Below are 56,870 nucleotides of genomic sequence, written 5' to 3'. Positions count from 1 at the left end.
AGTCACTGAGCTTTTTCATCTCTACAAGTACTTCTTCCTCCATTTCTCCAATTGGAACAAGTACATAAATTTTGTTGCGAATCCAAAAGCTTTTATAGGGGCCAAGGGGGATTAATTCTTTAACATGCATGTGATAATGCTCATAAATATGATGAATCATCGCAGTCGCCACCTATGGTTTTTCTTTATATATATGAGCTTGTGCTCGCCTTTCATTCCTATGCACATGATAAAGCAACGAAACGTATACAAATACTAAAAAGAAAAAAAGGTGATAAACATGAAAGAATCAAATCAACTACAAGAAAGAGCATTACAACTATTACAAGAGCGCGGTGTAACAATTGACGATATTGCTGAGCTTGTTCATTTTCTTCAAAAAAAATATCATCCAAATTTAGAGATGTCAGAATGCCGTTATAACGTTGAGCGTGTATTATCAAAACGTGAAGTACAAAACGCACTGATTACTGGTATCGAACTCGATGTTCTTGCTGAAAAAGGAATGTTAAGTGAGCCGTTACAAGATATCGTAAAACGTGATGAAGGCTTATACGGAATTGATGAAGTGATCGCACTTTCTATCGTTAATGTGTACGGCTCTATCGGTTTCACGAACTTTGGATATATCGATAAATTAAAACCTGGTATTTTAGAATTCTTAAATGATAAATCATCTGGAAAGGTACACACATTCCTTGATGATATCGTTGGCGGAATCGCTGCCGCTGCTTCAAGCCGTTTAGCGCACAGAGCTGAGCATTCGGAATAATAAAATATGAAAGACCGTCAGTTTCATACTGACGGTCTTTCATATTCCATGAGCATAAATTCTCTTCCGCGACTCAGAAAAATAGGACCTTGCTGAAAACCTAAGTTTTTATATAGCGTAATCGCTCTTGTATTAAATGTCGCTACACTAAGTCGAAACGTCTTCGGCTTATATTCTTTCGCTGCAAAAGCTATCCCAGCTTGAAAAAATATGTTCCCCAGCCCTTTCCCTGTTAACGCTGGCTTCATGCCAAGTCCGATATCAATTACATCTTCTCCACCATATAAATGAGCATCTCTTCCCCCTGGTACTTGTGCATTTTCCCCAAAACAAAAATAGCCAATAAACTCTCCCTTGTCGTCACAACAGCCATAATACGTCCCATCTAATAATTCTTCTATTGCTTCTTCCTCTCCTGAAAAATTATACAAATCATAAGGTTCTTCATACGTCCACGTATTTATCTCATTTGCTTCTTCTACCGTTAACTTATGTATATCCATCCTTCTCTCTCCTAATCAAATATTCTATATATACTCATTCATTTTCCGCGCCTCATTTCCCTCTAATCGGAATATGCATAATTACATACGCACACCTATGAAACAAATGGTACAATTTATTTGAATCGCTGTTGCTACACTTCTTGATCAAAGAAAAGGCGTTAAAACGGATATTAGCGCCTTATCAAACTCAAGCAATTGGCACATTTTGTCATCATGAAAGACACTCGAAAGAGTGTCTTTTTTTTATACCTCACAAGGACTTACTCATTTCAACATATAAACACATAAAATAATGTAACTTTTTACATGCATGAACCCTTTTCTCAAAGTTTTGAAGTAGACTCAAAATAAAAAAAGCACTCTTGGCTAGAGTGCTTTTTACTTTCAAATAAGGAGGTTACATAATATGGATAGTACTCTCGTATTTAATTTCGGCATTGGTATTGTCATCATTTTATTTGTTTTCTTTGTTCTTTGTATGAGTGGGGTATAGAAAGACGATTTTTGCCGTCTTTTTATACATATGTATCATTTGACTTCCGCAAAAGAAGTAACCATAATTGTTACATAAATAAAAAACTATTCACATATCCACAAATAGGAGGCAGAACAATGAAACATGTAATCGTTTATGCACACCCAAATACAGAAAGCTTCAACCATGCGATTTTAGAAACGGTAAAAAGTGAATTAGAAGAAAAAGGTCATGAAGTACGCGTTAGCGATCTATACGAATTAAACTTCAATCCAGTATTAGGCGCTTCCGATTTCATCTCATTTTCTCAAGGAAATACACCAGAAGATATTAAAGAAGAGCAAGAGCATATCGCTTGGGCTGATAGCATTACATTCATTTATCCAGTTTGGTGGGCGGGACTTCCTGCTATTTTAAAAGGATACGTTGACCGTGTATTTAGCCATGGCTTCGCTTATGCTTACGGTGAAAATGGTATTGAAAAGTTATTAAGCGGTAAAAAAGGATTATTATTATCCACAATGGGAAATTCAAAAGAAGCATACACAGCAGGCGGTATGTTTGACGCAATGAAGAAAACAGCGGATGTTGGTATTTTTGAATTTACAGGCATTGAAACAATTGAGCATACATTCTATACGAGTGTCCCTTCTGTGGATGATAATGTGCGTAAACAATATCTTGAAGAAGTGAAAGATGTTGTGAATCGTGCATTCTAATAAAAAAACTCCGGTTGTTAAAACCGGAGTTTTTTTATTTCATCATTAATTTCGGAATATATCTTTGAAGAATACTTTCTAATTCATTCATATCTTCCTGTCTAATAAGTAAATTCACATTGTCATTCATTTTTTCTCGCCCGCGATATAAAAATATATTTTCTTTTGGATTTTCCCATGTTGATGTTTTATAGCCTTTTAATTCTTCGTATGAATAAAAGTTTAATCCGTCTACTACACCTTTTTCATATATTTGTACACTTTTAATAAGATGAACAGCTATTAAAGTCATAAAACAACTTGCTACAACATAACTACCCGACTGAATAAGAAACTGTTCAGCTGTATCAATATCGCCACTTACGTACTGAGCGTATATATACATACATTGTCCAATGAAATATGCTGGCCCAAGTAATGCAATCCAACGTCTCTTCACTCGTGGATATGTTGCAATAAGTTTTCCTGCACTTTTTTTCATTTCATTTATTTTATATATCTTCCATAGAACAAAAAATAAAACACATAATGTAAAAACAAACATAATACATGACATCCAGTACACTCTGATTCCCTCCCCTCGATATCATTACATATGAATTTTACATTTTATATAACAATAGCACATATGCAATTATGCATAAAAAACAGGTAACCTCTTCCGGTTACCTGTTTTTCATTACATCTTCTCAATCCACTCCGTCAAGTTATGCACAACTTGCGTTGGTTGTACTTCATATTCTGTTAACTTCTCCACAGTTGTGACTCCAGTGTGGACAAGAAGGGTATGCATGCCAGCATTTACTCCCGCTAAAATGTCTGTATCGTAGTTATCCCCAACCATTAATGCTTCATCTTTTCCTATACCAAGCACTTTTAACGCTTGTTCCATAATGATTGATTCTGGTTTTCCGATAAAGATTGGATCCACGCCTGTTGATACTGTTACAACTGATGTTAATGAACCGTTACCTGGTAATAATCCGCGCTCAGTCGGAATGGCGATATCTCCATTTGTAGAAATAAACGTCGCGCCGTTACGCACAGCAAGACATGCTTTTGCTAATTTTTCATATGTGATGTCACGATCTAAACCGACAACAACGAAATCAGGATTTTCATCCACAAGTTCAAATCCTTTTTCCACAAGTGCATCATGTAAGCCTTCTTCACCAATCATATATACAGTTGCGTCTTGTTTACGTTCATAAATGAAGTTCGCTGTCGCCATACTCGTTGTGAATACTTGCTCTGCTTCCGCTGGAATATCGAAACGAACAAGTTTTTCTGCCACTTGTTCTGGTTTACGCGTCGAATTATTCGTAACGAATAAATAAGGAATGCCGCGCTCTCCTAATGCTTTTACGAAGTCGCTCGCTTCTTCAATTTGTTCTTCTCCGCGATACATCGTACCGTCTAAGTCAATTAAGTAACCTTTATACATCATTATGTCTCTCCTTCTATGCTAACGTTCTCACCTATCATACCACTCTTATATTACCCGCTTTTTCCAAAGAAAAAAACGCTTTACCTTAAAGCGCCCCATAACGTTCATTTTTTCTCTTTTACTTGGTAAGAACAACTACAATCGCCCTCACACATGTTTGCTAACGTCTTTACATCTGCTCCTGCAAATAAACGATTATACATCTCTTTTTCATCTTCGCATACTTGCGGGAATCTCTCTGCAATTTCTTTTAACGGACAGTTTTGTTTTTCAATTACGAAAGAGTTCTCTCCATCTCTCTTTATTTGAACCATATAACCATTTTTCTCTTGCATAGCTGCTATCTCTTGCACTTTATATGCTAAATTCTTTTGATTACTCACTCGCTTTTGCAACTGTTCTTCCATTCGCTTCGTTCGCTCTTTTAAAACGTGACTAAGTATTTTTTCATCACCCATCCGAGCTAAATCTTCTAGCATATCAATAGCAAATTGCTTATACTCCTTCGGGAATGTATCTTCTCCCTTTTCGCTTAATCCATACAAATAAGTTGGTCTTCCGACATGTTGTCTTACCATCTTAGAATAAATGAAACCATCTTTCTCAAGATTACTTAAATGTCTTCGGATCGCCATTTCTGTAATCTCTAAAACGTCAGCTAGTTCCGCTACCGTGTGCTCTCCCTTTACTTTCAACAATTGTACAATTTCATCTTTCGTCGTACGTGCTTCCCCCATACTTTACCCTTCTCCCTTTTCTTTCTCACATACAATATAAGATCCCCAAAAAGGCACCTTGGGGATCTTATAAGCATAATTATTCTGGTACAAATGCAGATACAGGTCCTAATTCCTTCTCTAAATAACTGCGAATATTTGCTGGGTATTTCTCTACCACTGCAATATATTTTTGAATCGTCTTATATAATTCATCATGATTCATTTGAATATAATCTTGCGTAAGCATTTTTCGAAGAAGGATAATTTCTTTCATCCCTTGTCCTTCTTCTGCACTTATCACTCGCTCGTCCATCAAAATATCGATAATATCTTCATAACTTCCTGGATCGCGCATAATAAATCCATCAATCATCGCATTCCCTACATCTAATACACAATCAATAATTAGATGAGCTATACGTTCTAATGCGTAAAATTCAAACTCGGTTTCATATATCTTTTTCTCTTGAAATGTACTTGTTGCTCGTTCTAAACATACTAGCATTTGTTCTATTTTCTTTCTGTCTACAAAATACATGAATGTCACCTACCTGGAAATTAAAGCATTTACATTTTAATTGTAACGCTTTCTTCTGAAAAAATCGACAATTTTTCGAATTCACCTTTTCTCTGTTATTTGTTATAGTTATATTTGTATGATTTTTGAAATTGGAGGAATGGAATCTTGGAACGTGAACTCGCACTAGAAATTGTCCGTGTAACAGAAGCAGCAGCATTAGCATCCGCACAGTGGATGGGCCGCGGAAAGAAAAACGAAGCAGATGATGCAGCAACTACAGCAATGCGTGATATGTTTGATTCAGTAAACATGGCAGGTACAGTTGTAATCGGTGAAGGAGAACTTGATGAAGCACCGATGTTGTATATTGGTGAAGAACTAGGAACAGGTAACGGTCCAGAAGTAGACATCGCCGTTGACCCATTAGAAGGTACAAACATCGTTGCAAAAGGTCTTGCAAATGCAATGGCAGTTATCGCAATCGCAGATAAAGGAAACCTTCTTCATGCTCCTGATATGTACATGGAAAAAATCGCGGTTGGTCCAAAAGCAGCTGGTAAAATTAGCTTAGATGATCCAATTGAAAAAACAATTGAAATTGTAGCAGAAGCTAACAATAAAAAGATTCGTGATCTAACAGTTATCGTGCAAGAACGTGAACGTCATCAAGATATTATTGACCGTGTTCGTGCAAAAGGTGCACGCGTAAAATTATTTGGTGATGGTGATGTTGGTGCGTCAATCGCAACAGCACTACCTGGAACGGGTATTGATTTATTCGTAGGTATTGGCGGAGCTCCAGAAGGTGTTATTTCTGCAGCAGCATTAAAATGCCTTGAAGGTGAAATGCAAGCTCGCTTAGTTCCAATGAACGAAGAAGAAGAAGCTCGTTGTCGTGAAATGGGATTAGAAGATCCTCGTCAACTTCTTATGTTAGATGACTTAGTATCTGGGGATGATGCAATCTTCTCAGCAACTGGTGTATCTGCTGGTGAGTTATTAGACGGTGTGAAATTCCTTGGCGGAGATTTAGCTGAAACATATTCTATCGTTATGCGTTACAAAACAAGAACGGTACGATTCATTAAAACGCATCACCATTTAGATCATAAACCACACTTAAACTTAGATATTTAATAAAGGAGCCATGTGTATGGAAGAACGTTTCTTTCTGTACGACGATACAGTCGCTACAAGAACTCGTTTCGTTAGCTTTATGGGAGAAAATGAGCGTCATGATTTAGCGCTTTTATACTCCGATCGTCATTACGGTAAAACAATTGTCCTTGATATACAGCGCAATAGATTTGCAATCATCGGTCCTGACGATTTAAACGAACCAGGCTACTTAGAGCATGCATTTTCTATGACTGAAGAAATTGCAGAAGAACTACGCTCATTTTTATTTGAACTTATATAATTTATCGTAGACACCAGCTATTTTAGCTGGTGTTTTTTCACTGTAAGTATTTTGAATTTTCAAACCTTATGTTATAATTAAGAATAAATCTATTTGGATAGAAAGGACGTTATCTACGTATGCCGACATTTACTTTGTAATGGACCAGCAATTGGATAGCATTACTCTCAAAAAAGCACCGTGCTTTTTCAAGGGAGTAGTCTGCCCATTCCCATTACAAGGAACGTAACGCATCTGTAGTATGATGTTTACGGAGGTTCCTCTTTGGGGAACCTCCTTTTATTTTTGTCTATTTCTCATGTCTTCATACTACAAGACATCCAAATAGCTGTATTACGTTCCTTTACCACTACTATAAGAGGTGAAGGAAAATGCAGAAAGTACAACTTTCTTGGAGTTTATATGAAAATGAACAAGGTACAATTGAAAAGTATTGTAAAAATTGCAGACGCACTACCCTATTTACTGACACGAATATTCGTAGGCATAACGCCAACGGAAAAAATATATATCGTTTTGCCATTTATAAATGTCCGAAAGATCATACGTGGAACCAAAAACTTCGTATTTATAAATCATTTACTGATCATGTGGAAACAGTCGACATGAATACGCAAGATCAAACAGAAACAACTACTACCATTTCCATTACACATCATAAAGAAAGTGGCGTAGCTGAAATTACAATCGTATTAGATATCGTTTTCGGTTCCCACCGAATGGATAAAGCTTTATCCACATATATTTCCGACTGGAGCCGTACACTCATTGTGGATAAAATTAAAAATGGGGATATTCAATTGAACGGACAACAAATGAAACCAAATGCAATACTTTCTGAAGGCGATCATATCTCGATTTGTTTATAAGCGAAAATATGCAAAAAATCCTCTTACAATCGTAAGAGGATTTTTTTATTTCTTCACTTTTCGTAATACGAAGTGTGCACAACCGAAGTTACAGTACTCGTATAAATATTCCGTTAACGTACTAATTTTCGTATCATATGTCGAACGTTGATTACTATCATCAAAGAAACCGCGCAATCTAAGTTGCTCATAACCCCAGTCCCCAACGATATAATCATATTTATTTAAAATTTCTGCATAACGCTCTTTAAATGCTTCTTCACTAAAACCGTCACGAAAGTTTTTAATTACTTCGTACTGCACATTATTAATGCTCACCGTAGCATGCATCTCTTGCTCTTGCTCTTGCTCTTGCTCTTGCTTTTGCTCCATCATTAACTTCCTCTCTAAGCATTCTTCTTTTTATCGTATCACAAAGCATACCAACCAACAATTTCAAATACAAAAAATTGAAAATTAGTGCATGCTATGGAGAAGGAGGTGATACATCGTGAAAAAACAAATTATACTCTCTCTCCTCACTCTTTCCTTATTCGCAGGCTGTCAATCATCTAATAAAGCCGAAATGGAACGTGAAGAAGGAAGTCGTGTTCTTGTTTCCAATAAAAACGACATGTATCATACGGAAAATACAAGATTAACGAGAGTCGGTTATTCATCTAAACAAAAACATGAAGTATCTAACAAACAAGTAGGAGCCATTAACCGTGAGAAAGTCGCTGAAATGATTACAAGCATGACAGTCAAACTTCCTGACGTTACAAACGCTGCTACGCTCGTTACCGATGATGAAGTATTTGTTGTATACCGTGCAAACACAACGGATCCAAAACTCGTAGCAGATCAAGTATATAAAGCTGCTTTGTCCATCGTCCCTCGCTATTATAAAGCATATGTATCAACAGACCAAAAGTTGATTTCTCAAATTCAAGGGCTTCAATCTGGCGCATTAAATGATACAGAATATACACAGAGCCTCGACATGCTAAAGCGAGAAATGAGCAAAAATCCTCATTTAAACAATACGGGGGATCAAACTTTGAATGATATGATTAAAAAATAAAGAAGATGGAGAAAACCTCCACCTTCTTTATTTTTGGCTATTTCTTACGATCCGCATAAACCTCCATCGCATCACACATAAACTGTGCTAACCCTTCGCCAAACTTATCAATATTTTTCGTAAAGCGCTCATCAGCGACGTACATTTGACCGAGTCCTTTAAAAGCATCTAATGAATATTCTCCGAAGTTTTGCAAGTAATCGTACCATACTCCAATTGCTTCCTGTGCCTCTTTAGAATCTGGTGCGCCGTGTCTAAGCGCCGCTAAATTTCTGTAAATCGTATTAAACTCTTCTTGATTATCTTTTGACATACCCTTCGCATATTCATTCGCTTTATCTACAGCTGTATCTCCCCATCTTTCACGCGCTTCTTCTTCGTACGGATTATGGCTGAAATCGAAGCCTTCAAATTTCTCTTTATTCGTCATTTCAATCTCTCCTTTAGTATGCTGAATTGTTTTATCAATCGTCGCAATCACTTTATCTAACCTAGCACGCTTTTCAAGAAGCATTTTTTTATGAAGCTGTAGCGCTTCTTCTCGGTCAAATGATGGACTCATGATAATTTCTTTAATCTTCTTCAAAGGGAAGCCTAGTTCTTTAAAAAATAAAATTTGCTGCAATGTCTCTAAATTTTCATTGGAATACAGACGATATCCAGACTCTGTCGTCTCGTCTGGGATTAACAACCCAATTTCATCGTAATGATGCAGTGTGCGCACACTAATTCCAACTAAATTAGCTACTTCTTTTACCTTCATTGTCATGTGTATCTCCCCCTTAATACATACGATAAAGTATGACGCAACGTTAGAGTCAATAAGTACATTCATTTTTTGTTAAAAGTTTCATCTCCACTATATTTCATGCATAATAGATATGTACATATATTAGAAAGCGGTGAAAGTATGGTTTCAAGTACGGTAATTGCCAGTATCACAATTCAACTTGTGCTTTCGATTCTGGTACCTATTATTGCGTTTGTTTATTTTCGTAAAAAATATCATATTAATTGGAAAGTAGTCGGTGTTGGTGTTCTTATTTTTATTGGGTTTACTCAAATACTCGAGACACCGTTCCACCTATTTATGCGTGGTAATCCAGCAATCGCTCCATTTTTAGAAAATCCGTTTGTCTTTGCAATTTATGGCGGACTAACTGCTGGTATTTTTGAAGAATTAGGACGCTTCGTTGCCTTCTTCTTCCTACTAAAAAAATATCTAGAATATAAAGATGGCTTCGCTTATGGAATTGGTCATGGCGGGATTGAATCCATTTTAGTTGGTGGATTCTCTGCATTGCAAACACTTATATTCGCTAATGCTATTAACAATGGTAGCTTCGCTCAAATGGCAGAAAAACTACCACAATTAAATCTTGTAAAGGATATGTTAATAGAACAACCTGCTTATTTATACTTCCTTGGCAGCTTGGAAAGAATTATGGCTCTTGTATTACAAATTGCCTTTACAATGCTTGTCTTATACGCTGTAAAACAGAAGAAATATATCTTCCTTGTTTACGCTATATTATTCCACGCATTTGTAGACTTTTTCGCGGCACTTTACCAAACAAAAACAATTAACATCTTCGTTGCAGAAGGAATTACCCTTCTCTTCACAATTGGTGCTGTCATTCTTATTCGTAAAATGAAAGAAAAATTAATGAGTGTACCGGCGTAAAAATAACCCACCAGTTGGTGGGTTATTTTTTATATGGATTATCATAATGACGATAGCTTTTTCCCGCTTGCAACTCCCTCTTTGTTTCTGCATCTATAACAATGTACTTACGAAATTCGTCTACTTCATTTTGAGAAAAGGAAGCGAAAAAATAAACTTGGCGATCAGGGTGAACAAAAAAATCTTGAAGTACCACGCTACTACGACAACCCACGGCTGCTCTTTTTCTGAAAGAAAATTCTTCATCCGACACTTCTTTAAATAAAATCTTTTTTCGAACACTATATGCTGAATTGTTGTATTCTTTATAGATTTTCTTATCTAACTGTTCGTAAAACACATCCTCACTCACAAACGATTTATTTCGATTGCTTGGATAATTTAATTTTTGATTGGATTCTGCATATGTTGTGGACAAGTGTATAAAAAAACAAAGACCGAATATAATACATATCATTTTTTTCATCATTACACCTCAAATGTTCATTTATCCACATTACTTTTCCACATATTTAGATCAATATGCCGTTTCCAATAAAAAGGAATTTTTTCCACATTTGTCGAAGTATATAAGCGTCAACTTGAAAGATGGGGATGAATTATGAAGAAATTAATTGTAATACGACATTGTTCAGCAACTGGACAAGAACGTGATGCCGAATTAACGATTGCAGGAAAAAATCAAGCAAACACTCTTGCTACATTCCTCTTAGAAAACCAACCACAAATAGATCGTATTATTTCAAGCCCATTTGTGCGAGCTATCGATTCTATTCGGCCCTATGCGCTTCAAGCTAACTTGTCTATCCAAGAAGACGAACGATTAGCTGAACGCATATTAAGCGACGTTCCAATGGATGATTGGTTGCAAAAACTAGAATCTACTTTTACAAATATAGATATTGCCTTTTCAGGCGGAGAGTCAACAAAACAAGCGACGGATCGAGCTATATCACTTATCCAAGACGTTTTAAAGTTAAACCATACTACAACACTACTTGTTACACACGGCAACTTACTCACGCTCATTTTAAAGCACTTTGATCATACGATCGGCTTTATTGAATGGAGAGCTTTAACGAATCCTGATATTTACGAAATTACACTCGATAAACAATGTATCCTAAAACGATTATGGGAAGCACCGTCCAAGTAATATCTCTTTCCAACACATTCAGTTGACGCCACGAGAAGAAACTGTACTAACAATAGAAAGGGGTATCACTCCATATGTACGAAGATGTACTTGCTTTACTACATAAAACAAATGCTTCTTACGAAAAGTTTGAACACGAACCAGTACTCGATTATGAAACAGATCGTATCGTACGTGAAAGGCTTGGCTTACACGGCACTCCAAGTAAAAGCTTATTTTTAAAATCAAAGTCTGGAGATTATTACGTATTTTTTACGTTAGAGGGCACAAGGCTCAACCGAGGAGAGATGAAAGAAATAACAGGAGAAAGCTTATCTCTCTGTTCTCCTGATGAGCTAAGAGAAGAAACAGGCTGTACTCCAGGATGTGTAGCTCCTTTCGGTTATTCACAACATGTAACGATTATTGTGGATAGCGCTATTTACGCTTACGATAAAATTTTAATTACACCTGGTGTACCTGAATTTACAATTGAATTATCCACAGAGGAATTAAAGAAAATCTTATTAACATGCCCAAATACTGTTTTAGAATATAAACAAAAAGAGAGCTAATGATTAGCTCTCTTTTTTCATTATTTTGCTTCTGCTACTTTTTCTTTTGCAGAACGTACTTGCTCGTCCGCATGGTAAGAAGAACGCACAAGTGGACCAGCTTCACAGTGACTAAATCCTTTGCTAAGCGCAATTTCTTTAAGCTCTGCAAATTCTGCTGGTGGATAATATTTAAGAACTGGTAAATGCTTCTTAGATGGTTGTAGGTATTGTCCAAGAGTTAAAATATCCACATTGTTTGCACGTAAGTCATCCATTGCTTCAATTAAATCTTCTCTCGTTTCACCTAAGCCCACCATAATGCTCGATTTAGTTGGAATATCAGGCTGCATTTCTTTTGCTCGACGTAAAAACTCTAATGAACGGTCATATTTTGCTCTAGCGCGAACTCGGTTAGATAATCGACGTACTGTTTCAATGTTATGGTTTAAAATATCTGGTTTTGCATCCATTAACATTTTTAAGTTTTCTTCTACTCCACCCATATCAGATGGTAATACTTCGATTGACGTAAATGGATTTTTGCGACGAACAGCGCGTACTGTTTCAGCAAAAACAGCTGCTCCCCCGTCTTTTAAATCATCACGTGCAACCGCTGTTATAACAACGTGCTTTAAGCCCATTTGTACTACAGAATCTGCTACGCGTTCTGGCTCTTGTAAATCAAGCTCAGTTGGTAAGCCTGTTTTAACCGCACAAAAACGACAAGCACGTGTACAAACCGCACCTAAGATCATAAATGTTGCTGTTTTCCTTACAGCCCAGCATTCATGAATATTCGGACATTTCGCTTCTTCACAAACTGTATGAAGATTCTTAGAACGCATCATTTTCTTTAAGCCTGTATAGTTTTCATTCGTGTTTAACTTAATTTTCAACCATTCGGGCTTGCGCTTATATTCTGTTTGTTTTGTCATGGTTATCAACTCCGCACAATATGAAATAGTTTACCGTGTTCGCTTCTTTCAATGTAACATATCTATTCTAACGTATGAAAGCGATTTGCTCAAATGAAGATTCTAAGATTTTTTCCAATCGTTCCCTATAATGAAATACTCCGTATATCCCACACTAAAAAGAGTGATGTTGTGAAAGGAGTCTATTTCATGCTTCGAAAAATTTCTCTTTTGCTTTCGATTTGCTTTCTTCTCCACCAAAACATCGCTTACGGTGAAGATAATCAGCAAAGCATATACGAAAAGCGCATGGCACTATATAAAGAAACCGAGCAATCTTCAGGCATTCCGTGGTATTACTTAGCTGCAATGGATCAATATGAAAGAAATATACGGAGCGTAAGAAAAGATATTCCGAAAAAACCAGATGCCATCATTTCCCTTTATTTCAAACCAGAAATATGGGCTGGACCCGTTAATATTAACGACACTCTTCCCCATACAATTTCTCTATTTGGCGGGATGGGTTTAGATGGTGACAAAGATGGATTTGCAAATGCAAATAACGACCGTGATCTTTTGCATACAGCAGCAACGATTTTAAAGAAACAAGGACCGTCCGAAGACCGTATTCACATTATGCTTTGGGAATATTATAGACGTGCGAAAACAGTTGAATTAATTACCGAATACGCCCGTATTTATAAACATTATGGACGTATTAATTTAGAAGGAAATGCTTTCCCTCTTCCGATTCGTAGTGATCATAGCTACCGTAGTACTTTCGGTGCTGGAAGAAGTTTTGGGGGAAGGAGAGTTCATGAAGGAACCGATATTTTTGCAGGCTACGGCGTACCAGTAAGATCCACTTGCTATGGCATTATTGAAACAAAAGGCTGGAACCGTCTTGGCGGATGGCGCATCGGCATTCGTGACCTTCATAATAACTACCATTATTACGCTCATTTAGGCGGATTCTCAAAGGAAATACAGCTTGGACAAATTGTTGAGCCCGGAAAAGTAATCGGATTTGTTGGTAGCACCGGTTACGGCCCTCCCGGCACAGCTGGAAAATTCCCGCCCCACCTACATTTCGGCATGTATAAAGACAATGGTTATACAGAATGGGCTTTCGATCCATACATGCATTTAAGTCTTTGGGAGCGAAAAGAACGCGCGAATACAAAGCGATAACCGTAGCAATATGCTACGGTTATTTTTTTAATTCGGCTAACTATCCGTTTTCTTTTTATCAGGTACAACAACACTCCCGCTTCCATAATAAGTAGGCACTTCCCCTTGAACAATGCGCGTTGCAATCGGAACGTCTTGCTTCACTGTTATTTCTTTCGTATGAAATGGAATAATCACTTGCAACGTTACTTCCATCTCCATAACAATTTGAATCGCTGTCGTATTGATCCCGTGCGGTTCAATTTTTTGTTTAATATCCGTATTCACATGACCAATCGTCGTGAAATCGATTGGAATATCGGGACCTATATTTCCAAGAAGCGCATTATCCGTTACACGACCAAAAGGAACTGCCATCGTTGCTCCATTTTTTTCAGAAATACCTAGCCCCTTCAAATCACCTTGTTCTACTTGCTGTAAATATTTTTCTATGTATGTGGTCGTTGATGTTACGATTTCATTTACTTGCTGCGTATTTAAATTAATTGTGGATACTTTCCCGTTTTTATCATTTTGTACTTTCATTAATGAATCCACATCGAATCCTTCATTAATTCTATCTTTTACCGCCTTCGTCATAATCGCTGTCGCCATTTTATGCGTCTCTACTTCCCCATATTTAAGTAACGTCGGCTGAATGCTACTATTCACAATCCATAATCCTTGCACGAGTAATATGACAAAAAGAATAAACGACATAAGCAGTATGTACCGAAAGGAAATAGGCCCCCTTCGAAACCGCGAATTTTTCGAACGAAATATACTCATAAAAAAACCTCCTTCTTATATCATTTCTATGCAAGAAGGAGGGACGATATATGCTTATCTCATTTTTAATAATGCTTCTTTTCCGATTGTGCCTGCCGTAATACCTAATGCTTCGGCTTCAATCGTTACTGATTCTAGCGGTGCTTCAAGAAGTTGTTCAATCGTTCTTACACCAACCGCACGGCCAGCAATAATACCTCGATCACCTAACTTCTCATTTAAAAGACCTACATCTAATGCACCGCACATAATATATCCTTTATCGCTCATTACAGCTAGCAAATTTGTCTTTGGAAGTTTGACGCTAACCGCAATAAACGTATAATTATCGATTATAATTGGCTCCACATTAACCATAGTTCACACTCCTCTCTTTCTTATCTGTATGACAAGAGAAAAATGAGTGTTACAAGTTAACTAGCCTATAGTTTGACAGAAGATGTATGAGTTATCAACACGTCTGTTAACACATCTCTGAGTAGTTCCGGCATATAATATTGTTTGTCAGAAAGTGTGGATAGCTCTGGGTATAAGTATCCAAATGTAAACATATCAATCGTTCCTACCGTATATATACGATCTAATTCCAGCGATTCCCCGTTAATCAATACATCTTCCAGTAAAATTTTATTCCCAGGAATCGTATCTGGAATAACTTCTACACCAGCGTAAATCATTTTCCCCATCACTTTTCCGCGAAATCCAAATCCTTTTACCTCAAGGTTCTCCATATTCGGACGGCGCGCTTTCAAAATAACTTCTCTTAACGTTTTTCCTGGCACTTTTAATAAACATGGATTAATTGGATGTGGACAAATTCTGTGAATATCTCCGCGCGTCACAACACCTTCTTCTAATCCTTCAAGAAGCACACCAGCGTTCACCATACCAATTTCTGCACCGCACCACGTTTTCAGCGCATTTGCTAACATGTGAGAAAATGATGTCTCATGAAACCAATCGACCGGTAATGATTCCTTTAAATGAACGACAGGCTCTGCCATAATATGTTTACTTTCTTCCTGCAGCATTTCAATTGTGGATAACGGTTTGCTATAAGCACCTAAACGTTCTGTCTTAATCGCTCTACCGTCCTTTTTCAATAACTTCTTCTTCTCTTTATCCACAGTGAGCTGAACGTGCCCAACGTAACGTCCCCACTTTTCACAACAACAAAGTAAAGTATTATTCATAAGAACGCCACGCTCAAATAAATGGTGCGTATGTGCACCTAAAATAACATCTATATCATAATGCTCTGCCATATACTCATCCATGCTTTTTCCAAGATGAGAAAGGACAACGGTAATATGAGCCTCATCTCGCACTTCTTCTAAAATAGACTCTAAATGGATAAGCGGATCTTCAATATGCCAATCGAGCATATGATAAAACTCTGGGTACGCTACTGTTAGTCCGATAAAGGCAATCGTAATTCCATCTGTCGTTGTATGTAATTTATAAGGCTTTGCCCACTCCGGACGTACACCTTCTTTTTCAAATAAATTCGCAACGAGCACCTCAAATCCAGCATCATCATATAGACGATTCAAATGCTCCTTCGCTAACGTAATTCCTTCATTATTTCCGATTGTTACATAATCATATAACGCCTCATTCAAAAGCTTCGTATTGCCAAGTCCATTCGTCGCTTCCGAAATACTATGAAAACGATCCACATGATCGCCGATATCAACCGTCAAAACGGTCTCTCCCGCTTCCTGTCTTCGCTTTTTCTCCCCTTGTACAAACCGAGAAATTTGCGGCCAATTTTCAAAATGACTATGTATATCGTTTGTATGATAAAGGTGGATGATTGTTTCTTTATTTATATTCAGAGAAAAAACCTCCTCTCAGTTCCTTACTGCCATTTACGCTACACGTACGCAATAATCCTGTAAATACTTTTCGTCTTTTCTTGCTATTTTACATTGTACTCGCATTATAAGAAAAAGCAAAAGATTGTCCTTTTTAATATGAAAACTTTTTCTAGTGTGTGGAAGGATTTTGGGTTGGGGTTTTGTTGGGGTTCGGGGGATTTGTCAAAAAGTTTAACAGAGGGTTCGGTAGGTGGGTTTATCAGTATCTTTTCCTTACTTCCAGTCGTTCTCTTTTCATATAAAATGTTGCGGGGTATATGAAGAATTTCTTTTGTCTTACTTTGTCAATAAGTCGATATCCCTTGTGGAAACGTCGATATATTTCGAGTTATGGTCGATTTATTTGAATAATCGCTGATATATTTAGCTGAACACCGCCTGGGTATTCCAGGCACACAACATAAGAAAGCGCCCTGCTGTGCAGGGCGCTTTCTTCATACATATATTATCCAGTTCCAGCGGCTAGAATGTTCGGTGGCTTCACTTCTTCCTCACATTCTGAACGAGCCGCTTCCACTTTATCTATTAACCGATAGAACCTTCCATCTCAAACTTGATTAGGCGGTTCATTTCAACTGCGTACTCCATTGGAAGTTCGCGAGTGAATGGCTCGATGAAGCCCATTACGATCATTTCTGTAGCTTCTTGCTCAGAAATACCGCGGCTCATTAGGTAGAATAATTGTTCTTCTGATACTTTCGATACTTTCGCTTCGTGCTCAAGTGAAACGTAATCGTTTTTGATTTCGTTATAAGGAATTGTATCAGATGTAGATTGGTTATCCATGATTAACGTGTCACACTCGATGTTAGAGCGAGAGTTTTTCGCTTTTGGTCCGAATTGTACGATACCACGGTAAGTTACTTTACCACCATGCTTCGCAATCGATTTAGAAACGATTGTTGAAGATGTGTTTGGTGCTAAGTGAATCATTTTCGCACCAGCATCTTGGTGTTGGCCTTTACCAGCAATCGCGATAGATAATGTTAAACCACGAGCGCCTTCGCCTTTTAAGATAACTGCTGGGTATTTCATCGTTAATTTAGATCCGATATTACCGTCAATCCATTCCATCGTTGCGTTTTCTTCACAAACCGCACGTTTTGTAACTAGGTTGTATACGTTGTTCGCCCAGTTTTGGATTGTTGTATAACGGCAATATGCATCTTTCTTAATGATGATTTCTACTACCGCACTGTGAAGTGAGTTAGTCGTGTAAACAGGTGCTGTACAACCTTCTACGTAGTGTACGTGTGCGCCTTCGTCTACGATGATAAGCGTACGCTCGAATTGTCCCATATTTTCAGAGTTAATACGGAAATACGCTTGAAGTGGTGTATCCACTTTAATACCTTTTGGAACGTAGATGAATGATCCACCAGACCAAACTGCAGAGTTTAATGCAGAGAATTTGTTGTCTGTTGGTGGGATTACTTTTCCGAAATGCTCACGGAAAATATCTTCGTTCTCTTTTAATGCGCTATCTGTATCTTTGAAGACGATTCCTAGAGCTTCTAGGTCTTCTTTCATGTTGTGGTATACAACTTCAGATTCGTACTGTGCAGATACACCAGCTAAATATTTTTGCTCCGCTTCAGGAATACCTAATTTATCAAATGTCGCTTTAATTTCCTCAGGTACTTCATCCCAAGACTTCTCAGATTTCTCAGATGGTTTTACGTAGTACGTAATTTCATCGAAATCTAAGTCGTTTAAGTCGCCGCCCCATTGTGGCATTGGCATTTCATAGAACTTATCCAGTGATTTTAAACGGAAGTCTAACATCCACTGTGGTTCTTCTTTCATACGTGAAATCTCTTCAACGATTTCTTTTGTTAAACCGCGTCCAGCACGGAAAATCGAAACGTCTTTGTCCTTGAAACCATATTTATAATCGCCGATATCTGGCAGTTGCTTCGCCATGTTGGTGTGTCCCTCCTTAGATAACCTCGTTTTTAGGAACCTTTAACATTACTTATCTTCGTTTAAGCCCTTTTCTAACGCTTTCCACGCTAATGTTGCACATTTAATACGTGCAGGGAACTTGCATACGCCTTGTAATGCTTCAATATCTCCTAAATCAATGCTGTCATCGTACTCTTTTCCTAGCATCATGTCAGAGAAAATTTTAGAAAGCTGAAGTGCCTCTTCAATTTTCTTACCTTTTACTGCTTGTGTCATCATCGAAGCTGAAGACATTGAGATAGAACACCCTTCTCCTTCAAACTTCGCCTCTTGCACAATACCTTCTTCTACTTTCATCGTAAGTTGAATACGATCGCCGCAAGTTGGATTGTTCAAGTTAACAGTAACACTATCTTCTAACACGCCATGGTTACGAGGATTCTTATAATGATCCATAATAACTTGACGGTATAACGTATCTAAATTATTAAATGACATTTGTGAAATACTCCTTTGTCTTGATTAGCGATTCAACAAATGTATCAATTTCTTCTTTTGTATTATATAAATAGAAGCTCGCACGTGCTGTAGAAGAAGCTTTCAGCCAATTCATAAGCGGTTGTGCACAGTGATGTCCTGCGCGAACCGCAATGCCTTCTACATCTAATACAGTTGCTACATCATGAGGATGTACGTCTTCAATATTAAATGTAACAAGACCAGCGCGATGCTTTGGACCATAAATTGTAACGCCATCTACTTCTGATAGTCTTTCTAAAGCATATTGCGCTAATTCATGTTCATGCTTTTCAATATTATGAAGACCGATTTCTTCTAGGAAATCAATTGCCGCACCAAGTCCGATTGCATTACCGATAATCGGTGTACCTGCTTCAAACTTCCACGGAAGCTCTTTCCAAGTAGATTCTTGTAAATCTACGAAATCAATCATTTCACCGCCAAATTCAATTGGCTCCATATTGTTCAGCAATTCTTTTTTACCATATAATACGCCGATACCTGTAGGTCCGCACATCTTATGAGCAGATAATGCGTAGAAATCACAGTTTAAATCTTGTACATCCACTTTCATATGAGGTGCACTTTGTGCTCCATCAACGATCATGATTGCACCGTTTTCGTGTGCGATTGCTCCGATTTCTTTTACAGGGTTAATCGTTCCAAGTACGTTTGATACTTGCATAATAGAAACGATTTTTGTATTCGGTGTAACTGTTTGACGAACATCTTCTAAAGAAATTGTACCGTCTGGTTGAAGCGGAAGGTATTTTAAAGTTGCACCAGTTTTCTTCGCAACTTGCTGCCACGGAATGATGTTACTATGGTGCTCCATGTAAGAAATAACGATTTCATCGCCTTCTTTTACATTTTCAAGACCATAGCTAGCCGCTACTGTATTTAATGCAGTTGTCGTTCCGCGCGTGAAAATAATCTCTTCCATTGATTTCGCGTTAATAAACTTGCGAACTTTCTCGCGTGCACCTTCATACGCGTCGGTAGCTTTCGTACCGAGCGTATGAACACCGCGATGCACGTTAGAATTATATTCTTTATAGTAACGTTCTAACGTTTCAATGACTTGAATTGGTTTTTGAGAAGTTGCTGCACTATCGAAATATACAAGTTGTTTGCCGTTCACTTTTTGATCAAGAATTGGAAACTGTTTGCGTATTTCATGAATATTCATTAGCGAACTTTCCTTTCAATTACCTCAACAAGCTGTGCTTTTACTCCTTCAATTGGAAGCTCATTTACTACAGGTGCTAAGAATCCATGGATGACTAAACGTTCTGCTTCGCGTTTTGGAATACCACGGCTCATCAAGTAGTATAATTGGTACGGATCTACGCGGCCTACTGAAGCTGCGTGACCTGCCATTACATCATCTTCGTCGATTAAAAGAATTGGGTTTGCATCACCGCGAGCTTTTTCATCTAACATAAGAACGCGAGAAGATTGTTGTGCATTTGATTTAGATGCACCGTGTTCAATCTTACCAATTCCGTTAAAGATAGATGTTGCACTATCTTTTTGTACACCGTGTTTTAAAATCCAACCTTCAGAGTGTTTACCGAAGTGAACAACTTTAGTTGTAAAGTTTTGTGTTTGGTTACCACGACCAATTGTTACTGTTTTTGTATCAGCATATGATCCGTCGCCCATTAAATTCGTAACGTTCTCTGAAATTGTGTTTCCGTCATTCATAAGGCCTAGAGCCCAATCAATGCGGCCGTCGCGTCCAACAATTCCGCGGCGGTTAACGTAAGTTGTTACGTCTTTTGCTAATAGATCAACCGCACCAAATTTAACTTGTGCGCCTTGTTCCACGATTACTTCTGCTACGATATTTGCAATACCTTTAGCATTTTCATTTGCAACGTAGTTTTCTACATAAGTTGCAGTACTGTTCGCATCAGCTACGAATAATACGTGGTTATATACGTTAGCTTCTTCGCCGTCTACTAAGAATACAGCTTGAAGTGGAGTTTCAAGAACAACGTTTTTCGGAACATATACAAATGCACCGCCGTTGATTAATGCAGCATGAAGTGCAGTTAAACGATGCTCGTCTACCTTCACGCCGTCTTTCATTAAATACTTTTGTAATAGTTCAGCATGCTCTGTTGCAGCTGTTACGATGTCTGTAAAAATAACACCTTTTTCTTTTGCTTCGTCTGCTAAAGAAACGAATGCAGTTGTACCAGTACGTTGTACTAATACGCTGTTATTTTCATCGATTAAGTTTTTCACTGCTTCTGGAAGCTCTGTTAAAGAACTTACAGGCTCTTGCTTAGCAGCGTCGCCTTTTCCGATAAAGTCCCATTTTTCAATTTTCGTTTTATCAGGCGTTGGCATTGGAAGTTCAGTTGCTTGTGCAAGAGCTTGTAAGCGGAACTCAGTCAACCAAGCAGCTTCGTTTACTTCGCTTGCGCGTTGACGGATTGTTTCTTGATCGAAAGGTAATGTACCGATTGTCATGTTTATGCTCCTCTCTTACGCTTCTTGCTCTGTTGTTTCGTCTTCAATACCTAATTCTTTTTTAATCCAGTCATAACCTTCAGCTTCTAGACGTTGTGCAAGCTCAGGGCCACCAGATTTAACGATACGACCGTTCATCATAACGTGAACGAAGTCTGGAGTGATGTAGTTTAATAAACGTTGGTAATGCGTAATCATTAGGCAACCGAACTCTTCGCCGCGCATTTGGTTAATACCTTTAGATACAACTTTTAATGCATCGATATCAAGACCTGAGTCGATTTCATCTAAGATTGCAATTTTTGGCTCAATCATCATTAATTGAAGGATTTCGTTACGTTTTTTCTCTCCACCAGAGAAACCTTCGTTTAAGTAACGTTGTGCCATTTCTGGATCCATTTCTAGGAATTCCATGTTTTTATCTAATGTACGGATAAATTTCATAAGAGAAATTTCATCGCCCTCTTCACGACGTGCATTAATTGCAGAACGTAAGAAGTCGGCGTTTGTTACTCCGCTAATTTCACTTGGATATTGCATTGCTAGGAATAGACCTGCTTGTGCGCGCTCGTCTACTTCCATTTCTAATACATCTTCACCGTCGATGATGATGCTACCTTCTGTTACTTCATACTTTGGGTGACCCATAATCGCAGAAGATAAAGTTGATTTACCTGTTCCGTTAGGTCCCATAATTGCGTGGATTTCTCCACCTTTTACTTCAAGGTTTACACCTTTTAAAATTTCTTTGCCATCAATTGATACGTGTAAGTCTTTAACCGTTAATGTAGAACCAGCCATCTCAATACCTCCATTAATCCTATATATACATTTTAAAAATTCCTAAAACGTTCATATTCTCATTTTATTCTCATTCTAATCTTATATCAAATAAAATGATATCGCAAACGACGAAAAAAAGTAACAATTTTTTCACAAATGTATATAAGTATTTCCCTTGCATCCTTATATAATACACCTTTCTTCTTATTTATATAAAGAAAAAAGGACTGGAAATTTCCCAGTCTTTTCCTTGTGTTTATTCACTTACCGGAAGTACAGCACCTTTATATTCTTTATTAATAAAGTCTTGAATTTCTTTTGAATGCAATACTTCTACTAATTCCTTAATTTCTTTTTTCTTCTCGTCACCTTTACGAACTGCAATAATATTTGCATACGGAGAGTCTGATCCTTCAATCGCAATTGCATCCTTTGTTGGATTTAATTTCGCATCAATTGCATAGTTTGAATTAATGAATAAAGCATCACCTTCATTATTTTCATACAGCTTTGGTGACAATCCAGGCTCTACATCTGTTTTAAACTTTAAGTTTTTCGGATTTTCTACAACATCTTTTACTGTCGCTTTAACAACATCTACACCGTCTTTTAATTTAATAACGCCGCCTTTTTGTAACAATGCGAGCATACGGCCACGCTCCGCTACGTTATTACTCATGATAACTGTTCCGCCATCTGGCAATTCTTTTAAACTTTTATATTTCTTAGAATAAATGCCCATTGGCTCTAAATGGATTTTTCCTGCGTTTACAATTTTATATCCCTTTTCTTGAATTTCTTTATCTAAGTAAGGAATGTGTTGGAAGTAGTTCGCATCAATTTCCTTATCCGCTAACGCTTTATTCGGCAAAACATAATCCTGGAACTTTTTAATCTCTAATTTAATGCCCTTTTTCTCTAGTATCGGCTGTGCCTTTTCTAAAATAACAGCGTGCGGCACGTTAGAGGCTCCCACAACAAGCTTATTCTCTTCTTTCCCTCCGCAAGCAGCTAATGTAAATACAGACAGTGCTGTAACAACTGATAGTAGAATCTTTTTCATATGATGTCCCCTTCTCCCCTATAGTTATGTAGTTATAAAAAAGGGCCGGCATACACCAGCCCTTTTCAGCAATTATTCTTTTACAGGAACAACTGCTCCTTTATATTCTTTAGTAATAAAGTCTTCAATTTCTTTAGAATGCAATACTTCTACAAGCTCTTTAATCGCTTTTTTATCTTTATCACCTTTACGAACCACTAATACGTTTGCGTATGGAGAATCATCGCCTTCAATTGCAATTGCATCTTTTTCTGGGTTTAATTTCGCATCAATTGCATAGTTCGAGTTAATTAAAACAGCGTCGCCTTCTTTATTGTTATACACTTGTGGTAATAAACCAGGCTCAATATCCGTTTTAAACTTTAAGTTTTTCGGATTATCTGCAATATCTTTTGGAGTTGCACTAACTGGATCTACTCCGTCTTTAATTTTTAAAATGCCTTCTTTTTGTAAAATTGCTAAACCACGTCCATGGTCAGTAACGGAATTACTCATAATAATTGTCGCCCCGTCCGGAAGTTCTTTTAAGCTCTTATATTTTTGAGAGTATACACCAATTGGCTCTAAATGAATTTTCCCTGCTATTTCAAAATCATATTTTTTATCTTTAATTTCTTTTTCTAAATATGGAATGTGCTGGAAGTAGTTTGCATCTAAATCCTTATCCGCTAACGATTTATTTGGTAATACGTAGTCTTGGAATTTTTTAATTTCTAATTCAATTCCTTTTTTCTCTAATAAAGGTTTAGCCTTTTCTAAAATTTCAGCGTGCGGTACGTTAGAAGCCCCCACAACTAGTTTTTTTTCATCTTTATCTTTCCCGCCACAAGCAGCTAACCCAAAAATTGAAGTTGAAATAAGTGCTGTAAGTAATAATTTTTTCATTTAAAACATCCTCCCGTTTTTTATTATCGTTTATCTATTCGAGTCGTTAAACTATCACCAATCCACTGAATGAAAAATACAACTAGTAATACACAAATTGTCGCAACGATTGTTACATCGTTATTTCCTCGCTGGAATCCTTCTAAATAAGCAAGTGTTCCAAGGCCACCAGCACCAACAACTCCCGCCATCGCTGTATAGCCTACTAAAGCAATTGTCGTAACAGTAATACCAGATACTAATGCTGGTAACGATTCTGGAATTAACACTTTCAAAATAATTGTGCTTGTTTTTGCTCCCATTGCTTTCGAAGCTTCAATTACACCTTTATCAATTTCACGAAGCGCAATTTCAACCATTCTCGCGTAAAATGGTGCCGCTCCAATAATTAAAGCTGGAAGTGCTGCACTCGCTCCAAGAATTGTTCCAAGCAGAATCTTTGTGAATGGGATTAATAAAATGATTAAAATGATGAACGGTATCGAGCGGAAAATGTTTACGAACGCTCCAATCCCCGTGTTAACCGCTTTGTTTTCCCATAAATTATCTTTCGCTGTCATAAAGAGTAACAATCCTAAAATTAGTCCTAATACAAATGTGGCAAGAGCTGCGATTGCCGTCATATATAACGTTTCACCAGTTGCTTCTAACATTTGATTCCAATCAACATTTGCGATTAACTTATCCATGTGCAATCACCTCCAGCTCTACTTGATCTTGATGTATTCCCTCTATTGCTTGTTGAATCGCTGTTTCCTCACCATTTAAATGAACAACTAAACTACCGTAAGAGCCGTTATTCGTTTGTGCTATATTTCCTTGCAAAATGCTAACTTCTATATCACTGCGTTGCATTAATCTTTGAAGTACTGGTCTTTCTACAGCTTCACCGATAAACTGCAAACGAACTACTTTACCATCTGGATACTTTTCAATTAAACTTTCAATCGTTTCATTTGTATCTTCAGAATCCGTTAACTGCTGTACGAAGCGTTTTGTAATGTCTTTCTGCGGATTGCGGAATACATCAAGTACTGGACCCGTTTCTACAATTTTTCCTTTCTCCATTACCGCCACTCGATTACAAATCTTTCGAATCACATGCATCTCGTGTGTAATGAGTACAATTGTTAAACCGAGACGCTTATTAATATCTAATAATAAATCTAAAATTTGATCTGTCGTTTCTGGATCAAGAGCTGACGTTGCTTCATCACATAAAAGCACTTGTGGGTTGTTAGCTAATGCTCTTGCAATCCCAACACGTTGCTTTTGTCCTCCGCTTAACTGAGATGGATACGCGTCCCCTCTTCCTTCTAATCCAACAAGATGAATTAACTCGTCGACGCGTTTTCTTCTCTTCGCCTTATCGACACCTGCAATTTCAAGTGGGAACTCGATATTTTCGCGTACAGTTCGTGACCAAAGTAAATTGAAGTGCTGAAAAATCATTCCAATTTCTTGCCTTGCCTTACGAAGTTCACTCCCTGTAATTGCTGAAATCACACGATTTGCAATTGTAATTTGGCCAGAAGTTGGTTTCTCTAACTGATTGAATAATCTGATTAAAGAACTTTTCCCAGCGCCACTATATCCGATAACACCAAATATTTCACCTTTGTCTATTTTTAAATTGGCATTATCTACAGCAGTGACATCACCGCTTTTTGCTTTATATATTTTCTTTACATTTTCTAACAAGATCATGATGTTCACCCCTTTTTTTGTTTAAAAAGCGTAAGCGGCTCGTTTAGAACAAGAGGACGCCCGAATCCCTGACGTAGAGGCACTTTTTGCCTCATAGGAAGGGATGAAACGACCGACTGTTCTAGCCGCTGAAGCTAGATTTTTGGTCGACTCCGCAATTTTTTATGTTTAATGCGTGTAGTCCACCGTTATCACTACTTTTATTATTTGAATGTCCTCCACATTCAAACAATAAAAAAACCTTTCCGCTTTAGAGAAGCAGAAAGGTTTATATGCGTATATAACAACATTATCCCTCTCTCTCATCTCTCAAAGCATTTGCTTTGCAGGAATTGGCACCATTTCAACATAAGTTGACGGTTGCCGGGCTTCACAGGGCACAGTCCCTCCACCTCTCTTGATAAGAGAAATCAGATTACATTTTCGTCTGATTTGTAATTTATGAAATTGTCTATATTTTATGAATTGAATTGTATCAATATCCATACGCCATGTCAACAGAAATTTTCGTAAAAAAAGAAACTTCAGACTTTTAAGCACCCACTGACATCGGTTTACATATATGAAACATCGATTCGACTAATAGCATCGTTCGATACGTTCCTGAATATTGTACACGTCCATCGTTCATTAACATTTGCAACCTTACATTGCCGTTCACCAATTGTTTTACATCTTCCTCATCTAAACAAACGATTTGCTCTGTTCCTCGTTCCTCATGTAGCAGCTCTATATAATCTCTTGAAATTTGTAGCGAACAACTTTCATCTCCAAAGCGGAAATTAACAGTTTTTTCTCCTTGTCTTAAAAGCGGCTCTAAATGATATTGACCATTAGCGTAATTTACAAATGATTGCAGCAAAGAATATAATTTCACCCTAAATCACATCCTTCATATCACTTTCTATTACACATACCATTCCCTCTCACTAAAGAGCAATCCTGTTACTTTCGCTCGACAAATACTGTAACCCCCCTGCATCTCGACATATTTCCCGAGAAATATGTCGAGGCGGCAAAAACTTTGCCGCCTACTTTAATTCCGTATATAAATATTCAACCGAATGAAATGCATATATCTTCTTCATGAGTGTCCCATTTTCAAAAACAAGTAAACACGGTACACTTTCGATTCCATACTCTTTCGCTAAATGCGGAGCATAATTTAAATCTAACATTCCAATTTTCAAGTCTTCAATTGTCATCTCAACGACTGTTAACATCTTTTTTGCTAATTGGCATGTTCCACACATTGGAGTATATACATATAACACTGTTTTTTCTTCGTTCTCTATTAGGGCTGTAGCTTCGGCTCCTGTCCAATCAATCACTTCTATCATTCCTTACCGTAAATATTCTGTATAAACGTCAATGTCAGCTCCCCATAATACATTTGCTAAGTGTGAAGATGGCGCAGTTGCCACTTCTCGGTACGAGCGATCAATATAAATATGCTCTGCTTGCGGAAATTCTTTTCGAAACTGTTTCCTTAACTTTTCTCCAGCATCATCAGCATCCACTAGTACATACACTTCCTTATCAAAAAACTGATCAATGAGCTCATCCATTTTCGACAAACCAATTGTACCATTTGTACAAACAATTTCCACCGGTTCACGAATAATAGATTCAATCTTTCTTCTATCTGATTTACCTTCTACAATAATGACTTTTTCCACATAAATCATATGTCATCACCCGATCACCATATACTATACAACCTTTAACTTAGTATATAGTATATTCGTTATTTTCATGTTGTTTCCTGTTTATTTTTGCAAAAGAAAAGCGGAAGCGGCTCGTTCAGAACAGGAGGGCATTGGAACTCCTGAACTAGAGGCGCTTTTTGCCTCAAGTGAAGGAGTGAAATGACTGACTGTTCTAGCCGCTGGAGCTGGATCACAAAGAAAAGCGCAAGCAGCTCGTTCAGATTGTGAGGGGGATGGAGCTTCTGACGTAAAGGCGCTTTTTGCCTTACAGGAAGAAGCGAAGCCACCGAACAATCTAGCCGCTGGAGCTGGATCATAAAGAAAAGCGCAAGCAGCTCGTTCAGATTGTGAGGGGGATGGAGCTTCTGACGTAAAGGCGCTTTTTGCCTTACAGGAAGAAGCGAAGCCACCGAACAATCTAGCCGCTGGAGCTGGATCATAAAGAAAAGCGGCACCGACTGTTTAGCCCTGTTGGCTAAGGTTCTTTCGTACAGAAGACGCTTTTTTGTCTTCTCGTGCGGAAGGTTCTTAGACATGAAGGGCTAGGAGGTGGAGCTGGACAAAGAAAAGCGCAAGCGGCTCGTTCAGATTACGAAGCCACATGAAACCTTACCGAAAAACATTCATTCCCATAATAGCTTATTCATTTGCACTCGATTTTAAATGTATTATGTAACACAAAATAAAAAAGGACAGCACAAAGGCTGTCCTTTAGTCGACTATAATTAGTCTTGGTTTGTCATTTCTGCATATTTTTCTGCAGTTAATAACTTCTCAACTTGGCTTGCATCAGAAAGTTCAACTTTAACCATCCATGCACCCTCGTATGGAGATTCGTTAACAAGTTCTGGTTGGTCACTTAATTCTTCGTTTACTGCTACAACTTTACCGCTTACAGGTGCGTATAACTCAGAAACTGTTTTAACAGATTCTACGCTTCCGAATGGCTCGTCAGCTTCGATTGTTGCACCTACTTCAGGAAGTTCAACGAATACGATATCGCCTAGCTCACCTTGTGCAAAGTGAGTAATACCGATAACAACTTCATTACCTTCAGTTTTTACCCATTCGTGTTCTTCAGAGTAACGTAAATTATTTGGAATGCTCATGACTGTACCTCCAGTGAATGTATTAATTATGTAAAAATACCTTATTGGTACTTTTTCCACACACTTTCAAACTGCTCTTCGTTAAAACCAAGTGTTACATTCGTTCCATTTGTTACGATTGGACGTTTAATCAACATGCCATCAGATGCTAAAAGTTCGTACATTTCGTCTTCACTTGCATCCTTTAACTTATCTTTCAGACCAAGTTCGCGGTAACGCATTCCACTTGTATTAAAGAATTTTTTTAATGGTAATTCACTTTTTTCATGTAAATTACGTAAATCTTCTTTTGATGGTGGATTTTCAACAATATGAATCATCTCATATGCTACATCGTTTGCCTCAAACCATTTCTTTGCTTTTTGACATGTGCCACACTTTGGATATGAATAAAATGTTACTGTCATAAATTCACCTACTTTTTTACTAACCTTTACCTTTATCATATAGAAAACGTTTTATTATTTCAAACGATTATTCGCTAAACTTTTACTTATTTCGTGATAATTTTTAATAATCCTGCAAATTTTTCTTATTTTTCCGCCATTTGTTAAGAAAAATAAATATATAATTTTTTTAGATTCTTCTCTTATCACTCGCCGAACATATATCTTAAACAAACGTTTGATTAACTCCCTATTTTTCTTTGTTAACCCTTGAATTGCATCGGTTTCTTTCTACCGAACATACACCTTAAACAAACGTTTGATTAGCTCCCTATTTTTCTTTGCTAACCCTTGGGCTACATCGGTTTCTTCCTACCGAACATACACCTTAAACAAACGTTTGATTAAACATAAAAAAGGACCCTTTTACAGGCTCCTTCATCATCGACTTAAATAATCGGCAATTGTTCGAAATACGACGATATACATATTATGAATACTTTCTTCAGTATTTCCACCATTGGACAAACCGACTGCCCATTGTTGTCCTTCACCACTTCCGATATTTGCAAAGCCTTGCGTATACATAGCATTTACATCTTTTCGTGCACTGTTATACTCTATTCCTTTTGTAATAAACGTTGAATATGATTTATCTTGCAAACCGATAAAAAATACTGGTTTCTTTAGCGATGAAAATACATTTTTATACTGCTCTGTTGAGGCTTCTTGAAAGTGATCTTTCATTATTAAAAAACCATCCACTTCCTTAGATTTCTTTTCCAGTTCCTCTAACTTCATTTCCTCAAACTTTATATTCCTAAACGTATCGTTCGGCTTTTCTCCAATAACTCCAATTACGAGTGCTCTTCCGTTATATTCTAATTTCTCTCCTTCTTTATCCTTTGCACACCCAGCACTCACTAGGCATATCAATATAAAAAATAAGAAATACGATAAACGCTTCATTTAGCACCCTCCCCTTCTTTTAAGTCAAGTGACGAAAACGTAAGGTTAATTCAAGAAAATGTAAGTAAAATCGATAGCTCAAATGACGTTTCTATATTATAATCAATTGAATTTACTTACATTACTAAACATAGGAGATTATCATGAAGAAATTTAAACTTTCATCTTTTCTTCCGTTAAGTTATATACTTCTACTCGTACTCGTAAGTCCCCTTTACGATGTATTAAATAAATCTACTGTACACGCAGTAGATGTCACAACTGTAGTAGATGATTGGATTCCATTTGTGAAAGCATTTATTATTCCTTATTTACTTTGGTTTCCTTACTTATACGGCGCACTTATTTATTATTGCTTTGCGGATCGAAAACAATATTATGTCACTTTAAGTAGTATCATTCTTGGAAAACTTGCTTGTTTTTCTATTTATTATTTTTGGCAAACAACTGTACCACGTCCAACAGTCGTTGGATCAGACGTATTTTCCGAACTAGTCCGCTATATTTATAGTATCGACCAACCGGTAAACTGTTTCCCTAGCATTCATGTTCTAACTACATTTGTCATTATGCTAGCTGCCTTTAAACGTAGAGAACAACATGCTTTTGAATATTACATTCTTACCTTCTTCGGTACGCTTATTATTTTATCAACGCTATTTACGAAGCAACACGCATTTGTAGACGCCATTTCTGGAATGACGCTTGCAAGCATACTTTACTTCGGCGTTCAGCTTTTATTAGCAAAAGAAACTGTACGTGTTCCAGTAAAACAAAATCACAAAATGTAAAAAGCAGACTGTGGCTTCCAGTCTGCTTTTCTCTATATAAAAGGAGATTTTCGATTTAAGATTGCGGTACAGTCATATCACCAGAGTGAATACGACCTGCTTTTTTAAGAGCAATGTAAAGTATATAAGAAACAGCTACTGGAATGATGATATAAGTGATGACCATCGCCGGGACAACTTCCCATCCTTCGCTAGAAATTAAATTAATTGGTGCGATAAGAGAACTTAATCCAAGACCTGCAATTTCTTTTCCTGCTTCTAGTTGGAAAATTAATGCGGATACTGGACCAACTATAGCACTGGCGACGACAGTTGGGACGAGAATCATTGGATTTTTAGTGATATTTGGCAACTGCACTTTCGGAGTACAAAGCGCCTGAGCTAATATGCCGCCTAAATTATTTTCTTTCGCTGAGATTACAGAGAATCCGATAAACTGAGCAACGCAACCTGCAAGAGCAGCACCACCTGCAACACCGTCTAAGCTAAGTGCAATCGCTAACGCAGCTGATGAAGCGGGAGAGATAAGTAATAGTCCCCAAACGACTGCAATGACGATAGAAGCGATAAACGGGCTACCAGCTGAGCTATCTTTAATAAATGCTCCAACTGTATTTAAAACAGGAGTAATATTATGAGATAACCAAATACCAACTAAACCAGAACCTAATATGGCCGCAAATGGAACGAGCATCATATCTAACGCAGTTTTTCCACTTAAACGTTTACCAATATATACAGCTAAAGTTGCTGTTAATAATGCACCGATTGGCTCACCTGTTTTAATTATTAGACCTGCTTCAGTAATTGAAATGGATCCGGCACCAATCGCTCCAGCTACCATAGCCGAGAAGATTACAAGACCATTTGCACCGAGCATAAAAGCAATTCCGGCACCAATCGCTGGTGCCATAAGTGATTTTGCAACAACTCCGATTGTAATAAGCAATGGAATATCAACAATTCTTCCTATATTTTCGATTAGTAAACCAATTCCAAGGGATACGAAAATACCTTGTGCGATTCCAGCTGATGCTTTAAATACACGAGACATTATATATTCCTTCATTTGTTTCACCTTCTCCTATAAGTTAGTAACCAATTGTTTTCATATAATCACGTAAAATATCGTTTGATTTTGCGAATCGAGATTCTTCATCCTCTGTTAAATTTAGTTCTACAACTTCTTTCATACCATCTCTAGTAATAATAGCTGGCACTCCTGTACAAATATCATATTCACCGTACTCCCCATCTAAAATGGCTGATACAGCAATGACACGGTGATCATCGTTAAAGATTGAACTCGCAATATAAGCTAGAGAGTTTCCGATTCCGTAATAAGTAGTACCTTTTCGTTTATAAATTTCCCATCCAGCTTTTGCAGTCTTCTCAACAATTTCATCTAAATCTATTTCACCAAATTTGTCTTTTTTCTCTTCTAAAATTTGTAGAATTGGCTTTCCACCCACAGTTACGTGCGACCAAGCAACCATTTGAGAATCACCATGTTCTCCTAATGAATACCCATGAATACTACGAGGATCTACATGTAACATTTCAGATAGAATTGTTCTTAAGCGAGAAGAATCTAGTGATGTACCAGTACCAATCACACGATTTCTAGGTAATCCAGATAATTTCCACACTTCATATGTAATAATATCAACTGGGTTCGATGCAAGTAAGAAAATACCGTCAAATCCACTTTCCATTACGCCGCCAACAACACTTTCCATAATTTTCGCACTCGCTCCTAAAGTATCTAAGCGACTTTGTCCAGGTTTTGGTGCTGGTCCTGCTGTAATAATAACGATGTCCATATCTTTGCAGTCTTCATAGCTTCCTGCATATACTTTTGTTCTTGTATTTGTAAAGTTAATGCAGTGTGATAAATCCATCGCTTCCCCAACTGCACGTTCATGATTTATATCAATTAATAATAGTTCTTCGCAAATGCCTTGATTTACAATGGAATATGCACAACTTGATCCAACTAATCCAGTACCGATAATTGCAACTTTTCTTGTATTTCTTTTCATAGCAATCTCTCCTAATTGATCATATAATCTATTTCTTTTGTTCTTTACACTCCTAATTATAGAGATTCCCACGATATAAACCATGGATACTTTGTGAAATATTGAGCAACCTTTTGTCCTTTTTGTGAATTGTTATATTCCATTTTCGTCATATTTGTTACAACTGGAAAAATATTTATTATATATTTATTGACATATATAAAGTGAAGCATTAATCAGTGGGGTTTTACCGCCCAGTAAATAGCGGGACAAAACAAAAAACGAGCGACTTCATTCGCTCGTTTTTTCATCCCATTATTCCGCACTTAATTGACCTTTTAATTGCTGTACAATCATTGGGTTAGCAGGTGCAGCTGGCTTATAATAACTCTTTTGCTTTGCGTATTCATACATATTACGTTGACGCATCTCATCTTGATTACGAATTTGGATTAACGTTTGATGTAACTGTTCATTATCAGACTGAGAAATATAATTTGCATAACTTGTTAAACTTGCATTTAATCCCGCTAAATAATCATTTACCATATCTTTTTCATTCATCTGTCGTTTCCTCCTATCCTAGGAAAGTCATTAATTGCTGTTTCGTATTTCGTGCATCTTGCGCATCCTTTTGTAACATTTGTTTCAGTTGTGGATCTGTACAAGCCTGTGCATACTGGTCTAACTTATTAATAATTGTTGCATGTCCACCAATTAAATGGCGTAAGTTTTCTACTTCAAGCTCTGTTAAATTTTGCATAGAATACTCCTACCTTTCTTTATTCGTTCACTGTTAGTATTTAGCTCTTTTTTGATTGTATACATGAATTAACTTTTTCACGTGCATACAAAATAAAAGATGAATAGCTAAGCCATTCATCTTTTATACTGGTTATGTATTTATTTTTATAGAGACACAATCATACTTATACTCACAAGTAAGTTCCATACAATGTGTAAAATAATACTAGGTATAATAGATTGCGTCTTTTTGTATAACATTGCAAATACCATTCCCATAATCGTTGCCGTAATTAGAAGACCTCCATGAAGAATTCCAAAAATGAAGGAAGAAATAATGATCCCAACTAAAAAATTATATTTCTTTTCTAAAAATCGATATAAAATACCTCGAAATAGAATTTCTTCTTTAATCGGTGTAATTATAGCAACACTTAACACATATATAATACTTTGTATGCTATTTTGAATCCCTAAGCTCCCTAATTGTCCCTTCTGTTCTTCTGCACTTTCAAAACTAAACACATGTAACGTTAAATATTGTGATAACGCAATGACTATAAAACCAATTAATAGATATAAATATGTCTTCCCATTCTTCAAAACGGATACATCCCAAATAGATTTAATAAAATGAAGAACTGGTTTATAAGCTAATAAAACGATAGCAACAACAGCTGCATCTAACAAAAGAAAATGGTACCCCTCTAAATTATCACGTAACGCCTCCTCACCATAAATCCCCAAAGCCAAACCAAGGAATAATCCTCCTAGAAGTAAGAATCCTAAAATGGTTGCTATCATTACAAATAGATTTTTATATGTTATATTCTCTATTTTTCTTTCCACACTATACGCTTCTAACACTGTTTTACTCACAGTATCCCTCCAGTTATTCTCATTTATCTCAACAAAATCCTTTAATTGAAATATAAAGATAATATAACAAAATTTCCAAAAAGAATAATATGCAATTTTACATATTATGAAAACTTTATATTTTATAGTTTTAGGAATAGGATTGCTATGCAATAATTATTATATGAAATTTCAAAAAACACTTCCTATCCACCATAACCCTCGCATCATATAAAATTTATTAGTTAAAGGAGCAATAAACATGAAAACACATGACTTCCTTACAGAAATCCAGAAGGGCTCTGAGCCTAGCCCATATCAAGATCCTATTGCATTTATTTTCGTTTTCCTTTCCGTAGCCATATACACATTTTTCAAACCTGCAAAATAATATCATTTAATGAGAAAAAACCTACCATTCTTTTGGGATCATATGCACTAAAAAACCTTAGAATCGCTTCTAAGGTTTTTAGTTGCCTCGCTTCTTATTTAATTTCTCATTACATGTAATCCTTTAATAAACGTTTCCAATAATACATGTAAACTTGTATCTAAATCTATTGGCAAACCAAATCCACCCTGCTGTTCAATCGACGCAAATCCATGACAAATACTTCTGAATCCACGTGTCGCATGAAGTGCATTCTCTCCTTCTAAGCCGTATTGTTGTAAAACCTGAAGACAAAGCTTCACAATTCCGTCTCCTGCTCTTCTTACTTCTTCATCTCGTAAAAAGGTTGCTTCATACAATCCAGGATGTTTGCGTACGAATGCTACATACGCTTTTCCTAAAGCATGAATTGCTTCGTCCATACGTTTACCCTCGGCCGCTTCTTCCAGTCTGTTATGCAGCTGTTGTATTCCGTACATACCAAGATTTTTCCGTACATCTTGTAAACCTTTCACATGATTGTATAGCGAAGGTGAACGTACCCCTAACCTTTGCGCTAATGAAGCTAACGTTACTTCTTGTATTCCATTTGTATCTGCAATTTCTGCTGCTGTTTCTACAATTTTCTGTAATGTAAGTCCGATTCTCGGTGACATAAATTAACCTTCTTTTCTACTTTCTATATTCCGCTTAGCTTCCTTAATAGCAAGTTTTATGACAGTACCTGGATCCTTTATCATTTTCCCATGTCCTGCCGCAAGCAAGGAAGGCTCATATTCGCTTAACTTCTCTGCACTTTGTAATGATATTTCTTTGCTCCACGTTGCCATCGCAGGAAACGGAAACCAAAATTTCATTTGTCCCGAAACAGCCATACCTCCTCTTGTTTGGAAGGCATCCCCGACAATAAGAGCTTTATTTCGTACATCAAGAAGCGACATGGACCCTGGCGTATGTCCCGGTGTCATAATCGCAAGAAGCGATCCAACTCGGTCGCCATCTTCCAATAAAATATCAGGTACCGTTTTTACCTTTTTAGGTACACCGCCTTTTATTGGTATATTTGGTTCATCCTTTTGTAACATCGTATCTCCTTCTAAAAGCTTTGCGTCCCGCTTAGAAATATAGACTGGAACATTAGGAAGTACTTCCTTTAATGCGTCTAATGCACCAATATGATCATCATGCGCATGTGTTAATACAATCTTAGTAATGGGTTTCCCTATTTTCTCAGCCGCCTGTAAAATTCCTTTTGCGCTATATGGCAAAGCCGCATCAATTAAAGTTAAACCATCTTCTTCCTCGACAAAGTAACAATTTACAGGAAACACTCTTGGCAAAAATGACAATTGATATACCGTTTTTTCATGTATCACTCTCATATTTCCAGCTCCCTTTCCGAATAAAACTAATGCTATTAGTTTTATTATACTAATGGCATTAGTTTTATGACACTAAAATTTTCATTTTTGCAAAAAAAAAAAAAAAAAAGAACAGTAGCCGTTTATACGACTACTGTTCTTTACAGCTATTAAACTGTGTAACGCTCATCTTCTAAAATTTTCGCAGCAATTTCACGTTTCTTCGGAATTACGTTAAGTGGTGTGTGGCGAGTTAATTTACGTAATGATGATAACATCATGCGTAGCATGTCGCCGTTTTCAACTGCGATAAGTGTTTCTTTCGCATCTGCTTCGATTTCGTTGAATGCTTCTTGACAGAATACTTCAGTGTATAACACTTTTTGTTTATTCTTTTCAAGACCAGTTGTTTTAATTGCTTTTTCTGTACGAAGAACAGCTGACTCCATTGCGTATAGGTTGCTTACGATGTCAGCGATATTCACAAGAATTTCTTGCTCTTTATCTAATGCTTTACCGTATTTTTGAGCAGCTAATCCAGCTACCATTAAGCCGATTTTCTTCGCGTTAGTTACTAAATATTTTTGAAGTGCTAATGGCTCATCGCCTACTTCTTCTGGCATCATCATCATTAACTCTTCTTGTAATTTTTGTGCTTTTTGAAGAAGTGGTAATTCACCTTTCATCGCTTTACGTAAGAACGTACCTGGTACGATTAGGCGGTTAATTTCGTTCGTTCCTTCGAAAATACGGTTAATGCGAGAATCGCGGTACATTCTTTCAATCTCGTACTCTGCCATAAATCCGTAACCACCATGAATTTGAACACCTTCATCTACTGTATAATCTAGTACTTCAGAACCGAATACTTTATTTAAAGAGCACTCGATTGCATATTCAGCGATAGAAGCTGCTACTGCTTTACCGTCCTTTACTTCCTCTTCAGATAATGTGCTCATGCGGCTTTCGAATAAACCTACTGTACGGTATACAGAGCTTTCAGCTGCATATGTTTTCGCTGCCATGTTCGCAAGTTTCTCTTGAATTAATGGGAATCGAGCGATTGGTTGTTTGAACTGTTGACGTTGGTTTGCATATTGTGCTGAAATTTCTACTGCACGTTTCGCAGATCCAACTGTACCAACACCTAATTTATAACGGCCGATATTTAAAATGTTGAACGCGATAATATGACCTTTACCGATTTCACCAAGTAAGTTTTCTTTCGGTACTAATGCATCTTCTAAAATTAACGTACGAGTTGAAGAACATTTAATACCCATTTTCTTTTCTTCTGGGCTTGTAGATACGCCAGCATATTCTTTCTCTACGATAAATGCTGAGAAGTGCTCTCCATCAATTTTTGCGTATACGATAAATACGTCAGCGAATGCAGAGTTTGTAATCCATTGTTTTTCACCATTTAATACGTAATGTGTACCTTCTGCATTTAAACGTGCAGTTGTTTTCGCACCTAATGCATCAGACCCTGAACCTGGCTCTGTTAATGCGTATGCCGCTAATTTTTCACCAGTTGCAAGTAATGGTAAATACTTTTTCTTTTGCTCTTCGTTACCGAATAATACGATTGGTAAAGATCCGATACCTACGTGAGCACCGTGAGTAATTGCAAAACCACCAGCGCGAGAGAATTTCTCTGCGATTAACGCTGAGCTTACTTTATCAAGGCCAATTCCGCCGTACTCTTCTGGTACGTCAGCGCCTAATAAACCAAGTTCCCCAGCTTCTTTTAAAAGACGAACAGAACGATCAAACTCGTGTTGCTCTAAATATTCAAGCTCTGGAAGAACTTCATTTACGATAAAGTCCTCTGTCGTTTTTGCAATCATTTTATGCTCAGATGAAAAATCCTCTGGCGTAAACACTTGATCAATCGTAATCTCATCAACTAAAAAGCTACCGCCTTTAACCGCATTTCCTACTGTTTTTTCCATGAAAATTTCCTCCTTCATATTTTCATAAGCCGCTCCTTTCTTTTTGAAAGAAGCTGGCTCTCAATTTTATTTTTTATAAACCTTTGTTGCTTCCATTCTTTGCTTTAGCGTCGTCTCGTTCTGAGCAAGCCACTTCCACTTTTTATAATCTAGTTCCAGCGGCTAGAATGTTCGGTGGCTTCGCTTCTTCCTGCGAGGCAAAGAACGCCTCTACGTCTGAAGCTCCATCCCACTCACATTCTGAGCGAGCCGCTTCCACTTTTTTTCATAATCCAGTTCCAGCGGCTAGAACAGTCGGTCGTTTCACCCCTTCCTGTGAGGCAAAAAGCGCCTCTTCGTCAGGGCTTCCAACGCCCTCCTGTTCTGAGCAAGCCACTTCCACTTTTTATAGTAATTCAAACACTCCCGCTGCTCCCATTCCGCCGCCGATACACATTGTTACGATACCGAATTGTTGGTTGCGGCGTTTCATTTCGTGAATAAGAGATAGTGTTAGTTTTGCTCCTGTACAGCCAAGTGGATGTCCAAGTGCGATTGCACCGCCGTTTACGTTTACTTTTTCTTCATCTAAACCAAGCTCACGAATAACTTGGATCGATTGAGAAGCGAATGCTTCATTTAGTTCGAATAAGCCAATATCAGATAGCTCTAAACCAGCTAATTTTAACGCCTTTGGAATTGCAGCAATTGGGCCGATTCCCATTACTTCTGGTGGTACGCCAGCTACTGCAAATGAACGGAATTTCGCAAGTGGCTTCATGCCATCACTCACTGCTTTTTCACGATCCATTAATAGTACAGATGCTGCACCGTCACTCATTTGTGAAGAGTTACCAGCTGTTACAGAACCGCGAACGTTAAATGCTGGACGTAATTTACCTAAAATGTCTAGCGACGTTTCTGCTCTTACACCTTCGTCTTGTGCGAAAATGATTGTTTCTTCTTGCAGTTTATTGTTTGATCCAACAGTACGTAACGTTACATCTACAGATACTGTTTCATCAGCGAAGTTACCTGCAGCTAATGCTTTCGCAGCACGTTGATGACTTCTTACTGCAAATGCATCTTGTTCTTCACGAGAAATTCCATATTTCACAGCAACTTGCTCTGCTGTATGGCCCATACCCATATAATATTCTGGAGCTGCTTCTACAAGGCGACTATTCGGACGAACAACGTGTCCCATCATCGGAACTAAACTCATTGATTCCGCTCCGCCTGATAATACAGCTTCCGAGTGACCAAGCATAATGCGCTCTGCTCCGTAAGCGATACTTTGTAAACCTGAAGAACAGTAACGGTTAATTGTAATAGCTGGAACATCGTAAGAAAGTCCTGCTAGTCCGCCGATATTACGAGCCATATTTAACCCTTGCTCTGCTTCTGGCATTGCACAACCGAAAATTAAATCGTCGATTGGTCCTTCATAATTCGCACGCTTTAACGTTTCCTTTACTACTAACGCCCCTAGATCGTCAGGACGAACTGTTTTTAATGAACCCCTCTTTGCTTTTCCAATTGGTGTTCTTGCTCCCGCAACAATGACAGCTTCTCTCATGAACGATATCTCCCCTCGTTATTAGTTACGTAATGGCTTTCCTTTTACAAGCATGTGCTGCATTCTTGCTTGTGATTTCATCTCACTTACTAAGCTAATAAATGCTTCACGTTCTACATCTAATAAATACTGCTCATCAACTTCTGTTCCGTACGGTACTTTTCCGCCCGCAATGACATATGCAAGTTTCTTCGCAATGTGAAGATCATGTTCAGAAATGTAACCTGATAAATGCATTGCTTCTGCACCAAGTACAAGAGTTGCATATCCTGTTTCACCAACAACTGGTATCTTTTTACGGATTGGTGCTTTATAGCCAGCTTCATATAAAGCAAGTGCTTTTTGTTTCGCATCATATAGTAAGTGATCACCATTCACACTAATACCGTCTTTATCGCCTAAGAAGTTGTTCGATACAGCTTCTTGTGCTGATGTAGAAACTTTCGCCATCGCTACAGATTCGAATACTTTATTCGCAACTTTTTGCAGATCAAACTCTACACCGTTTGGCATTTTATTTAAGTGTTTAATGTATAACTCTTTATTACCGCCTCCGCCAGGGATTAAGCCAACACCAACTTCTACTAAGCCCATATACGTTTCACTAGAAGCTTGAATGCTCGCTGCTGGTAAACAAACTTCTGTACCTCCGCCAAGCGTCATACCATATGGTGCTGCTACAACTGGCTTAGAAGAATATTTAATTTTCGTCATTGCATCTTGGAAGTTTTTCACAACCAACTCAATTTCAAAGTAGTTGTCATCTTGTGCTTCCATTAAGATCATTGCTAAGTTCGCACCAACGCAGAAGTTCTTCGATTGGTTACCGATAACAAGACCTTTATAATTCTTTTCTACTTCATCAACAGCGTAGTTAATCATTTGCGTAATATCCATACCGATTGCATTGCTCTTCGAATGGAATTCTAAGCAAAGGATACCGTCGCCTAAATCGATTAAGCTCGCTCCGCTATTTTTCTTTAATACGCCATTTTTCGCTTTTAATTGTTTAAGAGAAATTGCCTTTTTATTACGTTCGATTAGCTTATATTCGCCATTATCGTAATAGTAGCTATCTCCATTATCATGTTTGTAGAAAGTAGTGAAACCTTTCTCTAACATTTCTTTCACCCAAGTCGGAACAACTACGCCGTTTTCTTCCATCTTTTGAACGGACTTTTCAACGCCAATTGCATCCCAAACTTCAAATGGTCCTTGCTCCCATCCGAAGCCCCACTTCATCGCTTGGTCAATTGCAACGATATCGTCAGCAATTTCTTTATGAAGTTTTGCAGAGTATAAAAGAGTTGGTGTGATGATGTTCCATAACAACTCTCCTGCGCGGTCTTTCGCGTATACAAGCGCTTTCAATTTATTCGATAAACCTTTTTCTTGTTTACTTAACTCGATAGATGCAGCTTTTAATTTTTTGCGAGCTTCGTATTCCATCGTTTCAGGATTTAGTTCTAAAATTTCTTTTCCTTGTTTTAAGAAGAAGCCTTGACCTGTTTTACTTCCAAGCCATTTTTTATCAAGCATGTCATGCATGAAAGCTGGTACTTTAAATACATCACGCTCTTCTTCTTGTACGTTTTCATATACGTTATTTGCAACGTGTACGAATGTATCTAACCCAACAACATCTAATGTACGGAACGTTGCGCTCTTCGGACGACCAATAAGTGGGCCTGTTACAGAATCAACTTCCCCAATGCTATAGCCGCGTTTTATCATCTCTTGAAGAGTTACTAATAAACCGTACGTACCGATGCGGTTTCCAATAAAGTTTGGTGTGTCTTTTGCGATAACAACGCCTTTTCCAAGAACGTCTTCGCCAAATAGTTTCATGAAGCTTAATACTTGTGGATCAGTTTCTTTCGTCGGTATTACCTCTAGAAGTTTTAAATATCGTGGTGGGTTAAAAAAGTGTGTGCCTAAGAAGTGCTTCTGGAAGTCGTCTGAACGACCTTCTGCCATTTTTTCTACTGAAATGCCTGACGTATTCGAGCTTACAATAGAACCCGGTTTACGAACAGCATCTACTTTTTCAAATAGTTTCTTTTTAATATCTAAGTTTTCAACTACTACTTCAATAATCCAATCTACATCAGCTAGACGCTCAAGATCATCTTCTAAGTTACCTGCTTCAATCAGTGCTAAATTTCCTTTCACTGTCAGAGGAGCTGGTTTTTGCTTTAATAGTTTTTGCACAGCCGTATTACTAAAACGATTTCTCACACTTTTATGTTCTAATGTAAGTCCCTTCGCTTCCTCTTCTTTTGTTAGCGCAGGTGGTACAATATCAAGCAATAATGTCGGAATACCAATATTAGCTAAGTGTGCCGCAATCCCTGAACCCATTACGCCTGAACCTAGAACAGCAGCCTTTTTAATTTGGAACATCCAATTCTCCCCCTATTCTTGAATGAATGCTCATTCAATTTTTCGACATAAGTCGCAATCAATGAGTGAGCCTCTACTAATAAATATATGATACAGTTTGAATTTTCGCAATATATTTATTGATAAAATTTTCTGAAATAAATATTTTTCTTTTATTTGCCCATGCTATATATATGTATTTTCTTCACTCAAATACACTTTTCCTTTTTATAATCTGACGAAAATGGAGGAATATATATGGCAAAACTTAAGAAGAACCCTTCAAAAGCTGGAATTAGCGCAGCAAGCGTATCTGGAAATGCAGGTCCGCATAATCACGGTGTGGAAAAGGGCCGTCAAGGTAATAACCAACAATATAAGAAGCATAATATGGGCGAAAAATAACGGTATATTTTTGGGCAGAAAACGTGGCATAATGGGTAATGGCTGCTTTTTCTGCCCAATTTATTTGTACATATGGAAAACAAAAGAGGGAACGATGATGAAACGAACAATAGTTATGATTGTAATGATTGCTACACTATTTACAGGGATGATTTTCTTCTCTTATGCACAAAGGCAACAAGCTGTAAGAGCGGATCAACCTAACATTACTGGGCAATACGCCATTACAATTGATGCAGACACAGGTGAAATTTTGTATGGAAAGCGGGAAGACGAACGCTCTTATCCGGCTAGTATAGGGAAAATGATGACTACCTTACTCTTACTAGAGAATGTAAAAGAAAATGAAGAAATTACAGTTACAGAGAACGCAATTAAAACAGAAAGTCAAAGTAAGAAAATTAAACTTCGTGCTGGGGAAAAGTTAAAGCGGGATGAGGCATTAAAGCTTATGCTTATCATTAGTGCAGACCCAATCGCTGAATCCATCGCAGAACATATCGCAGGATCAAAAAATGAATTTGTAAAAATGATGAATGCTAGAGCGAAGGAACTTGGTACAAAACATGCGACTTTCAAAAACGCAAGTGGCGCTGATGCACTCGGAAATAAAGTATCACCATATGACATTGCTATGATTACGAAAGAAGCATTAAAGTACCCAGTTGTTTTAGAATATATGAATTCAACACGTACAACTCTACATACTTCAGAACGCTCTCCAAACATCGCAAACTATGGACGAGAAGAACTATATGACGATCCATATGCAATTGGAAGTAAAAGCGGTCTATCAGCACTCGGAAAATATACGGTCGTAACAGTGGATGAAAAAGACGGTAAACGCGTCATTAATGTTGTATTATCTTCTACTCGCACACAACTATATCCTGATACGAAAAAAATGGCTCATTACGCATTTCAGCAATTAAAATAACCAAGGAGTATTTTCTCCTTGGTTATTTTTTAACCATACCTTTTAACACGAACGCAACGTTTGCTGGACGTTCTGCTAGACGACGCATGAAGTAGCCATACCAGTCGTTTCCATAAGGCACATAAACACGCATTTTGTAACCTTCTTTTACTAGCTCAAGTTGACGCTCATTACGAATACCATATAACATCTGGAATTCAAATTGGTCTCTTGGAATGTTGTGTTCTTCGGCAAGTTTTTTCGTATATTCAATAATCGCTTCGTCATGTGAAGCAATTGCAGTATAATTTCCATTTAATAAGTGCATTTTAATAATTTTTTTATAGTTATCATCTACATCTTTCTTATCCGGGAACGCTACCTCTTCAGGCTCTTTATAAGCTCCTTTTACAAGACGTAAATTCGGACTATAAGCATTTAATTCTTCCATATCTTTTTCTGTACGATATAAGTAAGCTTGAATAACTGTACCAATATTATCGTATTCAGATTTTAATTGTTTAAAGATCTCAATTGTTTTCCCGCAGCGCGTATAGTCTTCCATATCAATTGTAATAAACACACCATTTTCTTTTCCAGCTTCTAAAATACGGCGCATATTGTTCATTACGATTTCATCAGAGATATCTAATCCCATAGAAGTCATCTTTAAAGAAAGCTGCGAATTAAGACCTTCTCTTCCAATTGCACGAATCGCTTCAATCGATTCGCTAGCCATTTCATTTGCTTCCGCTTCGTTATCAACGAATTCACCTAAATAATCGATCGTTACACAAAGACCTTGCTTATTTAATGCTTTAATTGCAGCTGTCGCTAATTCAATCGTTTCCCCTGCGACGAAGCGACCTGCACCAAAGCGCAAACCATACTTTTTAGCCAGTTTTGTTAGCGCTTTATTTTTTGACAAGAAAAGAAACGAATTTCGCATTAATTGTTCCATGTAATTCACCCCTATGACTGTGATTTATCTGTTTTTTACCCCTCTTCAAAATTATATCACTGTTTAAAATTATTGGATACAAATAATTATTTTGATAATTTATAAAATACTATAAAAACATTTAAAAACCTATATTCTCGCTTATAAATATGCAGGAAATATTTTTCGACATTTAGAAAAAACGAGTTTACTAGGCACAAAATAAGCATGCCGAAAAATATTCGACATGCTTATAAAACCCTTTACATTCCATGTAAATTATATGAGGATATTAATACAGAAAACTTGATGTAACATTACCTCAAGCCTTCTCACTGCTCATTTCGCTTCTCTTCATTCAGCTTTTTAATATCTGTAATTAACTGTACCATCTCTTCTTTTGCATCAGGATACGTCTCATTCCAGTGCTTCACTAAAGCCGGCATCGTCTTTGCAATATAAGAATACAGGGCCCACTTCTGCACCTGTTCTTTTCTCTCTTCATTGCTCTCTCCCAGTAATAGTTCCGTGTATTTCTCTAGTAACCCGTCAAATTGTTCGTTAAACTTTTCACTCATCTTATTTACCTCCTATATGAAAAAAGCAGCGAAGATCGCTGCTTTTTCTTATAATTTTGATCGAACAGAGTTTAATTTTTTCTCCATTGTGCTTACTTTATCACGACGATCATCGATACGAATTGTTGTTGCAACGCGCTGTGCACCTTTCGTATATGGAACTTCATGCATTTGTTGAATTACTTCTAGAATGACAGGAAGATCTCCTTCAATTACTGTATTCATTGGTGTTAATTGATACTTCACGCGATCTGCATTTTTCTCTAGCACCTTTTGTACTTCTGCTACATATTCACTAACACTTGGATTACCAGTTCCTACTGGAATAATCGATACGTCAACAATTGCCATAGTAGTCTTCCTCCTATAATTGCTTCTTATATATCCATTGTCTATTTTACCGAAATACTCATCATTTTACTAATTTGTTATTCCTCTATTTTAAACTGCTCAACCAATCTTTCTAAGTCTCTCATATGCTCCGTCAAACTTTCCATCGTATGAGCTACCTTTTCTAGATGACTCACTTGAGATTCAGTTGCAGCATTTACTTCTTCCGAAACAGCTGCGCTTTCTTGACTTGTACTAGCAATTGTATGCATTACTGCTGTAATTTCTCCTTGCTCGTAACCGATGTTATGTACCTCTTCTACAATTTGTTCCACTGAAGTACTAATCGTATTTACAACTGACATAATTGTGCGGAATTCCGTTTCTGCCTCTGTCGTAACTTTATTTTGTATATCCGCGATATCTTTTAATTTACTTACAACTTCTACAACTCGTCTTACCTCTACTTGTACATCACCAATCATCGTTGCGATTTCTCCTGTCGCCTCTTTCGATTGTTCCGCTAACTTTCGAACTTCTTCAGCAACAACAGCAAAGCCTTTACCTTGTTCCCCTGCACGTGCCGCCTCAATTGAAGCATTTAAAGCAAGTAAATTCGTTTGATCCGAAATACCTTTTATAAGCTCTACAACATTTTGAATCGATCCAACTCTTTGCTCTAACTTTCCGGATGCTTCCTCTGTATGAACAACAATCGAAGATGATTGGCCCCTTGTACGAACTAAATTACGCATCGTATTTAATCCTTGCTTAGATGCCTCTTCAGCTTTGCCAGCCACACCTTTTATTTCACCAACCGAATTATTCATTTGTTCCACTGACTGCGCCATATTCTCGAGTTGCTCTGAAACTTCATCTACACTATTAGCAAGAGTGGACGCTCCTCCGCTCACATCATCCATTGCACCTGATACTTCTCTACTAGCTGCTACAGTTTCATTCGTTAAATAATGTAGATTATTCGTTGATTGTTGCACTGTTGATACACTATTTTTAATTTTACTTACCATTTCATTCATTTGCTCAACCATATGATTAAAATGATTTGTCAGCTCTCCAACTTCATCCTTACTTGTCACTTTCATTTGCAACGTTAAATCACCTTCTGCTACTTTTTGAACGTGATTCGTTAATAGTTGCAGCGGTCTTGCTAATCTTCGTGAGAACAAGTATGAAGCTGCGATTCCAACTAATAAGCTAATACAAGCCATTATAATGACTGTATTTCTCGTACTATTTAATAGCCCATCAATCGTTTCTTTCGGATAAAAAATTCCTATTTTCCATTTCATCAAATCAAATGACTGACTATAAACAACTACATCTTCACCCTTTAATGTAGTGACAGCATATTTTGTTACCTCTTTATTTAAACTCTTCACAAGTGGCTCTTTCGAAACATCTTTCCCTATTTTCTCTGGATAAACGAGAGCCATATTTTTATCATTTATAATAAACATTTCTCCGCCATTATTGTATTGAATATTATGAAGTAACTTCTGAATTGTTCCAAGTGATACATCCATCGCAACAACACCTAATACAGATCCATCTTGAGCTGTAATTGCTTTAGAAACTCCCACGCTTAACTTACCTGTTGCAATTTCATACATAGGTTGTCCCCAGTGAACCTTTTTCACATCAGCTTCTGAATCTTTATACCATGGTCTTGTCGTTGGATCATATCCTTCTGGCACTTGTCCACCTTCAGCAAGATTGGCACTTAATGTTTTTTTATCTTTCGTACCAATATATAAGTCTAAAATGCCAGGATGATTCTTTTTGTACTCCGAAAACTCTTTCGTCAAAAAGGCTTCTTCTTCTGGAGTAACTCCGTCTTGAAGTATATTACGAACCATCTCACTGTTCGCATAATATCCCATATCTTCATCCGTTCTTTGAACAAATGTCGTAAGTTGCTCTGTCACAAGATCCATCGTATTTTGAGAATACTGGTCTAAGGAGCGCACTTCCTTCTCTTTCTGTAATTGATACATAGCTGTACCTAATATTACGAACATCATAGAAATAAGTACCGAAAATACTACCGCAATTTTTAAACGTAAACTTCTTAACATCTTCCCCCAAGCACTCCGATACGATAAACTTAACTAAATCTATACAATTCAATCAAATTTACACAAGTTAGTGCTTCATCGTGTTCTCGCAGCCCCAAAGGGACGAGGGGTATAACACTCCACACGAGGCAGTATCGTTACCTCCTATTATCAAGCATTTATTTTACCCATCTTGATAAATTTATCGAAGCATTTACATCCCTATCGTGGTGGCTATTGCACCCAACACAACGCCACTCACGTATTTTTAAACTCCACTGTCCTTCTGGTTGAACTGAATGGTCGTATTTTACTCCGCAACATGAGCAAATCTTGCTTGAGGCGAACCATTTATCAGCTTTTACATACTCAATGCCATACTTCTCGCACTTGTATGATAAACATTGAAAGAAGAAGTGTAATTTTTGAAATAAAAATGCTTTCGATAGTTTTTTGTTTTTTAACAGGTTTGAGATAGGGAAGTCTTCCACAACAATCCTCATTGGTTTGGTTTTCACCAATTTAGCTGTTGCTTGATGGATATGGTTATTTCGGATATTCGTAATTTTCCTAGATAACCGCAGGTGCTCAGCTTTCGCTTTTTCATATCCGGCAGATTGAATTTTCACACCTTTTTTAAATCTCCTAGACATATCTCTTTGTGCTGACTTTTTCCTTTTCAAAAGTTTTTTAACCTTAGCATCTTTGTTTATATTTCGTTCTTTCGTACCATTAGAAGCTACAAACAGTTCTTTTAAACCAACATCCACACCAAGCGACTCATTGGTTAGTTCTTTGGATTCAAAATCTTCTTGGAATCCTACACTAATCCACCAATGACGACCATCAAATGTAACTCTTGGATTGGATGGTTTTTTGTTTCTTGGTAGTTGTTGGCTTGTTTTCACTTCTCCAATAGACTGAATATGAACTACTTTCTTTCCTATAATCAGTCTTTCATAATTGGCATAAAATCCTTGAATTAAATCTTTTTTGGATTTATAAGAAGTGTGATAACCATTTTTGTACTTTTTGAACGAATGTTTTCTCGCCGTATCAAAATCTTTTGAAGCCTGTTTGGGAACTTGTGCGTTGATGTCATTTAACCACTCATATCTCTTTCGCTTCTTGATCTTTGTAAATCGTTTCTGTAAAGCTAACTGTGAAACAGATTTTCCAAATAGCTTATAATATCTATCACTCATTCTTTTACAATAGTTATAAGCGAATCTTGCAGCACCAGCATGGTTTCTAAGCACTTTTTCTTGTTCAGGCGTTGGAATTAGTCTGACTTTCTTCGCCAATATCATCAGAATTTAACTCCTTTTAATGAAAGATTTGTTCTTCTGAATAGTAGCGTGTTCCACCAGCATTCTCCTTAGACTACTCGGATGCAAACCTGTTAATTCTGATACTTGACTAACTCGTGAAAATTTCATTATTATTCTCACCCCATTGAACCTAAAACAGCACGTATGTTCGATATTTTCAATGGAGTTTGATAGATTCAATAAAATTTATCTTGTTCAACTAAGGGCGCAATTCCTTAGCCAGTTCTCTTATGAACTTCTCATGTTTTCACATGAGCGCAGACTATATGTTTATCTACTTAAAGATAGAGGATTTTTCCACCACCATAGGCTTGTGATGTACTCTCGTCAGTTATACGAGATAGTCGTTGAACGTTCATCTTATCCATTTTGACTTAGATGATTCGAGGCGGAAGACCCATTGTTCTAGTGTTTAGGATTTAACCTTGCACGATCTGATTGATTTTTTCTGCTTTCGCGACATTCACGCTCACCATTTCTGGCCACGTTGTAGTTCAATCAGCTTTAGGGATTGCCCGCAGTTAACCCTCACTACTAGCCAATCACTTGACTAGCAGGGCTTACTGATATATTTAATTAACTTTCGTTATAATTGGTTAAATAAATCGTAACAGTTAATTACCCTTCACGTTGTAATATACTTATATTAATCACTATATTAAGTATAATGGATTAATTGAAAAAATTGAAACTAATTCTAATTTCAATCTGATTAGAAAACCTACTACCACTTGTGCAAAAACAAATAGTTCATTATCCTTAAACTATATAATCTCATTCGTTCGGAGGGAACTATGTTACAAAAATTCGGTTTCTCACAATATGAAAGCCAAGCTTATGAAGTTGTCGTATCAAGCAACGAACCACTAGATGCTACAACGATTGTGAAGCACTCTGGTGTTCCAAAAGCAAAAATATATGAAGTGCTAGCACGCCTGATCGATAAAGGGATGGTAATGGATTCTGTTTCAGAAAAGAAAAAGCTGTATACAGCATTACCACTCAAGCTAGCAATTGAAAAATTAACGACAGAATTCCAATCAAATATTAAAGAATTGGAAACAAATCTATCGAAAAAATCATTTACAGATGACCGTGTGTGGAGCTTAAAAATGCAATCTTCTATTCGAGTTCAAAGTAAAGAACTCATCGAAAGTGCAAAAGAATCGATTCGTATTTCAGCTTGGAATGATACTCTTTTAGAATACCTTCCTTTACTAGAACAAAAAGAAAAACAAGGCGTCAAACTCGAGTCCCTTATAGTTGGAAAGGTAGAAACAGACTTAGAAAACATGCATTTTCTAATCCCAACAGAAGAACCTAACGCATTAGAGCGCTACTTGCTACTCATCGTTGACGACCGCGAAATTTTATTTGCTGGTGTAGAGCAAGAGTCATGGCAAGCGATGAAAACAATGTCACAACCTTTCGTAAAGTTCTTTACAGAATTTTTCTATCACGACGTTGCACTTGCAAAAATTACAGAAAAGCACCTGGATCTCTTCATGCAAGATGAGGAAATTAAAAGTTTGTTGAGGAAGTTGAGATACTAAAAAAAACGCCTCTATTACAAGGCGTTTTTTTCTACATTTCTTTTCTATTTTTCATCCTTAACACATAAGCACCAGCAATAATAAAACCAATTCCTAAAACGAATAAAGCCGTAAATTCATTGCCAACGCCGCCAGTAGCTGGTAAACGCATTTCATTATGAATATTAGGTTGTTGTACCGGCTTCACATCAGCGGAGGGTTTCACTTCTCCACTCGGTGTTGGCTTATTTGGCTTAGAAGGAAGTGATGCCTTTTCTTCTTTCTTATTTTTCACAATATGTTTAATAATTTCTCCATCTTCTTTTATTTCAAATGCGAATGTCTCTTCATTTATTACATACCCATTCGGCGCTATTGTTTCTTTATACGTGTACTTTCCGTATGGTAGTTTAAATTTCGCTACACCTTTTTCATCCGTTTTCCCTTTTACTACTTCTTTCCCTTGTTCGTTGTAGATTGTAAACTCTGCATTTGGCAGTTTCGTATTCCCATTCGCTATATCTACTTTCGTTATTTCTAATTTACCTTCTACTTTCTTATCTTGAACGATATGTTTAATAATTTCTCCATCCTCTTTTATTTCAAATGCGAATGTCTCTTCATTTATTACATACCCATTCGGCGCTATTGTTTCTTTATACGTGTACTTTCCGTATGATAGTTTAAATTTCGCTACACCTTTTTCATCCGTTTTCCCTTTTACTACTTCTTTCCCTTGTTCGTTGTAGATTGTAAACTCTGCATTTGGCAGTTTCGTATTCCCATTCGCTACATCTACTTTCGTTATTTCTAATTCACCTTCTATTTTCTTATCTTGAACGATATGTTTAATAATTTCGCCATCCTCTTTTATTTCAAATGAGAACGTCTCTTCATTTATTACATATCCATTTGGTGCTATTGTTTCTTTATACGTGTACTTTCCGTACGGTAGTTTGAATTTCGCTATACCTTGCTCATTTGTTTTCCCTTTTACTACTTCTTTCCCTTGTTCGTTGTAGATTGTAAATTCTGCATTTGGTAACTTCGTATTCCCATCCGCTATATCTACTTTCGTTATTTCTAGTTCCCCTTTTATATTTTCATTTTTCAACTCTAATACAGCAGTTTCACCAGTTTTCACTTCAATTTTTTTAGTACTTCCGTCTAACACATATCCAGCTGGCGCTTGAATTTCTTTGACGCTATATATACCGATTGGAAGATTCCCTAGCTCAGCAATCCCCTTATCATTAGTCGTAACATTTTGTTTAAAGTTTTCATTAGAAACTTCAAACACAGCCCCTTTTAATAATTCCTTTTTTTCTCCTAATTTCATAATCTTTAAAGAGCCTACTGATTCCCAATTTACAACTAAATCTGTACTGATTTTCTCACTATTTCTTTGTAACAATACTGTTGTATTTTGAACTTTTTCCGAGCCTTTAAAAGCTATTGCTTGTAAATTTGTTAAAGTAGACTTCACTTTCATTTTAAAATTACCGCTACTCGTATCTTTCGGGATTAATATTTTAAATTTTTCGTTAATTGATAATATACTTTTCTCTTCTCCATTTTCATTTACAATTCGAATCCCTTTAGGAGCATTTTCAGGAAGAATTGTATAAGAGCCAGAAACCACATTTGTTTGCACTGCATAAAATCCTGTTTCTAAATAATCACCTTTTTGTGTAGCAGTTTGTGGATCTACAGGATTAACTTTTAAAAATACATCTTGTGATCCTGTTTCTTGTTTTGAAGCCTCTACTAAACGCTTCATAAGATTATGTACTCGTTCATTTTTTGCAACTAAATCTTCTACCGTTAATTCATTTGCTGCAATCCATACCGCTAATTGTGTAGCATAATGTGCTTCTTCTACTGTCGCTACCCCTAATTCTGATGGGCTTTTTTGAGGATACCCATTTAATAAAACACGATATATGGCATCAGATGTTTTCCCCATTTCAGGCAAATCATCCCCATTTGGAGAACGTAAATCAGGCGTTAAACAATACGCAATACTACCCGAAGCCGTTTTAATTATTTCTGTTTTTATTTCACGATGTTTCGAATTACTATAACTCCAATCCATTTTATATGTTTCTCTGTTCATTACCTCTGCCTTTACTTGTGGCATTGCAATTCCTAATAAAATAATAAGAGCACTTAAAAAACTAAACCATTTTCCTACCATCTTTCGTTTCATTTTCTCCACCACCATATATAAATTTCCACATGAAGCAATCTTACTGTTTCATTGTACTTATAGTGAAAAAAAGAGAATAGGTGGTTTTTTTGTAGTATCTTGTCGAATTGTTGAGAAAGTTTCAAAGTAATAAGCAACCTTTACATTATTTGCTCTCATGCTGCTATTGACAAATGAATATTACATATTTAAAAATAATAAAAAGGCACTTTATAAGTGCTTTTTTACTTACCAGAAACAAATTTCAAACGAATACATGTTACTTATCTTTTTCTTTTATCTCCATCAACAGCTCAATAATTTTCTCATTTTGCTCCACTTGTTTCTCAGAATTTTGATAGATGACACGAATCCATCCTAATACAAAAACAACTACAACTATCGGTAATAGTGCAAGTATTATACCGAATATCGAGAAATTAAACATCATTTACCCATCACCTCGCTACATACAAATTCTCCACCTTTCTACTAAAACCTGCAATTTTTTACAAATAAAAAAGAACCTATCAAACGATAGATTCTTCTTTTGCAAACTGAGTAGAACGTCCTCTCGTAATAGAGAAAATCGCACAAAGCAGCGCTAATATAATAAAGCCACCGCCTACCCAAGCGTTATATATAACAGATGATTTTTCAATAACAACTCCGCCTACTGTTGAACCGAGTGCAATTCCTAAGTGAAGGGCAGAATTATTTAAACTTTGCTGAATACCAGCCGATTCTGGCGCAATTTCAATTAAATAACTTTGTTGCGCTGGTGAAATAGCCCAGCTCAGCATACTCCAAAGTCCCATCATAATAATGAACAGCGGGAATGAGAATGTCATCATTGGCAATATGAAGATTGCACACGCAAATACGATAATAATTGAGATAATACTTTTCTTCGATCCCCATTTATCAGCAAGCAAGCCCCCAAGGCCGCCTCCAAGTACCGCTGCAATTCCGAAAATGAAGTAAAATACACTAATCCAATCCGCTTCAACATGCATGACATCTTTTAAGAAAGGTGTTAAATATGCATATAGTGTTAAATGACCCGTTAAAAATAAAAATGATGTTAACTGTGCACTTACGATTTTCTTATCTTTTAATGTAGCAATTTGTTCTCTTATTGATAACACTGATGTCGGTGGTACTTTCGTTAAGAATAATGAAATACAAGCGATTGCTATAACTGTTAATACCGAAATTAATACAAATGGTGCACGCCATCCATATGCATTTCCGAGTACAAGTCCAAGTGGTACTCCAAGTACAAGTGATCCACTAATCCCCATGAAAATGATTCCAATGGCACGCGCACGAAAATGCGGTTCTACAACACTAGAAGCAAGTGTTACTGACAGTGCAATAATAAGCGAACCACTCGCTGCACAAACAACCCTTGAGAACATTAACATCCCGTAATTCACACTAAATGCTGAAATAATATTTCCGATTAAGAAAATTGATAATGCCCCAATGTATAATCTTTTTCTTTCAAATTTTCCAGTTACCGCTAATAAAACCGGACCTGATAAAGCAAATACTACTGAAAATATTGTTATAAGCTGACCAGCTGCACTAATAGATACTCCTAAATCATTGGCAACTAGATCGAGCGTTCCTCCTATAATTAGCTCAACCGTTCCGACTACGAAAGCCGCGATAGCTAAAATATACACACGAAAATTCAAGTCTTTCCCCACGCTTTCTTTTTTGGTTACTACGACTATAGTAACCAAAAAAGAAATTGAAAACAAGTACAATTTTTTTACAATAAAAAAACAGGCGTATCATACGCCTGCCTTCTAATTATTAAACACTAGTTTTGTTCTTCTTATTTAAATACCAATATACCGGTAGTCCAGTAAAGACAATTCCAATTGATAAGAAACAACTTACCGGATCATTAATAATCGCACTTCCAAGTACAAACAATGATCCTAAAATCGCAATGATTGGTACAATCGGGAATAACGGTACACTGTATGCACGCTCTTTATTCTTGTTACGTTTTCTTAAAATGAAGACACCAATAAACGTCATTACATAGAAAATATAAATAATGAATACGGAAATCTCAGATAGCTTATTCGGATCACTAATAATCATTAAAATAATTCCTAAAATGATTTCAACAGTAATCGCATTTGCTGGTGTTTTAAATCTTGGACTTTCCTTTGCGATAAACTTAGAAAACGGAAGGTGTCCACGCTCTGCCATCGACATCGGAATACGTGGGAACGTTAAAATCTTTCCATTTAAACAACCGAAAATAGAAACGATAATACCGATACTAATGATTTTCCCGCCATATTCTCCAAGTAGCATGCCCGCAGCTGTCGCTGTTGCATTCTCTCCAAGGTCTACAATTTGCGTTGCTGGTAATACATTTAGTAACGCTAAGTTAATTGATACGTAAGCAGCCGTTACAATTAAAATCCCAACTGTCATCGCTTTCGGTAATAACTTTGTTGGGTTCTTCATTTCTCCGCCAATTGAAGCAAGTAGAATCCAGCCGTCATAAGCAAATAACGTTGCTAAAATTGCCATACCGATACTTTGATTTTCTGATATCGGCACAACTACATTAAAGATATCGCTATTCCCTTTCCAAAAACCTAGCACAACAATTAATACAATCGGAATCATCTTCCCAATTGTCGTAACCGTTTGGACGATACCTCCATATTTTGTTCCCATACTATTTACAACGCCAAGGAACACAACTGTTCCAATAGCAATTGGTAAATTCCATACTTTATCTAAATAGAAAAAATTAATCATTAAAGAACTAAAATACAAGCCTAATGTTCCAATAATAGCTGGTCCATAAACAATTGTTTGCATCCAGCCTGATAAATATCCCCAAAAACTTCCGTAAATCTCCTCTAAATACGTATACAACCCACCATTTTTCGGGATTTGCGCTCCAATTTCGGCTACTGTTAAACCACTGGCTAGCGTCAATAGTCCACCAATTACCCAAGCAAGAATCGCCATATTAGAACTCCCTGAGTAATCTAATACGCTCCCTGGTTTCATAAACACACCAGATCCAATAATCGTTCCTACTACGATAGAAAGTGCTACTGTTAAACCAATTTTGTTCTTCTCATCATGATGCATGCTGCGTATCCTCCTTCCAATTCTAGTGTGATGCAAAAATGAAATAAAAAAACACTCCTCCCTAAAAAAGGGACGAGTGTTGTATTCGTGGTTCCACCCTTGTTTCAATTCGCAAAGTAACACACTTCACCAATTTCTCAAGTCAAAATAACGGTTTTTGCCGGCAAGCAATTACTAGGTATCCGTTCACTGCTGCAGTTCAGAGGTGGTAATCCAGTTTTCCGTATTAGGAAGCTCACAGCCAAAGGCTTCCCTCTCTGAGAATCGTAAAAAATTGATCATGTCCTCATCATCACTTCTTGATGTCGAATTTTGTAGTTATTGTTCATTATATTGAATTGTTAGAAAAAATCAATATATTTTTTTATATAACATATGAAATGTTTCTCTTCTTATATTATAACAGAAGTTACGATACTTCTCGAATCCCCTAAAAATGGTATAGTCTATATAGGAGGTGCACGAATAATGATTGCTATTTTTTGTATTATCGCTACGTTTCTTTCTGTTCTATTCGCTATCATGTACAGGCACAAGTATCCTGGTTATAGCATTTTAGCGGTAGCTATTATACCAGCTACTGCCTTCTACGTATTAGGTAAATATCAATATACAGAAGTGTTTATCGGTTTTGCAATCTTCTACTGCCTCTTTGGATACATACTAACAATGAAAAAAATTTTATTGAATCATTAAAAGGGACCGATTTCTGCTAACAGAAATCGGTCCTTACACGTACCTTTCGGTTGCCCACACGAAAGATACGACTTCACTCAATTATTTCTCATCTTTGTTCATAAAAAACTTATGATGCGGAAGATCCACATTCAACGCCTCTAATTGTTTCTTTTCATTCTCTAAAATCGCTTTTGCTTTTGTTTTCGTTGCCTCATCTAATCCCACAAAGATGTCTTCATGCTTCTCTTTCTCTGGAAGTTTCACACCTAGCTTTGTTAATTCTTCTTTTGCTTGCTCATGAGTTAATTTCCCGGATTTTTCTTGTTCAAAAATAGACTTTGCTTTTTCTTTTGTTGCTTCATCTAAGTCAGCAAGCATGTCTTTACGCTTACCTTTCTCAGGGAATTTCACACCTAGCTTTGTTAATTCTTCTTTTGCTTGCTCATGAGTTAATTTCCCAGATTTTTCTTGTTCAAAAATAGACTTTGCTTTTTCTTTTGTTGCTTCATCTAAGTCAGCAAGCATGTCTTTACGCTT

The 56,870-nt window shown here is 37.0% G+C and carries 63 protein-coding genes, 2 pseudogenes, 1 riboswitch and 1 other annotated feature (1 of these 67 running past the window's edge); of the genes and pseudogenes, 15 read left to right on the top strand and 50 right to left on the bottom strand.

Going from position 1 to position 56,870, the window contains the following annotated elements; translation table 11 throughout:
* On the bottom strand, window positions 1-160 hold the 5' end (the start) of the coding sequence (gene yutH / locus AC3WTA_RS21785) for a spore coat putative kinase YutH (protein ID WP_000581260.1). Its footprint begins 842 nt before the window's first position; only the first 160 of its 1,002 coding nucleotides appear in the window; the start codon lies at window positions 158-160; the stop codon falls past the left edge of the window.
* Window positions 161-280: 120 nt separating this feature from the next.
* On the opposite strand from yutH, the gene AC3WTA_RS21780 reads away from it, so the two are divergent.
* Window positions 281-772 (top strand): phosphatidylglycerophosphatase A family protein, encoded by a 492-nt coding sequence (locus tag AC3WTA_RS21780; protein ID WP_000665100.1) that lies wholly within the window; start codon window positions 281-283, stop codon window positions 770-772.
* Between the two features lie 23 nt (window positions 773-795).
* Here the strand turns inward: AC3WTA_RS21780 and AC3WTA_RS21775 are convergent, their stop codons facing one another.
* Window positions 796-1,275: a GNAT family N-acetyltransferase gene (locus tag AC3WTA_RS21775; RefSeq protein WP_000351167.1), complete on the bottom strand. Its 480-nt coding sequence runs from the start codon at window positions 1,273-1,275 to the stop codon at window positions 796-798.
* Window positions 1,276-1,890: 615 nt separating this feature from the next.
* Here AC3WTA_RS21775 and AC3WTA_RS21770 point away from each other — a divergent pair.
* A complete protein-coding gene (locus AC3WTA_RS21770) occupies window positions 1,891-2,472 on the top strand; it encodes an NAD(P)H-dependent oxidoreductase (RefSeq protein ID WP_492333023.1) in 582 nt (193 codons plus the stop codon).
* Between the two features lie 34 nt (window positions 2,473-2,506).
* Here AC3WTA_RS21770 and AC3WTA_RS21765 read toward each other — a convergent pair whose 3' ends face one another.
* The 4 genes from AC3WTA_RS21765 to AC3WTA_RS21750 all read right to left on the bottom strand — a co-directional run bounded on the left by AC3WTA_RS21765 (window position 2,507) and on the right by AC3WTA_RS21750 (window position 5,176).
* Window positions 2,507-3,037, bottom strand: coding sequence for a DUF5673 domain-containing protein (locus AC3WTA_RS21765; RefSeq protein WP_000289899.1), 531 nt, complete (start codon window positions 3,035-3,037; stop codon window positions 2,507-2,509).
* Between the two features lie 114 nt (window positions 3,038-3,151).
* Entirely contained in the window at window positions 3,152-3,916 is a 765-nt protein-coding gene (locus AC3WTA_RS21760; RefSeq protein ID WP_002096233.1) for a TIGR01457 family HAD-type hydrolase, read from the bottom strand.
* A gap of 107 nt (window positions 3,917-4,023) precedes the next feature.
* A complete protein-coding gene (locus AC3WTA_RS21755; protein WP_000503339.1) occupies window positions 4,024-4,656 on the bottom strand; it encodes a helix-turn-helix transcriptional regulator in 633 nt (210 codons plus the stop codon).
* A 79-nt stretch (window positions 4,657-4,735) separates the two neighbouring features.
* On the bottom strand, window positions 4,736-5,176 hold the full coding sequence (locus tag AC3WTA_RS21750) for a DUF86 domain-containing protein (protein WP_000274004.1): 441 nt from the start codon (window positions 5,174-5,176) through the stop codon (window positions 4,736-4,738).
* 147 nt (window positions 5,177-5,323) lie between these two features.
* Here AC3WTA_RS21750 and glpX point away from each other — a divergent pair, with 147 nt between their 5' ends.
* The 3 genes from glpX to AC3WTA_RS21735 all read left to right on the top strand — a co-directional run bounded on the left by glpX (window position 5,324) and on the right by AC3WTA_RS21735 (window position 7,447).
* Window positions 5,324-6,295 (top strand): class II fructose-bisphosphatase, encoded by a 972-nt coding sequence (gene glpX / locus AC3WTA_RS21745; protein WP_000439090.1) that lies wholly within the window; start codon window positions 5,324-5,326, stop codon window positions 6,293-6,295.
* Between the two features lie 16 nt (window positions 6,296-6,311).
* The gene (locus AC3WTA_RS21740; RefSeq protein ID WP_000392614.1) at window positions 6,312-6,578 is read left to right on the top strand and encodes a DUF3055 domain-containing protein; all 267 of its coding nucleotides are present in this window, start codon (window positions 6,312-6,314) and stop codon (window positions 6,576-6,578) included.
* A 371-nt stretch (window positions 6,579-6,949) separates the two neighbouring features.
* Window positions 6,950-7,447: a hypothetical protein gene (locus tag AC3WTA_RS21735; RefSeq protein WP_001174563.1), complete on the top strand. Its 498-nt coding sequence runs from the start codon at window positions 6,950-6,952 to the stop codon at window positions 7,445-7,447.
* 45 nt (window positions 7,448-7,492) lie between these two features.
* Here the strand turns inward: AC3WTA_RS21735 and AC3WTA_RS21730 are convergent, their stop codons facing one another.
* Window positions 7,493-7,819 carry a YutD family protein gene (locus AC3WTA_RS21730; protein WP_492333022.1) on the bottom strand — a complete coding sequence of 109 codons (327 nt, stop codon included), beginning with the start codon at window positions 7,817-7,819 and terminating at the stop codon, window positions 7,493-7,495.
* A gap of 118 nt (window positions 7,820-7,937) precedes the next feature.
* Here AC3WTA_RS21730 and AC3WTA_RS21725 point away from each other — a divergent pair, with 118 nt between their 5' ends.
* Window positions 7,938-8,510 (top strand): YhcN/YlaJ family sporulation lipoprotein, encoded by a 573-nt coding sequence (locus AC3WTA_RS21725; RefSeq protein ID WP_000744034.1) that lies wholly within the window; start codon window positions 7,938-7,940, stop codon window positions 8,508-8,510.
* A gap of 37 nt (window positions 8,511-8,547) precedes the next feature.
* Here the strand turns inward: AC3WTA_RS21725 and AC3WTA_RS21720 are convergent, their stop codons facing one another.
* On the bottom strand, window positions 8,548-9,279 hold the full coding sequence (locus AC3WTA_RS21720; protein WP_078183306.1) for a MerR family transcriptional regulator: 732 nt from the start codon (window positions 9,277-9,279) through the stop codon (window positions 8,548-8,550).
* 99 nt (window positions 9,280-9,378) lie between these two features.
* Between AC3WTA_RS21720 and AC3WTA_RS21715 the strand changes: the two genes are divergently transcribed.
* On the top strand, window positions 9,379-10,194 hold the full coding sequence (locus AC3WTA_RS21715) for a YhfC family intramembrane metalloprotease (RefSeq protein WP_117616472.1): 816 nt from the start codon (window positions 9,379-9,381) through the stop codon (window positions 10,192-10,194).
* Between the two features lie 22 nt (window positions 10,195-10,216).
* Here AC3WTA_RS21715 and AC3WTA_RS21710 read toward each other — a convergent pair whose 3' ends face one another.
* Window positions 10,217-10,660 carry a hypothetical protein gene (locus AC3WTA_RS21710; protein ID WP_000738173.1) on the bottom strand — a complete coding sequence of 148 codons (444 nt, stop codon included), beginning with the start codon at window positions 10,658-10,660 and terminating at the stop codon, window positions 10,217-10,219.
* A gap of 135 nt (window positions 10,661-10,795) precedes the next feature.
* Here AC3WTA_RS21710 and AC3WTA_RS21705 point away from each other — a divergent pair, with 135 nt between their 5' ends.
* Window positions 10,796-11,350 (top strand): histidine phosphatase family protein, encoded by a 555-nt coding sequence (locus AC3WTA_RS21705; protein WP_000734023.1) that lies wholly within the window; start codon window positions 10,796-10,798, stop codon window positions 11,348-11,350.
* A gap of 74 nt (window positions 11,351-11,424) precedes the next feature.
* Window positions 11,425-11,904, top strand: a complete 480-nt coding sequence (locus tag AC3WTA_RS21700; protein WP_000272726.1) for a YbaK/EbsC family protein — start codon at window positions 11,425-11,427, stop codon at window positions 11,902-11,904.
* A gap of 20 nt (window positions 11,905-11,924) precedes the next feature.
* Here AC3WTA_RS21700 and lipA read toward each other — a convergent pair whose 3' ends face one another.
* A complete protein-coding gene (gene lipA / locus AC3WTA_RS21695) occupies window positions 11,925-12,821 on the bottom strand; it encodes a lipoyl synthase (protein WP_000166376.1) in 897 nt (298 codons plus the stop codon).
* 189 nt (window positions 12,822-13,010) lie between these two features.
* Between lipA and AC3WTA_RS21690 the strand changes: the two genes are divergently transcribed.
* Complete coding sequence (locus tag AC3WTA_RS21690; protein ID WP_000944679.1) at window positions 13,011-13,994, top strand: M23 family metallopeptidase; 984 nt, start codon at window positions 13,011-13,013, stop codon at window positions 13,992-13,994.
* Between the two features lie 36 nt (window positions 13,995-14,030).
* Here AC3WTA_RS21690 and yunB read toward each other — a convergent pair whose 3' ends face one another.
* From yunB to AC3WTA_RS21595, 19 genes are all read right to left on the bottom strand, one after another.
* A complete protein-coding gene (gene yunB, locus AC3WTA_RS21685; protein ID WP_098632274.1) occupies window positions 14,031-14,762 on the bottom strand; it encodes a sporulation protein YunB in 732 nt (243 codons plus the stop codon).
* Between the two features lie 54 nt (window positions 14,763-14,816).
* Complete coding sequence (locus AC3WTA_RS21680) at window positions 14,817-15,119, bottom strand: YunC family protein (RefSeq protein ID WP_000248463.1); 303 nt, start codon at window positions 15,117-15,119, stop codon at window positions 14,817-14,819.
* 65 nt (window positions 15,120-15,184) lie between these two features.
* Window positions 15,185-16,576, bottom strand: coding sequence for a bifunctional metallophosphatase/5'-nucleotidase (locus AC3WTA_RS21675; RefSeq protein WP_098098448.1), 1,392 nt, complete (start codon window positions 16,574-16,576; stop codon window positions 15,185-15,187).
* 591 nt (window positions 16,577-17,167) lie between these two features.
* Window positions 17,168-18,565 (bottom strand): Fe-S cluster assembly protein SufB, encoded by a 1,398-nt coding sequence (gene sufB, locus AC3WTA_RS21670; RefSeq protein WP_001118829.1) that lies wholly within the window; start codon window positions 18,563-18,565, stop codon window positions 17,168-17,170.
* Window positions 18,566-18,613: 48 nt separating this feature from the next.
* Window positions 18,614-19,045: a Fe-S cluster assembly sulfur transfer protein SufU gene (gene sufU, locus AC3WTA_RS21665; protein ID WP_000009523.1), complete on the bottom strand. Its 432-nt coding sequence runs from the start codon at window positions 19,043-19,045 to the stop codon at window positions 18,614-18,616.
* Window positions 19,035-20,255, bottom strand: a complete 1,221-nt coding sequence (sufS, locus tag AC3WTA_RS21660; protein WP_492333021.1) for a cysteine desulfurase SufS — start codon at window positions 20,253-20,255, stop codon at window positions 19,035-19,037. The genes sufU and sufS overlap by 11 nt, the downstream gene beginning before the upstream one ends.
* A complete protein-coding gene (gene sufD / locus AC3WTA_RS21655; RefSeq protein ID WP_000152176.1) occupies window positions 20,255-21,547 on the bottom strand; it encodes a Fe-S cluster assembly protein SufD in 1,293 nt (430 codons plus the stop codon). The genes sufS and sufD overlap by 1 nt, the downstream gene beginning before the upstream one ends.
* A gap of 15 nt (window positions 21,548-21,562) precedes the next feature.
* Complete coding sequence (gene sufC / locus AC3WTA_RS21650) at window positions 21,563-22,348, bottom strand: Fe-S cluster assembly ATPase SufC (RefSeq protein WP_000929163.1); 786 nt, start codon at window positions 22,346-22,348, stop codon at window positions 21,563-21,565.
* 238 nt (window positions 22,349-22,586) lie between these two features.
* Entirely contained in the window at window positions 22,587-23,393 is an 807-nt protein-coding gene (gene metQ / locus AC3WTA_RS21645) for a methionine ABC transporter substrate-binding lipoprotein MetQ (protein ID WP_000722406.1), read from the bottom strand.
* A 72-nt stretch (window positions 23,394-23,465) separates the two neighbouring features.
* Entirely contained in the window at window positions 23,466-24,278 is an 813-nt protein-coding gene (gene metQ, locus AC3WTA_RS21640) for a methionine ABC transporter substrate-binding lipoprotein MetQ (RefSeq protein WP_000735078.1), read from the bottom strand.
* Between the two features lie 23 nt (window positions 24,279-24,301).
* Window positions 24,302-24,967 (bottom strand): methionine ABC transporter permease, encoded by a 666-nt coding sequence (locus tag AC3WTA_RS21635; protein ID WP_000359328.1) that lies wholly within the window; start codon window positions 24,965-24,967, stop codon window positions 24,302-24,304.
* Complete coding sequence (locus AC3WTA_RS21630) at window positions 24,960-25,985, bottom strand: methionine ABC transporter ATP-binding protein (protein WP_000601756.1); 1,026 nt, start codon at window positions 25,983-25,985, stop codon at window positions 24,960-24,962. Before AC3WTA_RS21630 ends, AC3WTA_RS21635 begins: the two co-directional genes overlap by 8 nt.
* Before the next feature lie 299 nt (window positions 25,986-26,284).
* Window positions 26,285-26,392: riboswitch (SAM riboswitch) on the bottom strand.
* A 125-nt stretch (window positions 26,393-26,517) separates the two neighbouring features.
* On the bottom strand, window positions 26,518-26,862 hold the full coding sequence (locus AC3WTA_RS21625) for a hypothetical protein (protein ID WP_000781215.1): 345 nt from the start codon (window positions 26,860-26,862) through the stop codon (window positions 26,518-26,520).
* Window positions 26,863-27,016: 154 nt separating this feature from the next.
* On the bottom strand, window positions 27,017-27,325 hold the full coding sequence (locus AC3WTA_RS21620) for a thioredoxin family protein (protein WP_002008881.1): 309 nt from the start codon (window positions 27,323-27,325) through the stop codon (window positions 27,017-27,019).
* A gap of 3 nt (window positions 27,326-27,328) precedes the next feature.
* Window positions 27,329-27,673 carry a toprim domain-containing protein gene (locus AC3WTA_RS21615; RefSeq protein ID WP_000640866.1) on the bottom strand — a complete coding sequence of 115 codons (345 nt, stop codon included), beginning with the start codon at window positions 27,671-27,673 and terminating at the stop codon, window positions 27,329-27,331.
* Between the two features lie 81 nt (window positions 27,674-27,754).
* Window positions 27,755-28,111, bottom strand: coding sequence for a hypothetical protein (locus AC3WTA_RS21610; RefSeq protein ID WP_492333020.1), 357 nt, complete (start codon window positions 28,109-28,111; stop codon window positions 27,755-27,757).
* 308 nt (window positions 28,112-28,419) lie between these two features.
* Entirely contained in the window at window positions 28,420-28,803 is a 384-nt protein-coding gene (gcvH, locus tag AC3WTA_RS21605; protein WP_000026896.1) for a glycine cleavage system protein GcvH, read from the bottom strand.
* A 41-nt stretch (window positions 28,804-28,844) separates the two neighbouring features.
* Window positions 28,845-29,210 (bottom strand): arsenate reductase family protein, encoded by a 366-nt coding sequence (locus AC3WTA_RS21600; protein ID WP_000218969.1) that lies wholly within the window; start codon window positions 29,208-29,210, stop codon window positions 28,845-28,847.
* A 420-nt stretch (window positions 29,211-29,630) separates the two neighbouring features.
* Window positions 29,631-30,158, bottom strand: coding sequence for a hypothetical protein (locus tag AC3WTA_RS21595; protein WP_000826880.1), 528 nt, complete (start codon window positions 30,156-30,158; stop codon window positions 29,631-29,633).
* A gap of 143 nt (window positions 30,159-30,301) precedes the next feature.
* On the opposite strand from AC3WTA_RS21595, the gene AC3WTA_RS21590 reads away from it, so the two are divergent.
* Window positions 30,302-30,949, top strand: coding sequence for a phosphatase PAP2 family protein (locus AC3WTA_RS21590; protein WP_000713764.1), 648 nt, complete (start codon window positions 30,302-30,304; stop codon window positions 30,947-30,949).
* A 55-nt stretch (window positions 30,950-31,004) separates the two neighbouring features.
* Here the strand turns inward: AC3WTA_RS21590 and AC3WTA_RS21585 are convergent, their stop codons facing one another.
* The 10 genes from AC3WTA_RS21585 to AC3WTA_RS21540 form a co-directional block, all read right to left on the bottom strand.
* A complete protein-coding gene (locus AC3WTA_RS21585) occupies window positions 31,005-32,018 on the bottom strand; it encodes a PTS sugar transporter subunit IIC (protein ID WP_000666176.1) in 1,014 nt (337 codons plus the stop codon).
* 22 nt (window positions 32,019-32,040) lie between these two features.
* Window positions 32,041-32,991 (bottom strand): L-lactate dehydrogenase, encoded by a 951-nt coding sequence (locus tag AC3WTA_RS21580; protein ID WP_002096227.1) that lies wholly within the window; start codon window positions 32,989-32,991, stop codon window positions 32,041-32,043.
* A 294-nt stretch (window positions 32,992-33,285) separates the two neighbouring features.
* Entirely contained in the window at window positions 33,286-33,534 is a 249-nt protein-coding gene (locus AC3WTA_RS21575; RefSeq protein ID WP_001002991.1) for a spore coat protein, read from the bottom strand.
* 13 nt (window positions 33,535-33,547) lie between these two features.
* Window positions 33,548-33,733, bottom strand: coding sequence for a hypothetical protein (locus tag AC3WTA_RS21570; protein ID WP_001180550.1), 186 nt, complete (start codon window positions 33,731-33,733; stop codon window positions 33,548-33,550).
* 146 nt (window positions 33,734-33,879) lie between these two features.
* Window positions 33,880-34,593 carry a CPBP family intramembrane glutamic endopeptidase gene (locus AC3WTA_RS21565; RefSeq protein WP_000048032.1) on the bottom strand — a complete coding sequence of 238 codons (714 nt, stop codon included), beginning with the start codon at window positions 34,591-34,593 and terminating at the stop codon, window positions 33,880-33,882.
* A 468-nt stretch (window positions 34,594-35,061) separates the two neighbouring features.
* A complete protein-coding gene (locus AC3WTA_RS21560) occupies window positions 35,062-35,619 on the bottom strand; it encodes a TetR/AcrR family transcriptional regulator (RefSeq protein ID WP_000074943.1) in 558 nt (185 codons plus the stop codon).
* A 3-nt stretch (window positions 35,620-35,622) separates the two neighbouring features.
* Entirely contained in the window at window positions 35,623-36,345 is a 723-nt protein-coding gene (locus AC3WTA_RS21555; RefSeq protein WP_001263839.1) for an MBL fold metallo-hydrolase, read from the bottom strand.
* Window positions 36,346-36,494: 149 nt separating this feature from the next.
* Window positions 36,495-38,279 carry an acyl-CoA dehydrogenase FadE gene (locus AC3WTA_RS21550; protein WP_000416287.1) on the bottom strand — a complete coding sequence of 595 codons (1,785 nt, stop codon included), beginning with the start codon at window positions 38,277-38,279 and terminating at the stop codon, window positions 36,495-36,497.
* A gap of 385 nt (window positions 38,280-38,664) precedes the next feature.
* Window positions 38,665-39,837, bottom strand: a complete 1,173-nt coding sequence (locus AC3WTA_RS21545) for an acetyl-CoA C-acetyltransferase (RefSeq protein ID WP_001206340.1) — start codon at window positions 39,835-39,837, stop codon at window positions 38,665-38,667.
* A gap of 21 nt (window positions 39,838-39,858) precedes the next feature.
* A complete protein-coding gene (locus tag AC3WTA_RS21540; RefSeq protein WP_000486365.1) occupies window positions 39,859-42,240 on the bottom strand; it encodes a 3-hydroxyacyl-CoA dehydrogenase/enoyl-CoA hydratase family protein in 2,382 nt (793 codons plus the stop codon).
* A gap of 237 nt (window positions 42,241-42,477) precedes the next feature.
* Between AC3WTA_RS21540 and AC3WTA_RS21535 the strand changes: the two genes are divergently transcribed.
* Window positions 42,478-42,624, top strand: coding sequence for a YuzL family protein (locus AC3WTA_RS21535; protein WP_001096343.1), 147 nt, complete (start codon window positions 42,478-42,480; stop codon window positions 42,622-42,624).
* Window positions 42,625-42,721: 97 nt separating this feature from the next.
* On the top strand, window positions 42,722-43,561 hold the full coding sequence (locus tag AC3WTA_RS21530; protein WP_000831457.1) for a D-alanyl-D-alanine carboxypeptidase family protein: 840 nt from the start codon (window positions 42,722-42,724) through the stop codon (window positions 43,559-43,561).
* Between the two features lie 22 nt (window positions 43,562-43,583).
* Here the strand turns inward: AC3WTA_RS21530 and AC3WTA_RS21525 are convergent, their stop codons facing one another.
* From AC3WTA_RS21525 to AC3WTA_RS21500, 6 genes and pseudogenes are all read right to left on the bottom strand, one after another.
* Window positions 43,584-44,501: a proline dehydrogenase family protein gene (locus AC3WTA_RS21525; protein WP_000436767.1), complete on the bottom strand. Its 918-nt coding sequence runs from the start codon at window positions 44,499-44,501 to the stop codon at window positions 43,584-43,586.
* A 311-nt stretch (window positions 44,502-44,812) separates the two neighbouring features.
* Window positions 44,813-45,058: a YusU family protein gene (locus tag AC3WTA_RS21520; protein ID WP_001290592.1), complete on the bottom strand. Its 246-nt coding sequence runs from the start codon at window positions 45,056-45,058 to the stop codon at window positions 44,813-44,815.
* A gap of 48 nt (window positions 45,059-45,106) precedes the next feature.
* Entirely contained in the window at window positions 45,107-45,409 is a 303-nt protein-coding gene (locus AC3WTA_RS21515) for an MTH1187 family thiamine-binding protein (RefSeq protein ID WP_001018862.1), read from the bottom strand.
* Between the two features lie 77 nt (window positions 45,410-45,486).
* Window positions 45,487-47,487, bottom strand: coding sequence for a methyl-accepting chemotaxis protein (locus AC3WTA_RS21510; protein ID WP_000946346.1), 2,001 nt, complete (start codon window positions 47,485-47,487; stop codon window positions 45,487-45,489).
* A 158-nt stretch (window positions 47,488-47,645) separates the two neighbouring features.
* Window positions 47,646-48,776, bottom strand: coding sequence for an RNA-guided endonuclease InsQ/TnpB family protein (locus tag AC3WTA_RS21505; RefSeq protein ID WP_000599337.1), 1,131 nt, complete (start codon window positions 48,774-48,776; stop codon window positions 47,646-47,648).
* 19 nt (window positions 48,777-48,795) lie between these two features.
* Window positions 48,796-48,905 (bottom strand): annotated as a pseudogene (locus tag AC3WTA_RS21500) (IS607 family transposase); the annotation flags it as partial.
* A 686-nt stretch (window positions 48,906-49,591) separates the two neighbouring features.
* Between AC3WTA_RS21500 and AC3WTA_RS21495 the strand changes: the two are divergent.
* Window positions 49,592-50,350 (top strand): TrmB family transcriptional regulator, encoded by a 759-nt coding sequence (locus tag AC3WTA_RS21495; RefSeq protein ID WP_000939484.1) that lies wholly within the window; start codon window positions 49,592-49,594, stop codon window positions 50,348-50,350.
* Window positions 50,351-50,381: 31 nt separating this feature from the next.
* On the opposite strand, the gene AC3WTA_RS21490 is transcribed toward AC3WTA_RS21495, so the two are convergent.
* The 4 genes from AC3WTA_RS21490 to AC3WTA_RS21475 form a co-directional block, all read right to left on the bottom strand.
* Window positions 50,382-52,538, bottom strand: a complete 2,157-nt coding sequence (locus tag AC3WTA_RS21490; protein WP_492333019.1) for a SpaA isopeptide-forming pilin-related protein — start codon at window positions 52,536-52,538, stop codon at window positions 50,382-50,384.
* Window positions 52,539-52,797: 259 nt separating this feature from the next.
* Window positions 52,798-52,968 (bottom strand): hypothetical protein, encoded by a 171-nt coding sequence (locus AC3WTA_RS21485; RefSeq protein WP_000971476.1) that lies wholly within the window; start codon window positions 52,966-52,968, stop codon window positions 52,798-52,800.
* Window positions 52,969-53,047: 79 nt separating this feature from the next.
* A complete protein-coding gene (locus AC3WTA_RS21480) occupies window positions 53,048-54,232 on the bottom strand; it encodes an MFS transporter (RefSeq protein ID WP_116480673.1) in 1,185 nt (394 codons plus the stop codon).
* A 109-nt stretch (window positions 54,233-54,341) separates the two neighbouring features.
* Window positions 54,342-55,655, bottom strand: coding sequence for an APC family permease (locus AC3WTA_RS21475; protein WP_000546334.1), 1,314 nt, complete (start codon window positions 55,653-55,655; stop codon window positions 54,342-54,344).
* Between the two features lie 65 nt (window positions 55,656-55,720).
* Window positions 55,721-55,957: a binding site (T-box leader), on the bottom strand.
* Window positions 55,958-56,123: 166 nt separating this feature from the next.
* Between AC3WTA_RS21475 and AC3WTA_RS21470 the strand changes: the two genes are divergently transcribed.
* Complete coding sequence (locus AC3WTA_RS21470; protein ID WP_000560317.1) at window positions 56,124-56,351, top strand: hypothetical protein; 228 nt, start codon at window positions 56,124-56,126, stop codon at window positions 56,349-56,351.
* An 81-nt stretch (window positions 56,352-56,432) separates the two neighbouring features.
* Here AC3WTA_RS21470 and AC3WTA_RS21465 read toward each other — a convergent pair.
* Window positions 56,433-56,870: pseudogene (locus tag AC3WTA_RS21465) on the bottom strand (hypothetical protein); the annotation flags it as partial.

Source organism: Bacillus sp. EB106-07-01-XG149 (genome assembly GCF_058791555.1).
The sequence above is the reverse complement of the archived record's forward strand: the minus strand, read 5'-3'. Positions and strand labels throughout refer to the sequence as shown.

What these genes read in the sequence shown, in the direction of transcription:
- AC3WTA_RS21780 (WP_000665100.1), top strand. Translation starts at nt 281, where the DNA reads ATGAAAGAATCAAATCAACTACAAGAAAGAGCATTACAACTATTACAA.
- AC3WTA_RS21775 (WP_000351167.1), bottom strand. Translation starts at nt 1,275, where the DNA reads ATGGATATACATAAGTTAACGGTAGAAGAAGCAAATGAGATAAATACG.
- AC3WTA_RS21770 (WP_492333023.1), top strand. Translation starts at nt 1,891, where the DNA reads ATGAAACATGTAATCGTTTATGCACACCCAAATACAGAAAGCTTCAAC.
- AC3WTA_RS21760 (WP_002096233.1), bottom strand. Translation starts at nt 3,916, where the DNA reads ATGTATAAAGGTTACTTAATTGACTTAGACGGTACGATGTATCGCGGA.
- AC3WTA_RS21755 (WP_000503339.1), bottom strand. Translation starts at nt 4,656, where the DNA reads ATGGGGGAAGCACGTACGACGAAAGATGAAATTGTACAATTGTTGAAA.
- AC3WTA_RS21750 (WP_000274004.1), bottom strand. Translation starts at nt 5,176, where the DNA reads ATGTATTTTGTAGACAGAAAGAAAATAGAACAAATGCTAGTATGTTTA.
- AC3WTA_RS21740 (WP_000392614.1), top strand. Translation starts at nt 6,312, where the DNA reads ATGGAAGAACGTTTCTTTCTGTACGACGATACAGTCGCTACAAGAACT.
- AC3WTA_RS21735 (WP_001174563.1), top strand. Translation starts at nt 6,950, where the DNA reads ATGCAGAAAGTACAACTTTCTTGGAGTTTATATGAAAATGAACAAGGT.
- AC3WTA_RS21730 (WP_492333022.1), bottom strand. Translation starts at nt 7,819, where the DNA reads ATGGAGCAAAAGCAAGAGCAAGAGCAAGAGCAAGAGCAAGAGATGCAT.
- AC3WTA_RS21720 (WP_078183306.1), bottom strand. Translation starts at nt 9,279, where the DNA reads ATGACAATGAAGGTAAAAGAAGTAGCTAATTTAGTTGGAATTAGTGTG.
- AC3WTA_RS21715 (WP_117616472.1), top strand. Translation starts at nt 9,379, where the DNA reads ATGCATAATAGATATGTACATATATTAGAAAGCGGTGAAAGTATGGTT.
- AC3WTA_RS21710 (WP_000738173.1), bottom strand. Translation starts at nt 10,660, where the DNA reads ATGAAAAAAATGATATGTATTATATTCGGTCTTTGTTTTTTTATACAC.
- AC3WTA_RS21705 (WP_000734023.1), top strand. Translation starts at nt 10,796, where the DNA reads ATGAAGAAATTAATTGTAATACGACATTGTTCAGCAACTGGACAAGAA.
- AC3WTA_RS21700 (WP_000272726.1), top strand. Translation starts at nt 11,425, where the DNA reads ATGTACGAAGATGTACTTGCTTTACTACATAAAACAAATGCTTCTTAC.
- lipA (WP_000166376.1), bottom strand. Translation starts at nt 12,821, where the DNA reads ATGACAAAACAAACAGAATATAAGCGCAAGCCCGAATGGTTGAAAATT.
- AC3WTA_RS21690 (WP_000944679.1), top strand. Translation starts at nt 13,011, where the DNA reads ATGCTTCGAAAAATTTCTCTTTTGCTTTCGATTTGCTTTCTTCTCCAC.
- yunB (WP_098632274.1), bottom strand. Translation starts at nt 14,762, where the DNA reads ATGAGTATATTTCGTTCGAAAAATTCGCGGTTTCGAAGGGGGCCTATT.
- AC3WTA_RS21680 (WP_000248463.1), bottom strand. Translation starts at nt 15,119, where the DNA reads ATGGTTAATGTGGAGCCAATTATAATCGATAATTATACGTTTATTGCG.
- sufB (WP_001118829.1), bottom strand. Translation starts at nt 18,565, where the DNA reads ATGGCGAAGCAACTGCCAGATATCGGCGATTATAAATATGGTTTCAAG.
- sufU (WP_000009523.1), bottom strand. Translation starts at nt 19,045, where the DNA reads ATGTCATTTAATAATTTAGATACGTTATACCGTCAAGTTATTATGGAT.
- sufS (WP_492333021.1), bottom strand. Translation starts at nt 20,255, where the DNA reads ATGAATATTCATGAAATACGCAAACAGTTTCCAATTCTTGATCAAAAA.
- sufD (WP_000152176.1), bottom strand. Translation starts at nt 21,547, where the DNA reads ATGACAATCGGTACATTACCTTTCGATCAAGAAACAATCCGTCAACGC.
- sufC (WP_000929163.1), bottom strand. Translation starts at nt 22,348, where the DNA reads ATGGCTGGTTCTACATTAACGGTTAAAGACTTACACGTATCAATTGAT.
- metQ (WP_000722406.1), bottom strand. Translation starts at nt 23,393, where the DNA reads ATGAAAAAGATTCTACTATCAGTTGTTACAGCACTGTCTGTATTTACA.
- metQ (WP_000735078.1), bottom strand. Translation starts at nt 24,278, where the DNA reads ATGAAAAAATTATTACTTACAGCACTTATTTCAACTTCAATTTTTGGG.
- AC3WTA_RS21635 (WP_000359328.1), bottom strand. Translation starts at nt 24,967, where the DNA reads ATGGATAAGTTAATCGCAAATGTTGATTGGAATCAAATGTTAGAAGCA.
- AC3WTA_RS21630 (WP_000601756.1), bottom strand. Translation starts at nt 25,985, where the DNA reads ATGATCTTGTTAGAAAATGTAAAGAAAATATATAAAGCAAAAAGCGGT.
- AC3WTA_RS21620 (WP_002008881.1), bottom strand. Translation starts at nt 27,325, where the DNA reads ATGATAGAAGTGATTGATTGGACAGGAGCCGAAGCTACAGCCCTAATA.
- AC3WTA_RS21615 (WP_000640866.1), bottom strand. Translation starts at nt 27,673, where the DNA reads ATGATTTATGTGGAAAAAGTCATTATTGTAGAAGGTAAATCAGATAGA.
- gcvH (WP_000026896.1), bottom strand. Translation starts at nt 28,803, where the DNA reads ATGAGCATTCCAAATAATTTACGTTACTCTGAAGAACACGAATGGGTA.
- AC3WTA_RS21600 (WP_000218969.1), bottom strand. Translation starts at nt 29,210, where the DNA reads ATGACAGTAACATTTTATTCATATCCAAAGTGTGGCACATGTCAAAAA.
- AC3WTA_RS21595 (WP_000826880.1), bottom strand. Translation starts at nt 30,158, where the DNA reads ATGAAGCGTTTATCGTATTTCTTATTTTTTATATTGATATGCCTAGTG.
- AC3WTA_RS21590 (WP_000713764.1), top strand. Translation starts at nt 30,302, where the DNA reads ATGAAGAAATTTAAACTTTCATCTTTTCTTCCGTTAAGTTATATACTT.
- AC3WTA_RS21585 (WP_000666176.1), bottom strand. Translation starts at nt 32,018, where the DNA reads ATGAAGGAATATATAATGTCTCGTGTATTTAAAGCATCAGCTGGAATC.
- AC3WTA_RS21580 (WP_002096227.1), bottom strand. Translation starts at nt 32,991, where the DNA reads ATGAAAAGAAATACAAGAAAAGTTGCAATTATCGGTACTGGATTAGTT.
- AC3WTA_RS21575 (WP_001002991.1), bottom strand. Translation starts at nt 33,534, where the DNA reads ATGAATGAAAAAGATATGGTAAATGATTATTTAGCGGGATTAAATGCA.
- AC3WTA_RS21570 (WP_001180550.1), bottom strand. Translation starts at nt 33,733, where the DNA reads ATGCAAAATTTAACAGAGCTTGAAGTAGAAAACTTACGCCATTTAATT.
- AC3WTA_RS21560 (WP_000074943.1), bottom strand. Translation starts at nt 35,619, where the DNA reads ATGTCACCGAGAATCGGACTTACATTACAGAAAATTGTAGAAACAGCA.
- AC3WTA_RS21555 (WP_001263839.1), bottom strand. Translation starts at nt 36,345, where the DNA reads ATGAGAGTGATACATGAAAAAACGGTATATCAATTGTCATTTTTGCCA.
- AC3WTA_RS21550 (WP_000416287.1), bottom strand. Translation starts at nt 38,279, where the DNA reads ATGGAAAAAACAGTAGGAAATGCGGTTAAAGGCGGTAGCTTTTTAGTT.
- AC3WTA_RS21545 (WP_001206340.1), bottom strand. Translation starts at nt 39,837, where the DNA reads ATGAGAGAAGCTGTCATTGTTGCGGGAGCAAGAACACCAATTGGAAAA.
- AC3WTA_RS21540 (WP_000486365.1), bottom strand. Translation starts at nt 42,240, where the DNA reads ATGTTCCAAATTAAAAAGGCTGCTGTTCTAGGTTCAGGCGTAATGGGT.
- AC3WTA_RS21535 (WP_001096343.1), top strand. Translation starts at nt 42,478, where the DNA reads ATGGCAAAACTTAAGAAGAACCCTTCAAAAGCTGGAATTAGCGCAGCA.
- AC3WTA_RS21530 (WP_000831457.1), top strand. Translation starts at nt 42,722, where the DNA reads ATGAAACGAACAATAGTTATGATTGTAATGATTGCTACACTATTTACA.
- AC3WTA_RS21525 (WP_000436767.1), bottom strand. Translation starts at nt 44,501, where the DNA reads ATGGAACAATTAATGCGAAATTCGTTTCTTTTCTTGTCAAAAAATAAA.
- AC3WTA_RS21520 (WP_001290592.1), bottom strand. Translation starts at nt 45,058, where the DNA reads ATGAGTGAAAAGTTTAACGAACAATTTGACGGGTTACTAGAGAAATAC.
- AC3WTA_RS21515 (WP_001018862.1), bottom strand. Translation starts at nt 45,409, where the DNA reads ATGGCAATTGTTGACGTATCGATTATTCCAGTAGGAACTGGTAATCCA.
- AC3WTA_RS21510 (WP_000946346.1), bottom strand. Translation starts at nt 47,487, where the DNA reads ATGTTAAGAAGTTTACGTTTAAAAATTGCGGTAGTATTTTCGGTACTT.
- AC3WTA_RS21505 (WP_000599337.1), bottom strand. Translation starts at nt 48,776, where the DNA reads ATGATATTGGCGAAGAAAGTCAGACTAATTCCAACGCCTGAACAAGAA.
- AC3WTA_RS21495 (WP_000939484.1), top strand. Translation starts at nt 49,592, where the DNA reads ATGTTACAAAAATTCGGTTTCTCACAATATGAAAGCCAAGCTTATGAA.
- AC3WTA_RS21490 (WP_492333019.1), bottom strand. Translation starts at nt 52,538, where the DNA reads ATGAAACGAAAGATGGTAGGAAAATGGTTTAGTTTTTTAAGTGCTCTT.
- AC3WTA_RS21485 (WP_000971476.1), bottom strand. Translation starts at nt 52,968, where the DNA reads ATGATGTTTAATTTCTCGATATTCGGTATAATACTTGCACTATTACCG.
- AC3WTA_RS21475 (WP_000546334.1), bottom strand. Translation starts at nt 55,655, where the DNA reads ATGCATCATGATGAGAAGAACAAAATTGGTTTAACAGTAGCACTTTCT.
- AC3WTA_RS21470 (WP_000560317.1), top strand. Translation starts at nt 56,124, where the DNA reads ATGATTGCTATTTTTTGTATTATCGCTACGTTTCTTTCTGTTCTATTC.